We start from the raw sequence: 57671 nt of genomic DNA on the forward strand, positions 1-57671 counted from the left end.
CCGGAGTTTCCCGGACGGGTGATTGTGGCCATGGCCAGCGACCCTGAAGTGATGCGCCACAGTGGCGGCACCTTTATCACTGCAGAAATGGCGGCCGAGTACGGTGTTAAGGATGTGGATGGCAGGGAGATTCCCTCCCTGCGTGAGACCCGTGGCGCACCTATCTGGTCACCCATCGGCTAAGAGCCCCGGAAACGACCATGCAGCGGCAGGCAGAACACAGCTTGCGCGGGCAAGTGGCTATTGTCACCGGTGCCAGCCGGGGGCTGGGGCGTCAGTTTGCGCTCTCCCTGGCCCACGGTGGAGCCAATCTGGTGATCACCGCCCGTGCGCAGAGCGATGGTCAGGTGCCGGGCTTTCTCAGCGATACGGCGCGTGAACTCCGTGAGCTGGGTGTCGATGTTGCGGAAGTACCGGCGGATCTCGCCCGCGAGGAAGATTTGCAGCGAGTGGTCACTGCCGCCGTTGAGCGCTTTGGTGGCGTCGATATACTGGTGAACAACGCGGCTGTGACCCACCTTGGCAGTTGGTCCAATCCCGTGACCGAGATTCCACGGGAGGACTGGCTGTACCAGTTCGCCGTCAATATCCACGCACCGTTTTTTCTGACGCAGCTGGTGCTTCCCCATATGGAGCGTCGCGGCGGCGGTCGCATCATCAATATCACGGCGGGCAGTTCCGACGCCTACCGACTGCCACAGGAAACACCCTTTCGCGAAGCCATCGGTGACTTTCGCATGGCGGCGCCGGCCTATTTCGCCACCAAGCGAGCGCTGGATCGTCTCGGCAATGTCATAGCACCGGAACTGGAGCGGAAGAACATCGCCGTTATTACCCTGATGCCGGGCATGGTGGCATCGGAAATTACGCAGCGCAATGTGGAGAACGCCGGCCTCGACGGCTCGGCGTTGAAGCCCATGACGTTGCCGGCACGGCTGCTGACGTACTTTGCCAGTTGCGAAAACCCACTGGAATATAGTGGACAGATTTTCTGGGCCGAGCGGGATTTGCAGGCCCTGGGCATCGACGTGCCCTGAACACAGCACTTACCAGCGGAGATCACTATGACAATAAACAACGCCTCACCCGCAGACAGCAGCAGTCGCCTGCAGGAGTTACTGGATCGCCAGGATATCTACGACTGCCTGGTGCGTTTCAGTCGCGGCATGGATCGCTTCGATCGGGAGCTGTTCCTGTCTGCGTTTCACGCTGATGCCATTATCTCGGCCGGCGAATATGTAGCCAGTGCCGCCGATATTTACGATTGGGCCAGCGAGCTGCATGACCAGGGGCAGGTAGCTACCCAGCACCTGCTGCTCAATCACAGCTGTGACATAAATGGCGACACCGCCCACAGTGAAATCTACTACCAGTTTGTCGGCCGCAACCGCGACGATACCAACTGGGTTGCGGGGGGCCGCTATATCGATCGCCTGGAGCGCCGTAACGGCGAGTGGAAGATCGCCTATCGCACCAATGCCATCGAGTGGTCGGGCATGTTGCCGACCCTGCCGATTCCCTTTGCCGAGGTAGAGGATTTGCACCTCAATGGACTCGCGTCACGCAGTAAGGAAGATCCTTCCTACTGGCGTCCGCTGGCCAATAAACGTCCACTCAAATCGCCACGCGAGGGATAACGTTTTATCAGCCGTCGCGCCACCGGTGTATAGCGTCGAAGCCGCTATTCTCCGTTAGCTGTGAAGTCAGTTTTATCAGTAGCGTAGCGCTGAACCGTGGCTGGCGCGGTGCAGCGGGGAGCACGTTGCAGTCCCGGTTCGAGATTGCGGGTCCGCACGGTGGCTGCAGGAAGAGGGCCGCAGCGTCACCGTGTTGGTTGAGGCCGGGCGTTCTATACTGTCAGTGGTTATTCGGCTGAAACCTGTAAACTTGCCGCTGACGCATCACTGGTTACCAGTGCCTTACGAGGGGTGATTAAGACTGTATACAGTTGGTCTGGTGGCCCCCGCTGTTGTTCCGCCATATCCGTCTACCGACCGCGACCAGCGGGCAGAACCGCGTCGGATTACGGATCATTTCCCTGCGTTGTTGCCGGGTTTTTATCCTTCGCCATGTTTAATTGCTCAATGAATCTGACAATCTCAACACGGGCGATGCCCGCTTCCGGAAAGTTGCCTTCAAAAATTGGAAAAGCGTGGGGCAATTCAGTCCAGAGCTTGAGCTCTGCCTGCACACCGGACTCGCAGGCCCGTTCGAATGACAGCAAGCTGTCATCTCTCAGGATTTCGTCATTACTGGCAACAAACAGAAGGGGCGGAAAACCTGAGTAATCACCGAACAGTGGTGAGATCTCGGGGTGTGAGGCGTCCTGAGCGTTTACATACCAGAGCAGCATATTGTTAAACGTTGATGAAGGGATCAATACTTCCCGTTTGGTGTTGAGCCAGCGCGATGGTAAGCGATGAGCCCCACCGAAGTCCGTGCATGGAGAGATCGGAACGGCACATTGTGGCATGGGCAGATTATGTCGCTTCAGTCGGTGCAACAGGCTCAATACCAGTGTGCCACCAGCAGACTCGCCCATACAGATAATGTTTTCTGACCGGTAACCCGCGTTGAGCAGTCCCTGGTAAGCACTCTCACAGTCATCCAGGGCGGCAGGAAACGGGTGGTTGGGGAGTAGTCGGTAATCAGGCATAAAGCCGCTGGCACCGAGATCCATACAAAGGCGGGCGAGCAACGGGAGCTGGAGTCTTGCTGACGCCGGAAAAAGAAAAGCTCCACCGTGGAGGTAGAGAATGACACGCTGGTTTTCGCTGTTGTTGCCGATCCACGACCCGGGGACGTTTCCTATTACCTGGCAGCGTTGAGGCAAGCCGCAGTATTCACTTTGCACTCCGGAGGCCCCCTTCAGTTGCAGGTCGGCAAAGCGATGGGGCGACATTTTTCCAATCAGCGATTGCAAACGTTTGAAAAACGTTCGCAGCAGAATAATTCTTAGTTTACTGCGGAAACTGAGTGTGGTGGTGACAGTGGTGTAGCTCATCTGAGCAGCAACTCCTGCAATTTGCTACTTGGCGGATTGCCAGACCGATGCCACAAAATTCCTGCACTCGGCCATGAGCGCGAGATCTTCGGGCGCTCCTGATCCCACAAAGCCGCCATGAGGGGCAGCCTCAACAACGTGCAGCTCTGCCGGAATGCCGGCGCTCCGGAGTTTTCGGTGCATCCGGACGGTGTCGGACAGGAGCAGATCCCGGGTGCCGCTGGCCAGCAGCGTGCGCGGCCACTGTGTTCCCGGAGCGCCAAACAGAGGGGAAGCATAGGGGGCGGTCAGTTGCTCTTGCTGAGCGTAGGATTTCAGGATCTCGCTCACGCCGACCAGATTGACATCCAGATAGTGGTTGGTCTGATAACTGTCACCAGCCAAGGTGAGATCGAGGCAGGGTGTAAGAAGGAGCAGACCGGCCGGCATATGCAGCTTGTGGTCCTGTGCGTACAGCAACAGGGCGGCGGCCAGGTTGCCGCCGGCAGAAGAGCCGCCAATGATTAATCTGGCGGCTTCAGTGCGCGCCAGCACGATGCGGTAGGCATCAACACAGTCGTTAAACCCGGCCGGGAAAGGGTTGTCAGGGAGTAAACGGTAGTCGACCGCAAACACGGTGGCGCCGTATTCCATGGCTCTGAGCTTGGCTATCAGTAAACACATCTCACCCCCGCCGGTGATAAAGCCGCCACCATGGATATCAAAATAGGCATTGCCGTGGGTGGCTGTGTCCGGGGTTACCTGGTACAGCATGGCCCCACTGGGCAATGCGATCTCCTCCACTTGCCCGCTAAAGCCGCTGGCAGCCGCCCGCAGCATGACCAACGCGTCTGCACAATGTTGCTGAATGCGATGGGTGGCGCTGATCAGGTCTTCTGTCCCGCCTCCCAGCTTATTGATGCGCTCTGCCGCGCTGCCGAGAAACGCCTGTGCCTGGGGGCTGATAGAGGTGGGTGCTTCAATTGAGTGGGGGGGGACGTTGAGTGCCGTAAGGCGTGTTGCTGTGGTCATTATTGTTCTTCTCACTGGCTGGTGGCATCAGTGTGGCTTGAGGTATGTCCCGCCAGGGAGCCGGGCGGAGATGTCTCTCAGCGGATGCGCTTCGGTTAAATGCTCTCATGGTGATAGCCAACTATCACCATGAGAGCATTTAACCCCGGGCAGAGTCAATAGCAGGTCTGGAGAGCTCATAGCCGGCCAGTGTGGAGGCAGAAACGGTGGGGGCAGAAACGGGGAGGCAAGCGGTGCTCGCGGAGGCGTCAGGCCGGGCGGGTGCTATCGCTGTCAATAACCGGGGACAGGCCTTTCGTGGCAAACATCTCCAGCCAGCTGTCGATGTAGCTGCGAATCTGATCGTGCCCGCAGGTGACACCAATAGCGGCTTCCGCGGAGATGGTTTGGGAAAGGATTTGCAAAATAGAGGCGGTAACCATGGGAGCAACGCTGGGCTGAATGCCCCTGGCGTCCAGGTGGCGGGTAAGGATCTCTGTCTGCAGCGTACGGAACTCTTCGATAGCTTGCGTGAGCTCCGAGCGAACCGCGTCGTAGCGGAAGGCCAGGGCAATCAGATCGAAGTTTTTGGCGGAGATGTCGATGCCCCGCTGCGTGATGATCCGTAAGGGGTCGTCGCTTTCAAGAGCGGCCCTGTACAGCTCCCGGAAGTTGCTGCGGTCCCTTTGCAGAATGGCAACAATCAGCTCTTCCATCGAGCCGAAATAGTAGTTGACGATGTGTCGGCTCAAGCCAATCTTGTCAGCGACCTTGCGGGCTGTCAGAGCCGCACTGCCTTCCTGCTTTAAAATCTGGTCGGCGGCATCAATGAGTTGTGAACGGGTTTCGGAGCTTTTCGCTCCAAGGCGTCGGGAAGACAAGTTAGTTCCTCAGGGGTCTTGAATAAGATGCCGGGCTGACCCTGCGGGTTGCTGCCCGAATGGATGATAACCACTTCCGGTGGGTTTGACTCGTTCTAACATCCCGGATGTCAATGCACAATGGTGCCGCGTTACGGCGTACTCTCCGCCATTAGGGGCGCGCCGGGCGTGCTGCAGGCGCTCAGTGCAATCGTCGAGGGTGGGCGCGACGGCGATGAGGCTGTGCAGGTGAGTGATGCCAGGCCGGGTTACGCCCGTCACGCCGGTGCGGGACCAGCGTGGCAACTTGCCTGGCGTGATTCGTAAGTGCTAATTACTGTATTAGCATTTCGCGGTTGTTGTGTTGTGGCGATGCAATGTTCCGTGGCAGCCAGGGTGGTTACTGCGGCGGCAGGCCGGCAAGGGCGGCCTCGACCATCTGCAGGGCCTCCGGATAGCCTTCATCGACGCCCAGTGCTTCGTCCTGAGCCTTGGCCCGGGTGAGGGCGGTGATGATGGTCACTATGCCGGCAGCGGGGTAGATGTTGGTGTCGACGCCCCGGTTTTTCAGATGCTGTTCCACGGCTTCAATTTGCAGGGTGCGGAAGTGTCGTGCAGCGGCTACTGCCTCGCTGCGAATCGCTTCTCTGTGGTTTGCCAGAGCCAGCAGCTCGGTGGTTGAGATACCTCCGGTATGGTCCCGGTGCATCTCCCACAGGGCTTTTAAAGGGTCTTTCGCATTCAGGGCCTGGATAAACAGCTTCAGTCGTTTGGCGGAGCTCTTGCGCACCACCTCCAGAATCAGCTCATCCATGGTCTCAAAGTAGTAGTACACCAAGGGCATTTTGAGACCAGCCTCCTTGGCGACATTGCGCGCCGTTACCGCGGAGTACCCCTCCTTCTGCAGCAGGCGTTCGGTGGCGTCAATCAGGGCGAGCCGGTTTTCGGCGCTTTCCTTACCCAGTCGTCGTTGAGGTTTGGCTTTGGTCATGAGGCTGGCTTGCAGTAACAGGTGGCCCGGCATCATAGCCCGAATGTCACCGGGCCGGCAAAAGTGACAGGAGGTGGATTGTCCGGGGTGCAGCAAAATGCTAACATGGTGTTCAGCATTTTTGGGCAGGCTCTGGTGTCGATGGGCAGCAGGCCGCCAGCCACCATGATGAGATCAGAGAGGTCGGGGTATGAGTGCGGCGCAAGAGTTGCGAGTGAAGTACAGAGACATCAAGCCTGAAATCGGGGCGGAAATTCTTGAAGACAAGGCGACGTTGCTGAGCGGGGTGTATGCCAGCGAGTTGCGGGATTTGCTGGAGCAGAAGGGCGTGCTGGTATTGCCGCAGATCCACTTTACCGATGAGGAGCAGGTGGCGTTCACCAAAACCCTGGGCCAGCTGGCCCAGGAAAACCGTGGCGCCGATGTCTACAAGGTGACACTGGATAAAAGCCAGACCTCCACGGCGGACTACCTGAAAGGCTCGTTTTACTGGCATTTTGATGGTGCCATGAACCCGACCCCCATTCGCGCTTCCATACTCAGCAGCAAGGTGATTTCCCTGGAAGGGGGCAATACCGAGTTTGCCAATACCTACGCCGCCTACGAAGGCTTGCCGGTAGAGCGCAAGCAACAAATCGCCGACTTGCGTGCGGTGTATGCGGCCACCGCCACGCAGATGTGCCACACCCCGGAACCCAGCTATGAAGAGTTTATGCGCTGGCGAGCCCTGGGGCGTGTCGAACTGCCGCTGGTCTGGAAGCACGAATCCGGTCGCAAGTCCCTCGTTATTGGCAACTACGCGGTCAATGTTCTCGGGATGGACCCTCTGGATGGTATCGAGCTGCTGGTGTACCTGCGCGACTGGGCTACCCAGGAGCGTTATCACTACAGCCACAAGTGGAGCGTGGGTGACACCGTGATCTGGGATAACACCGGCACCTTGCACCGTGCCATGCCCTATCCCCTGGACTGCGGCCGCATGCTCCACCGCACCAAGTTGCAGGGCGAAGAGCCGCTGCGCTGAAGGCGCGGCCCGGACGAGGGCCAGCCGGATGACACCGTCAACCGATAACATCAGACGAGGGCTTATGTCGCAGCCAGCGGGCCGTTCCCACTCACTCTCCACCGTTACCCTGGCCGAGGGCCTGGAGCTGCAGCGGGTGACACCTGCCAGCCGCCTTTACGGCGCCAACGGACTGCGCACAGGGCCCGATGGTCGGTTGTATGTGGCACAGGTATCCGGCAGCCAGATCAGTGCCATCGATGTGACCAGTGGCGCCGTGACCACGGTCAGTCCCATGGGGGGCGCTATTGTTGCGCCGGATGACCTGGCGTTCGATGAGCAGGGCAACCTGTTTGCCACGGAAATCAGCGAAGGGCGGGTCAGCATGCGCAGCCCCCGTGGGGATACCCGTGTCGTTTACGGGGATCTGCCTTGTGCCAACCCGATTACCATCCATCAGGGGCGACTGTTTGCTGGGGAGTGCCGCCATGAAGGGCGGATCATGGAACTCAGCCTGGGGGGCGGTGCGCCGCGCACGCTGGTAGAGAATGTACCCATGCCCAACGCCATGGAGGTGGGCCCGGACGGCAAGCTCTACTTCCCGGTGATGGAAGCCAATGAAATATGGCGCATCGGTCTCGATGGCGGGGCGCCGGAGGTGGTGGCCCGCAACCTGGGGGTTCCGGATTCGGTAAAATTCGACGCCGGCGGCTTTATCGTGTCGACCCAGGCGGCTACCGGACAGGTGCTGCGGATCAATCCCGCGACTGGCGAGCAGCAGGTGCTGGCGCAGTTGGCACCGGGGCTCGACAACCTCTCGTTTGTGGATGGACGCCTCTTTGTCTCCAGCTTCTCAGGTGAAATCACCGAGGTTTTGGCGGGCGGGCAAACCCGTTCACTGCTGCCCGCCGGCATGAACGGACCAATGGGGCTGACCTGCGATGAGCTGGGTCGGCTGGTGATTGCCGACGGCCCCTATTGTTACTCCCTGCAACCGGGCGGCGAGCCACAGGTGCTGGGGATGCTGTTTACGCCCGGTAGCCCGGGCTACAGCCGCGGTGTGGCGGCGGCCGGTGCCGGTGAGTTCATCGTCACCACCGGACTTGGTCAGGTGGCCCGCTGGAATCCCGTTGACCAGACCAGTGAATTTCTGGCCCAGGGCCTGGACCGCCTGTATGGCGTGGCCGTTGATGGCCGCGACGCGGTGGTGGTGGCAGAAGCCGGCCGCGGCCGGTTGCTGGGTATTGCTGGCGGCAGCGTCACTGAACTGGCGACCGGGCTCAATCAACCCAAAGGCGTGGCGATCACCGTTGAGGGTGATTACCTGGTGGCCGAGGAGGGCGCCGGTCGCGTGGTAAAAGCGGTGCGCGGCGGTGTCGATATCGTTTTGGACGGGCTGCAGAGGCCACAGGGGATAGCGGTGGCCGGTGATCTGCTCTACGTGGTGGATGCCGGCAGTCGCTCCCTGATTGAGTTTAACCGGGTCAGCGGTGCTTGCCGGACACTGGCGGCCGGTCTCCCTGTCGGCGCGCCGGAGGGCATTACACCGAAGCCCATTAATCCATTTCCGCCCTTGTCGGGGGCCATGGGGCCCTTTGCTGACCTGGCCGTCGCTTCGGACGGCACCCTCTTTATCGGTGCCGATGCGGAAGGCAGTGTGCTGTGCCTTGGTTCTGTGTCTTAGTTCAGTGTCTTAGCCCAGTGCATTAGCTCCGTCCCGCAGGCGCCAGCTGATGGCAGGTTCTGCTGCCACGCACGCGGCGGCGCAGTGCTCACACAGGCGATTTCTATTCTCCAGTTGTTACGGAAACCTTTATTTATGTCAGAGCTCAGATTCGATAATCGTGTCGCGGTCATCACCGGTGCCGGCCGTGGTCTTGGGCGCACCTACGCGCTGTTGCTGGCGTCGAAGGGCGCACGGGTGGTGGTCAATGATCCGGGCGGCAGCCTTGATGGCGACGGTGTGGATGCCAGTCCGGCGCAAGCGGTGGTGGAGGAGATCCGGGCCGCCGGCGGCGAGGCCATTGCGAGCCTGGAGTCGGTGGCAACGCCGGCAGGAGGGCGGGCGATTATTGACGCAGCCCTGCAGCATTATGGGGGTATTGATATCCTGATCCACAACGCCGGCAACGTGCGTCCCGGGCCCTTGAAAAGCATGTCTTGTGACGATTTTGAAACGGTGCTGGATGTTCACCTGCGCGGCGCTTTTCATGTAGTGCGCCCGGCGTTTCCCCTCATGTGTGAGGCCGGTTACGGGCGCATTGTGCTGACGTCTTCCATCGGTGGTCTGTATGGCAATCACGATGTCCTCAATTACGCGGTAGCCAAATCCGGGATGATTGGTCTTAACAATGTGGCCGCCATCGAGGGTGAGCCCGAGGGAGTTAAGTGCAACATCATCGTCCCCGGCGCCGTCACACGCATGGCGGAAGGGATCGATATTTCGGCCTATCCGCCCATGGGCCCGGAACTGGTGGCGCCGGTGGTGGGGTGGCTGGCCCACGAGCGTTGCTCCATCAACGGTGAGATGCTGGTCTCTATTGCCGGCCGCGTTGCCAAAGCCTATGTGGCCGAAAGTGAAGGCGTGTATCGCGGTGACTGGGATATCAATCAGGTGGATGAGCAGATGGCCTCCATCAGGAACAGTGAAAAGCCGGTTGTCTTCCCGGTGGTGCCCGACGGGCACAAGGAGCATATTCTTTACAGTTTTGAAATGGCCAACCGCGCGCGCAATGCGTAGTCTCTGTCCATTACCCCTGGATGGTACCGCAGTCGCGCGTGTCTAAACGCGGCCTGCATTGATCTTAAATTGGAGTGCAAAACAATAATTGCTACGGAGTGAAGCCGATGTACAGCCCGAAAGACCTTGATCCCCTGTTTCAGCCGTTACAGCTGAACGGGTTAACCCTGCCCAACCGTTTGGCCATGGCTCCCATGACCCGCGGTTTTTGCCCCGGCAATGTGCCGACCGATCAGGTGGCGGCCTACTACCGGCGTCGCGCCGAAGGGGGCACCGCGCTGCTGATCAGTGAAGGGGTGGGTATCGACCATCCTGCAGCCGTCGGCATCGGTGCCGGGTCGGCGGAACACGTCCCCGTCATGTACGGTGATGAGGCCATCGCGGGCTGGAAAAAAGTGGTCGATGAGGTGCATCAGGGGGGCGGATTTATTTTTCCCCAGCTCTGGCATCAGGGCGGTTTTCGTTTGCCGGGCACCGGCCCTGTGCCCTCGGCCGAAACCATCAGCCCGTCCGGCAGCTGGGGCCCCACCGACCGGCGTACCAATGCCCATGCCGAGTACATGGAAGCCTATGCCAAGCCCCACAAGGCCATGACGGAGGAGGACGTCAGTGATGTGGTGTCCGCATTCGCGCGCAGCGCCGTTATCGCCCAGGAGATTGGTTTTGACGGCATCGCCATTCACGGTGCCAGTGGTTACCTGATTGACAGCTTCCTGTGGCCGGAGACCAACAGGCGCACGGATCGCTACGGCGGCGATATGACAGGCCGCAGCCGCTTTGCCGCTGAAATTGTGCAGGCGATTCGCAACGCGGTGGGGCCTGACATGCCTATCCTGTTCCGCTTTGGTCAGTGGAAACAGCAGGACTTCGATGCCCGGATCGCGGAAACCCCGGATGAGTTGGGAGTCATGCTGACCGCCCTGGCCGATGCGGGTGTTGATATGTTTGATGCCAGCACGCTCTATTTCAATAAGCCCGCGTTTGAAGGTTCGCCCTTGCCTCTGGCGGCCTGGACCAAACAGCTGAGCGGCAAGCCGTCCATGGCGGTGGGCGGCATAGGCCTGTCTGAAAGCCTGTTTAATTCACTGAGTATCGGCGGCGCTACGGTAGAAAAGAACTACTTTGAAGCGGCCGAGCGGATGGCCCGGGGGGAGTTTGACTCTCTGGCACTGGGGCGGGCATTGATTTCCGATCCTGACTGGGCCAACAAGGTGAGGGCGGGTGAGGAGCCCGCTGTTTTTCGCCGCGAAGACCTCGCTCAACTGATTTAACCGTCAATAACTCTGCAGGCTGCGTTAGCTGCAACCGGCCGCCCGAGGCCTGGGGTGACTCCGGGCGGTGGGGTGCACGTCCCTTTACCATTGGATTCGCGAATTGACACACCTTTTTCGTAAAATGATTACCTCTGCGGTTTGGCCCTTGCTGACAATTATTCTTTTGATTGTGATCGAAAGGCTGCAGCTGCGTCAGTACTAACATTCCATGACCGACCTCGCCGGCCGCCTGTTGCGGCCGGTGCGAGAAGACGCAACACACGACAATAAAAATAACAGGAGAACCCATGACGAAATCCATCCCTTTTATCGCCCGCAAGCCTCTGACCTGGCGTCCGCTGACCAGGCTGCCGGCGGCATTGCCGCTCAGTCTGTTAATAACTGGTATTTGCGGCATCCCCCAGGCTTCTGCTCAGCAGAGCGGTTTCCTGGAAGAGGTCACCGTGACCGCCCAGCGCCGCGCCGAGCGTTCAGCCGATGTGCCAATCAGCATCACCACCCTGGGGGCGGACCTGCTGGGCAAGGGGGATGTGCAGCAGCTCAGTGACATCATGAAGCTGACACCCGGGCTGCGCTTTGACAATCAGGGGTCCCTGGCGCAACCAACGATACGTGGCGTGGGTACCGCGGTGGCGGTCTCCGGTGGCGGCTCCAACGTGGGCATCTACACCGACGGCTTCCTGTCGCCCAATCCGTTTTTTGTCGATTCCGAACTGCTTAATGTGGAGAGCGTGCAGGTGCTGAAAGGGCCCCAGGGCACACTGTTCGGGCGCAACTCTACCGGCGGTGCCATTCTGGTGACCACCAGCGAGCCCAGCAGTGAGGTTCGGGCAGAGACCGAATTCTCCTATGGCAGCTACGACACAAAAAGTGCCAAAGCTTACGCCACTGGCGGACCCAGTGAGTCGCTGGCTTTCGACGTGGCCGCGCAGATTCGCCAAAGCGACAACTTTGTTGACAACATTACTACCGGTCGTGATGACGCGGCCGCCTACGATAACTGGATGTTGCGACTGGGCATGCGCTGGGATATTACGGACCGCACCTCCGCAATCCTGCGCTACACCCACACCGATAACGATGACCGCACGGCGGTGACGCCAAATGGTTTCGAAGAGGGGGGACGGGTATACAGCTCTTCCCTGTTGTGGGGCGCGTCGGTCGCCACTGAACCGGATGAAGTGTCGGTTGATTTCCAGCCGGAGTTTTTCGCTGAAAGCGATGTGTATCAGTTGACACTCAAACATCAACTGGACGGCGCGACCCTGACCTCCTACACCCAATACCGGCGCGAACGTACCAAGAATGAGATGGACTTCGATTTCTCCTCGGCCACGTTTTTCCATTACAAGTACGATGTAAACAGCGATATTTTCACCCAGGAGTTTCTGCTGGCGTCTGATTCTGACAGCGCCCTGCAATGGACGACGGGTCTGTTCCTGTTTATGGACGACAACGAGTTCGTCAACAATCAGGGTGATCAGGGGACCGGCTTTATTATCAATGGCGGCTCCGGTACTGACTCGCGGTCCATTGCCGCCTTCGGGGACGCCACCTATGAGCTGACAGACAATCTGTTCCTGACCGGTGGCCTGCGGGTCAGCTACGATACAACCCAGGATGCCTATTTGACCGTAGCGGCGGACGGCATGGGTGGGATCACGCAGCAGGACGTGGACGATATCAGTGATACCAACGTCTCCCCGCGTGTCGTGTTGCGCTATACCCCCACGGATAGCTCCAGCGTCTATGCTTCCTATACCAAGGGCTTTAAGTCCGGGCTTCTCAATGTCGGTGGTACCAGTACCCAGGGTATCGAAGTTGATCCTGAAGAAATTAATGCCTACGAGTTGGGATACAAGTACGCGTCTGCTGACCTGACCTTTGATATTGCCGCGTTTTATTATGACTACCAGGACCTGCAGGTGGCCACCTACGATGGCCCCCGCAGCCTGATCGAGAATGCTGCGGATTCCAGCGTGTACGGCCTGGATGCCCAGCTGCGGGTGGCGTTGACGGATGCCCTGAGCATCAATGTTGGCGGCGCTTACGTGAAAGCGGAATACGATAAATTTGACCGCTCCCAGGCCTGGGAGCAATGCCTCTCGTTTACCGGCTGCAACGGTGCGCCCTATGGCATATTCGTGCCGGGATACATTGAGGCCGACGGTTATCAGATGCAGCGCTCTCCGGAGTTCACCGCTAATCTGGGAGTACTCTATTCCACCATGCTGGGTGGTGGCGCGTTGGATCTGTCCACCACGCTCTACTACACCTCCGACTTTTATTTTGACTCGTCGGAGCAGTTTGGGCAGGACGCCTATGAGCTGCTGAGTGCCCGGGTGCAGTGGACGGCACCTTCAGAACGTTATTCCGTCGCGCTGTTTGGTGACAACCTGACGGACAGTGAGTACCGCTCGCAGGTATTGCCGCAGCAGTTGGGCGCCATGTCCATGTGGGGAGCCCCACTGACCGTAGGTGTCTCGCTGAATGTAAAATTTGAGTAACGCGTATCGGTGGTCTTGCCAGGCTTGTTATGACGGGCCAGGCAGGGCACCTGGACGCCCGAATGTTTAAACCAGTTTTAAGGATGTAGAAAGCCTATGTCAGCACTATCAGAATGTATCGGTATTGCGTTGGAAGATGAGCCCGGCCTTGGCGCCCTGACTCTGTCGGGTTTTATCACTGAAGTCTGTCAGAAGTACCCGGACAGAGAGGCTCTCTACTGGCGCAATCTGGAAGGTGAAGACCAGCGCTGGAGCTACGCGGAGCTCTATGCCGAATGCGAGAAGGTGGCAAGGTCACTGCTCTCCATGGGTATTGGCAAGGGCAGCCGTGTGGGCGTGCTGATTACCAACCGTCCGGAATGGATTTTTGCCACCTTCGGCGCGGCACTGGCGGGTGCCGTCACCGTGGCGCTGAACACCTTTTCCACCCGCAGCGAGCTGCAGCATCAGCTGATGTTGGCGGACGTCGAGGTTCTGGTTCTGGAGCAGAGCGTGGCCTCTCACAGTTTTGTCGAGGATATGCTGGAGTTGTGTCCCGGTTTGGCCGCTGCGCCCATGGGGCTCTATCGCCACCCGCAGCTGCCCTTTTTACGCCGCGTGGTGTGTGTGGACGAGGCCGGGGTGCAGCCGGGTATCCAGAGCTGGGGTGATTTCCTGGCGGAGGGCGCTGACATCCCTGCCGAGCTGGTTACGGCCACCGCCGCCAGCTGCAGCGCGACCGACGACGGGCTGATCTTTTTCTCTTCCGGCTCCACCGCCCAGCCGAAGGCCATCCAGCAAAGTCATCGCGCGGCTACCTTGCAGTGCTGGCGCGCCGGTCGCTGGTATTTGCTTGAGGAAAATGTACGCACCTGGAGTGCGAACGGTTTCTTCTGGTCTGGCAATTTCGCCATGGCGCTGGGCAGTACCCTGTCCGTGGGTGGCTGTCTGGTGCTGCAGCGTTTTTTCCAGCCGGATGAAAGCCTCGACCTGATACAGCGGGAAAAAGTGTCCATGGCGTTTGCCTGGCCACATCAGTATGCGCGCCTGAAGGAGTGCCCGGGCTGGGCCAATGCCGATCTGTCGGCGCTGATTTACGTCGACAAAAACGGGATTCTGGGCAGTCACCCGAGCGTTAATACGGAGTGGCTGGAACCTAATGGTTACGGCATGACCGAGACCTTTACCTTTATTGCCGGTGGCAATAGTTCGGAAATCACCGATGGCAGTCACGGCCCGGTGTTGGCGGGTAACACGGTGAGAATTGTGGACCCGGACAGCGGCGAGATTCTGCCCTTGGGGGAGACCGGTGAAATTATTATCAAGGGACCCACACTCACCCGCGGTTACCTGAAAACCCCACCGGAACAAACGTTTGACGGCAACGGCTTTATTCACACCGCGGATGCCGGTTATCTCTCCGCCGAAGGCACCCTGTTCTGGAAAGGCCGGCTGGGGGACATTATCAAAACCGGTGGCGCCAACGTGTCGCCCACTGAAATCGATGCGGTGCTGATGCAGCACCCGGATTTGCAAAGCTCGTTTACCGTTGGTATTCCCGATGAGTTGCTGGGTGAGATCGTTGTTTCCTGCGTCATCCTGAGACAGGGGCGCAGTGCGGACGAGGAGAGTGTCCGCCGTTTCGGCCGTGAAACGCTGGCGGCGTATAAGGTGCCCAGAAGAGTCCTTTTCTTCACCGAGGAAGAGTTGCCGATGACCGGTTCGAACAAGATCCGGCGATCGGAGTTGAAAGCGCTGGTGATCGGCCGATTGTCCGACGCTTGACGGGTGGCCAATGCCATTCATGGTGAACGGAGGCAATACCAATAATAAGTACAGGAGGATGCCACATGACAGATGCTGACCTTCAGTTGGCCGCTGAGTCTTTGAAACTGCAGCAACTGATCCACGACTACTGTTTTGAGCTGGATCTCACCGGAGGGCTGGATGCCCACCGGTTTTTTACCGAAGACGGCCGGCTGGAAGTGGGAAAAATGTCGATCGACGGCCATGAACAAATGAAAACGTTCTACAAAAATTTTGTGGATCAGGTGAAGGAGACAGAACCCAGTGGGCAGCGCACCACCCGCCACGTGGTGGCCAACCTGCGCATCAGTTTTCAGGGGGCTGACGCTGCCCAGCTCGATTTCATCGCCATGAACTACTCCTCCGGTGGTAGTGCTCCGATATTCGGAACCATTGCCCCGACCATCATCTCCGACGCCTGCTGCAAATGTCGCCGGGGCGCTGATGGCCAATGGCTGATCCACGAGTTCACCGGGGCGCCCATCTTTATGGGTGATGATCCTCTGCAGCAAAAGACCTTAACCGAATAATTTGACGAAGCTTGCGGGTGCCGTTGCTGCGGCACCTGCTGTCCACGTGAGAGAGGAATCCCGAATGAGTGCAACAAATCTTAAGGGTAAGGTGGCTGTGGTCACTGGTGCCACCCGCGGTATTGGCAAAGGTATTGCGCAGGTGCTGGCCGAGCAGGGCGCCACAGTCTATGTCACCGGGCGCACAGTCACCAGTGATCCTGCGGCGTCCTTGCCGGGCACCGTGGCTGATACCGTAGCGCTGTGCAATGAGCGCGGAGCGGGCAGCGGCGGCAGCGCGGTGGGAGTGGCACTCGACTTAATGGATCAGAGCTCCATCGCCGCCTTGTTTGCGCGCGTTGCTGAAGAGCAGGGCCGGTTGGATCTGCTGGTCAACAATGCCATGGCAATCCCGGATTCCATGACCTGGAAGACCGGCTTTTGGGAAAAACCCCTGGATGATGAGTTGGGTATTCTCGATACGGGCCTTCGGGCTGCCTATATTGCTGCCTGGCATGCTGCCCGCATCATGGTGCCACAGGGCTCCGGCCTGATCGTCAACCTCTCTGGCTATGTGGGTGTGACCTACACCTACGATGTTCTGTTCGGTACGACCAAGAGCGGTGTCGATCGCATGGCCCGCGATATGGCGATTGAGCTGAAACCGCACAATGTGGCTTCGCTCTCTTTGTGGCAGGGTTTTACCTTTACCGAGCGTGCCATCAACAACCTGAGAGATGTGCCTGGTATGGCCGAGCAGTTAAAGAGTGCGGCGGGCAGTAGCCCGGAATTCCCGGGGCGGGTGATTGCAGCCCTGGCGGCAGAGGAGGGCATTATGGCCCGCAGCGGAGGCACCTTTATCAATGCCGAGCTGGCTGCAGAGTTTGGTGTTACCGATATCGATGGCCATGAAGTGCCTTCCCTGCGACAGGAGCGCGGCTCGCCGATCTGGGAGCCGGTTTGATCAGCCAGCTGACGGGCTGCCTTCAGCGGGCCGTCAGTTGTTTCATCAGTGGAGTCAGTTTTTCCATCACGATCAGGGCGTTGAAGTGCTCTGCCACATGGGCAATGCGACCGTCACGCATGTGAAACACAAACACGTAGGTGTTGCTGTAGGGCTCGCCGGTGAGCAAGGTCGCGTTTGATACCACTTCCGCGACTACCCGGTCCTCTTCTTCCGTCAACGCGCGGATATCAAACTCCAGATGCTCGGGACACATGCGCCGCAACATGGCGGCCATGGCCTGGTAGCGTTTGCCGTCCGTATCGCCACCGAGGGTGGTCCACGCAGTCATGTCTTCCGTCAAAAGTTCATCGGGCAGGCCGCCGGCAATGACGGCATCGAAATAGGCTCGTGCCAATTCTTTATTGGTTTTATGGGTTGCCATGGTGGTTCCTTGTTTTCGGGTTCAGATGTCGATCACGATCTTGCCGACGTGACCACCCGCCTGCAACGCGGCGAATGCTTCGCCCAGGCGTGAGAGGGGATAGTGGCTGTCGATGACCGGCACAATGTTGTTGGTCTCGATTGCCCGCACCATGGCCGATTGGTCGGCGCGGCTGCCTACGGTAACGCCCTGCAGTCGCAGGCGTTTGGCTTGCACGATGGCGAAGGGGATGGTGTCGATTTCAAAACCACCCACGGCGCCAATAATGGCAATGTGGGCGCCTGTGCGAGCCGCCTGCAGTGATTGCGCCATGGTGTTGGGGCCGCCTACTTCAACCACCAGGTCTGCGCCTCTGCCGCCACTCAGTCCAACCACAGCTTCAGCCCAGTTTTCCTGCTCTTTATAATTGATGACGTGATCGGCCCCCAGCTCATGCAGGCGCTGCAGTTTGTCGGCACTGGAAGAGGTGGCAATCACAGTTGCCCCGCAGGCTTTGGCAAATTGCAGGGCAAACAGCGACACGCCGCCGGTGCCCTGAATGACCACCACGTCACCGGGTTTGGTACCCGCATCGGTGACCACGGCGCGCCAGGCCGTGACGCCGGCACAGGTGAGGGTGGCGGCCTGTGCATAGTCCAGGTTCGTTGGCGCGGCAGTAAAGTGAGTTGCCGGACGGGTGACGGTTTCGCAGGCAAAACCGTCGGCGGGACCGCCCGGTGATGCAGTCAACTGTGAGCGCTCGATGTGACCGTCCGGCCAGGTGGGGTGGAAAGTGCTGATGACCCGGTCCCCCGTTTTGAATTCAGTCACTGCGTCGCCGACAGCAATTACTTCACCGGCGGCATCCGAAAGGGGAATCAACCCATCCCGCACCGGGAAAAAGCCATTGACCACCAGACTGTCGCGAAAGTTAAGCGATGCCGCACGTACGCGCACGCTGATTTCGCCACGGCCGGGTGCCGGTGCCTGGCTGCTGCACAGTCGCAGGTTATCGACGCTCGCCGGTTGGTGCAGGCGCACAGTATTCATGTAGATCCACTCCATAAAATTCGCGCTTAGGTTAACGGAAAGGTATGGCTGCTGCCACGCTGCCAGCAGCCATTTTCCCGTCAGGCTCATTTGATGTCCGGACAAGGTGATGCTGGCTAAACAGTGATTCGCGATTGGTCACATTTCATTCGTTAAATGATTAACCAATTACAAACTCGCCTGCTTAGCATGCTGCCACCTGAAATTGACCGGATTTTATTTTTGTCCGGACTCATTCAGCAATAACGATAAAAGCTTGAGCATCGATCATCCCCGCTTTGCCGGTGACAATAAATTTATAACTAAGAAAGCCCCCAAACGGCGGTGGGCAGATATTGCCTCGTCACTGCTGCCGGTTTGGAATACTGGAGAATCCGATCATGAAGACCACATCAAAACCCGTGGCCAGCTTGCGCCATTCCTGGCAGCTTGCCCACCTTGCCCTTGCCGTGGCCGCAGCAGGTTCAGCGCCGGCGGCGCTCGCACAGCAACAGGCGATGAATCTCGAAGAAGTAGTTGTGACGGCCCGCCGCCGTGAAGAGAACCTGCAGGATGTCCCGATTGCAGTGACCGCGATGAGCGAGGATTTTCTTCGCACCCAGAACGTCGGTCAGATCGAGGATCTGGGTACCAAGGTTCCCTCCTTGCGTATTTCCGGCGCCGGCGGCTCACTCAATGAGCCGATTATTTCCCTGCGTGGCCAGCGTCCGGCAGAGGCAGCCTTTAACCAGGACCAGGCTGTTCCTATCTACTTCAATGAAATCGTGATGGCGCCTACCCAGGGCAGCAACCTTGGTATGTACGACCTGCAAAGTGTACAGGTTCTGAAAGGGCCACAGGGCACACTCTTCGGTCGTAACAGTACCGGTGGTGCCGTACTGATGTCGCCCAAGCGCCCGGGCAGGGAGTTAGGTGGTTACGCGGAGATCAAGGTCGGTGATTACGACCTGGTGGGCTTTGAAGGGGCTGTTGATGTTCCGGTCAATGACAACCTGCAGATGCGTATTGCGGGGCGCAAGCTGGATCGTGATGGTTACCAGAAAAACGTTGCCAACAATGAACTGAACGGCAAGACCTACGGTGATGAGCATTCCGAAGGTGTACGCCTGAGCGTTAATTTTGAAAACGATGCACTGACCAACCTGACAGTGCTGGCGTTTGATGAAAATGATATTCGCGCTGCGGTTCCTGTACCGGGGCCTTATAACGGCAGTACCGGCCTCGGAGCCTACGCGGCCGCCGGATTCCTGCCTGATTGGGCTGCCGGCGTCGAGCGCCAACTGAAGCGTGATGACCCGTGGAAGATTGAAAGTGATGTGGACGCCAAGGAGTACGTGAAAAACGTATTCGGCTCCAACACTACCGAGTTTGAAATCACTGATGACCTGAGCATCAAGAATGTAATGGGTTACCGCAAGGTTAACTTCGAGACCGCATCTGATGTTGACGGTACTGCCTTCCCGGGTTGGGGAACTTATACGCCGGGTGCGCCAGGCGTGACAACCGTTCCCCGCCCGACTGAATTGCAGTCAGAGTTTTTCAGCGAAGAGCTGCAATTGCTGGGCAGCGCGTTTAATGAGCGCCTGGACTGGATTATCGGTGCCTACTGGTCGAAAACCGATGCCACCCAGGATTACCTGGTGCAACAGGCACCGGGCAGCTATGACACTGGTATCAGTACCTCTGTAAACACCTCTACCGGTGTCTTCGGCGAAGCGACCTATGCGTTTAGTGATGAGTGGTCTGTGACCGCCGGCTTGCGCCAGAGTTGGGATGAGCGGGAGATCACGGTCAGCAAGTGGAATGACCTGGATCGTACCAATTGCCGGGTCACCGGAGAGGGTGGGGTGGCGCTGCCAGACTGTGCCCGTACCGTTGATGAAAAATTTGACGAGCCAACGGGTCGCCTCTCGGTTAACTACACCCCGCTGGATGACATGATGATCTACGCCAGTGTGTCAACGGGCTATCGCGCCGGTGGCTTCAACACTCGCGGAACCAACGATGCGACCCTGCAGCCTTTCGATCAGGAGGTGGTGACCACCTATGAGATCGGTAACAAGGCCGACTGGGACATTGCCGGTGTGCCGGTTCGATCGAATGTGGCTGTTTACTGGCAGGATTACGAAGACATCCATCACACCCGCTCTTTCTATGAAAGCGGTATCCTGGTTACCCGGACTGAAAATGCCGCGGAAGCAGAGATCAAGGGTTTCGAAGCTGATCTGACGGTAATGCCCACCGATGACCTGCGCCTGACATTGTCCTACTCCTACGTGGACGCGCAATACAAGGAGAAAAAGGATCTGATTGGCGGTGTGGAGATCGATACGTCGGATAACGAGTTCCCCTACATTCCGGAGCAGTCCCTGACGGCCTCTGTGGCCTATACCTTGCCAATCGACGCCAGCCTGGGTGAGATGAGCGTTCTGGTCAGTTACTACTGGCAGGATGAAATGGCCACCCATCCCCTTATCGATCAGTTCGATATCATGCCTGGCACCTTTACACCCACCTGGTCTGAGGACGACGTTGCGAGGATGACCGACTACTCCGAGGCGGATGATTACAGTGTCTGGAACCTGCGCTACGACTGGCGCAATGTTATGGGCTCGGACTTCGACCTGGCGGCGTATGTTAATAACGCGACCGATGAAGAGTACATCCTCGGCGGTCTGAACGTGGTCGACAGTGGCGGTTACGCCGGTGCCATGTATGGCGCCCCCCGCACCATTGGTGCGTCACTGCGTTACAGTTTCTGATCCTGGTCATACGGCAGGGCCGGGCCCCGGTGCAATCGCGGGTTCCGGCTGCTGCCAACCTCTCAGTCTACTGAAGAGCGCTCCTTCTCCTCAGTGTATTTGGTCCTTGTGACCAAAGCTGTCTTGGGCCACACATTCTGTGGCCCTTTTTTATTCTCCGCTTCTTTTCCTGATAAAAAGCATCGTTGGCAGCCGATGAGTGGTTCGGCGGCTGGCAGTGCTCCAAAGCGGTATCGGAATCCGGCATAATCGTCCGCTCTGGAATTCGAGTACCAACCATGACCAGCCTGATCTACGACCCCATCTACAGTCAGTTGAACCTGCCGGCCGGGCACCGTTTTCCAATTGAGAAGTATCGAAAACTATACGAGAAGCTGCTCTCGGAGGGGGTGCCAGCGGCGGGCTTTTTGAGGCCAACCGCGTTGCGGCCCGAACAGGTGCAGGGTCCTTTGTCGCCCGCTTATGTTGCAGACTTTGTAGCAGGAGGGTTGGACGACAAAGCCGTGCGCAAGATGGGTTTCCCCTGGTCTCCGATTCTGGTTGCCCGCACTCTGACCGCAGTAGCGGGCACCATACTGGCAGGTATGGAATCGCTGCAGCAGGGCAGCGCCATCAACCTCAGTGGCGGCTATCATCATGCCTTTTACGATCATGGTTCAGGTTTCTGCATTTTTAATGACTTGTGGTTAAGTGCACTCAACCTGATCCAGCAGCCGACGATAAATCGGGTGTTGATATTTGATTGTGATGTACATCAGGGAGATGGTACGGCCAGTCTGGCACAGGGGCATGAGCAGATCTTTACGGTGTCGATTCATGGAGAGAAGAATTTCCCCTTTGTTAAGCAGCGCTCCGATTGGGACGTCTCGCTGGACAAGGGCGTTGGAGATGATGAATACCTGACTTGCGTGGACAGCACCCTGCGAGAAGCCATTGACCGCTTCCGTCCAGATGCGGTGATCTACGATGCCGGTGCCGATATCTTCAGCGGCGACGAACTGGGCCATTTTGAGGTCACACTTGGAGGCGTGCTACGGCGCGACCAGTTGGTGTTTGAGGCCTGCGAACAGGCTGGGTTACCAGTGTCGGCGGTGATTGGCGGTGGTTACCAGCGGGATATTGATGCGCTGGTGGAAGTACACCTGCAGCTGTTTCGTGCTGCAGGCGTCGTCGCCTGATTCAGGCCTGGGCTGATGGGCGGCCCGATACCAGCTGGTGCCACAACTGCAGGTGGGGCCACTCGTCAGAGAGCCGTATTTTGGCCACCTTGGCGAAATCCACCGCGCACAGCAGGCTGATGTCGGCAACACTGAAATAATCCCCCACCAGATAAGAGTTATTGGTGAGGTGCCGGTCCAGCTGGTCGAGATAAGCACGGGCGTTTTTGGCGCTTTCTTCGCCCCACACCGGTATCGGCGTCATACGATCCTTGAAAATGCCTGCACCATGCTGCACGGCAAACATTAACGGCTGGATAAAGAAGAATTCCACCTGCCGGTTCCACATCTCTACCTGGGCCTTCTCCAGTGGTGTGCGCCCGAACAGCGGGGGCTCAGGCTGCAACTCCTCAAAGTAGCGGCAAATGGCAACGCTCTCGCCAATACAGGTACCGTCGTCCAGTTCCAGGAAGGGGACCTTGGTGGAGGGGTTCTTGGCGCGCAGGGCAGGGGAGAGGTTCTCGCCACCCATTACATCCAGCTCGACGTACTGCATGTCGATGCCTTTTTCGGCCAGGAATATACGCACCCGGCGGGGATTGGGAGCGACCCTGGCCTCATAGATCTTCATTGTTATTCTCCTGTTCAGTGGCATAACGGGTGCCAGGTTGACCGCTCCTGCGGGCAATGCGGCAGCGCCGTTGGCATAGCATGGTGCAGGCACTGCACAAATGCCATAAAGCTGGCATAATCGCACCCCCTGAAACCCATGCAACCTTGACAAGAGAACCCCTTATGCAGCCTCAGGTCAAACCCGCTAATCCCAATTTCTCCTCCGGTCCCTGCAGCAAGCGTCCCGGCTACGACGTTTCCAAACTGCAGCTGGATACGCTGGGTCGCTCCCACCGTTCCAGCCTCGGCAAGGCCGCACTGGGTAAAGCCTGCTCGCAGACCGCAGAACTGCTGGGGCTGCCTGAGGGATACCGCGTAGGCGTGGTGCCGGCCTCTGATACCGGCGCGGTAGAGATGGCCCTGTGGTCGCTGCTGGGCTCCCGCCCGGTGGATGTGGTGCATTGGGAGTCCTTCGGCACTGGCTGGCACACCGACATCATCAAGCAGCTGAAGCTGGATAATGTCACTTCCCTGACTGCCGACTATGGCCTGCTGCCAGAGCTGGAGAAGGTGAATTTTGATCACGATGTGGTCTTTACCTGGAACGGTACTACCTCCGGTGTCAAAGTCCCCAACGGCGACTGGATTGCGGATGACCGTGCCGGCCTTACCATCTGTGACGCCACCTCTGCAGTGTTCGCCATGGAGATGCCCTGGGAAAAGCTGGATGTAGTGACCTTCTCCTGGCAGAAGGTGCTGGGCGGTGAAGGTGCCCACGGTATGCTGATCCTGAGCCCACGCGCTGTTGAGCGTCTGGAGAGCTACACCCCGAGCTGGCCTATGCCCAAGATCTTCCGCATGACCAAGGGTGGCAAACTGATTGAAGGTATCTTCAAGGGCGAAACCATCAATACCCCCTCCATGCTGTGTGTGGCGGATTACCTGGACGCTCTCGACTGGGTGGAAGGCATGGGTGGCGTGGCCAGGGCGATTGCCAAATCCGAAGAGAACCTGGCGGTGGTTGAGGCCTTCGTCGACAGCCGCGACTGGATTCACTTCCTGGCCGACGACAAGACCATCCGCTCCAACACCAGTATCTGCCTGACCCTGGACGCTACCGCGGAACAGGTGAAAGCCATGATCAAGCTGCTGGCCGATGAGGGTGTCGCTTACGACATCGGCGCCTATCGCGATGCCCCCGATGGCCTGCGCCTGTGGGGTGGGGCAACCGTGGAGAAGGCCGATCTGGAGGCACTGATGCCCTGGATCGATTGGGCCTACCAGCAAGTGACTGCTGCCTGATAACAGCCGCAAAGCCAGATTCGTTGAGTCTGGCTTTTTGCTATTTGAGCTACTGCTTTTGCTCACCCAATATACCAACAGTCCAGCAGGGACTGAGCCAATAATAAGGAGTACGACATGTACCGTATCAAGACCTACAACGCCATTTCCCCCAAGGGCCTGAACCGTTTCAGCCGTGACACCTACGAAGTTTCCAGCGAGTGCTCCACTCCCGACGCCTACCTGTTGCGCAGCCATAAGCTGCATGGAGAGACAATCCCGGGAGGCCTGAAGGCGGTAGCTCGCGCCGGTGCCGGTGTGAACAATATCCCGGTAGCGGACTACACCAAGGCGGGTATTTGCGTCTTCAATACGCCTGGCGCCAATGCCAATGCGGTTAAGGAGCTGGTATTGGCGGGACTGTTGCTCAGCTCGCGGGACATCGTCGGTGGCATGAACTACTCCCAGAGCCTGACTGACATGACCGATGCCGCGGAAATGGGCGCGCTGCTGGAAAAAGAGAAGAAGCGCTTTGCCGGTAACGAACTCTACGGCCGCACCCTCGGGGTGGTGGGCTTGGGAGCCATTGGGTCCATGGTGGCGGAGATGGCGCTGGCCATGGGCATGAACGTGGTGGGCTTTGACCCGGCGCTGTCGGTGGAAGCGGCCTGGCGCCTGCCCAGTCAGGTGGAGCGGGCGGAAAACCTGCCATCGCTGCTGTCCCGCTCTGACTACATCACCCTGCATGTGCCGGCGCTGGATGTCACCCGTCATATGATTAATGCCGACAGCCTGAAGTCCGTTAAAACCGGGGCTGTGCTGCTCAACTTTGCCCGCGACGCTATTGTGGATGCCCACGCTGTGGTGGCTTCCCTGGATGAGAAGCAGCTGGGCAAATACGTCTGCGACTTCCCTGAGCCCTGCCTGCTGGGCCGTGCCGATGTACTGGCCATGCCGCACATTGGCGCCAGTACCGAAGAGGCGGAAGAGAACTGCGCCATTATGGCGGCGGATCAGGTAAAGGATTATCTGGAGAACGGCAATATCCGCAATTCAGTCAACTTTCCTGCCATCAACCTGCCACGGGCAGAAGGCCATCGCATCACCTTCGTTAACGACAACGTCTCCGGTGTGCTGGGCCATGTGCTGTCGATTTTCACCGACAATCACATCAACGTGCTGGATATGATGAACAAGAGCCGCGGCGATGTGGCCTACAACATCATTGATGTGGAGCAGGCGCCCCATCCGGAGCTGCTGCAGGCCATCCTGCAGGTGGAGCATGTGATCGCCGCGCGTTTCCTGGATTAAGGGCAACGGGGCAGGGGCATGACAGCGAAACTCTACAAGCTCGCCTTCTTTGTGCCGGAGAGCCACCTGGAAGTGGTGAAGGCTGCGGTGTTTGCCTCCGGCGCCGGCCGTATCGGTGACTACGACAGCTGTTGCTGGCAGGTGCTGGGGGAGGGGCAGTTCCGACCTCTGCCCGGCAGCAACCCCTATATCGGGGCTATGGGCAGTGTCGAGAGGGTGGCGGAGTACAAGGTGGAGATGGTGTGTGCAGGGAACCACATTCGCGGCGCGGTGGCGGCCCTTAAACTGGCGCACCCCTATGAAGAGCCAGCCTATGATGTCTGGCTGCTGGAAAGCGGGTTCTGAGTAGCGGGCAGGCGGCGGGTGTTACTGGCCTTGGCCCGCCGGGCGTTTACGGTAGATAGCTTCACTGCGTACAGGAAAGTTGCCGCTTTTACGATCGGCAAAGTAGTACTCCAGGGTTTTGCGCATCACCGGGAAAGCCAGTTCGTCCCAGGGGATCTCGTCCTCGGTAAACAGCGCGACTTCCAGTGATTCCGGGCCCGGGCCAAAGTCCAGGTCCGTCAGCTCACCCTTGAAAATCATATAGACCTGGTTGATCTCCGGCAGGCTGAAGAGTGTGTAGAGCCCATCCAGTTTCATCCGCGCCCGCGCCTCTTCCCAGGATTCACGCAGCGCACCTTCCTCGGTACTTTCACCGTTCTCCATAAAGCCGGCAGGCAGGGTCCAGTAGCCGTAACGGGGCTCAATGGCCCGCTTGCACAGCAGCACCCTGTCTTCATGCAGGGGCAGGCAGCCGGCAATGATGTTGGGGTTCTGGTAGTGGATGGTGTCGCAGGACGGGCACACATGGCGGTGGCGGTCATCACCGGCGGGAATGGCAAGTGCTACGGCGGCTCCACACTGACTGCAAAACTTCATGGATCTTTCCGGTACTGGGGTGAAGGCGTGATTATACGGGAGAATGCGCGACTGAATCTCGTTTGCCTGCCAAAATTTGCCTGTTGGCACTCCTCCCCGGGGTATCCCCAATGGCTATTTCGATGATCTAACTCATTGATCTGCATGGTAATGCAGGGAATCATTGGCTGTGGTTGTGGTCAAACCACCGAACCTGCCCGGCCACAAGGCCAGAAGGTCAACACCCCGGCGGCCGTGTGTTCGGCCGGGGCTTGTTTAAAGTGAGGTAAAGTCGCTGGAATATAGGCCAGTGACTGGTTACTGTTTAAGCATACACAGAGAACAGACAGCAGAATCCCGTGAACATGTTACAGCAGCTGAAACACTATCTTGATGTCACTGGCCACCAGCCTCCGCCGGCCAGCGAACTGGATATGCCTGCGGCTGTGCTGATTCCCATCACCAATAATCCCGCCCAACCTTCCGTGATCCTCACCCGACGTGCCGACCACCTCAGCACTCACAGCGGCGAGGTGTCCCTCCCTGGCGGCAAGTGGGAGCCCCAGGACGATAACCTGTTGCAGACGGCGTTGCGGGAGACCCGCGAGGAGATCGGCCTGTGTCCATCACAGGTGCAGGTATTGGGGGCGCTGCCTATCTACCAGACCTGGCGCGGCGTCAACGTGGTGCCTTTTGTGGGTGTGGTCCCGACCAATGCCGAGCTGACCCCCAACGAGGGGGAACTGGACGCCATTTTCGAGGTGCCGCTGGCGTTTTTCCTGGACGATCCCCGTATTCGCACGGACATTTTTGAGCGTACCATCGGTCACACCTGGTCGCCGGCCTACCAGTTTAACGAGTTTGAAATCTGGGGTTTTACCGCCCGTGTGCTGGTGAGTTTCCTCAACGATGCGCTGGGGCTGGGCATTGAGCGGGACAGCGCGGCGCCGGTGAAGGACTGGGGCACCGTCAGGTCCCTGACCCCGACGGTGTAATCCGCTATAATGCGCGCCCGCAAAACTGACCTCGGTGAACCCATGACTGAACAGGACCTCCCAACCCAGGAAAAACCTGTTAAATCCCCCTGTGTCTCCATCTGCGCCCTCAACGAAGAGGATATCTGTGTGGGCTGTTTCCGCACAGGCATGGAGATTAGCCGCTGGGGTGGTAGCAGCAACGAAGAGCGTCGCCGCGTGCTGGCGCTGGCTGTCGAGCGCTCGAAGAAGTCCAATCCCTTTCTGTGAGCCTGGCGTCGCCTGACGCCCCGGCTATCTTCAAATCTTTGATCACTACTCTGTAAGGACGCCAGTCATGACCCGTATCGGTACCCCTTTTTCCTCCACTGCCACCAAGGTGCTGCTGTGCGGCTCCGGCGAACTGGGCAAGGAAGTCGTTATTGAGTTGCAGCGTCTGGGAGTGGAGGTGATCGCCTGCGACCGCTATGAAAATGCCCCTGCCATGCAAGTGGCCGATCGCAGCTACACCCTCTCCATGCTGGACGGTGATGCGTTGCGGGCGGTGATCGAGAAAGAGCGCCCCGACTATATCGTCCCTGAAATTGAAGCCATCGCCACCGACACCCTGGTGGCGCTGGAGAGCGAAGGTTTCAAGGTGGTGCCCACCGCCCGTGCCGCGCAGCTGACCATGAACCGCGAAGGCATTCGCCGCCTGGCCGCGGAAGAGCTGGGGCTGCCCACATCGCGCTATATCTTTGCCTCCACTTACGAAGAGTTTGCCGCTGCCGTGGCCGTCATCGGCCGCCCCTGTGTGGTGAAGCCGATTATGAGCTCCTCCGGCAAGGGCCAGAGCCTGGTGCGCGACTCGGCCGATATCGAAAAGGCCTGGCAGTACGCCCAGGAAGGTGGCCGTGCCGGCGCCGGCAAGGTGATTGTGGAAGGCTTTGTGGATTTTGATTTTGAAATCACCCTGCTCACCATTCGTCACCGCGATGGCACCAGCTTCTGTGAGCCTATTGGCCACCGTCAGGTGGACGGCGACTACCAACAGTCCTGGCAGCCTCAGGCCATGACCCCGTCGGCGCTGCAGAAGGCGCAGGAAGTTGCCGCAAAGGTGACCGAAGCGCTGGGTGGCTGGGGGCTGTTTGGTGTGGAGCTGTTTGTGAAGGGTGATGAGGTGATCTTCAGCGAAGTCTCTCCCCGTCCCCACGATACCGGTCTGGTAACCCTGATTTCCCAGGACCTCTCCGAGTTCGCCCTGCACGCCCGTGCCATTCTCGGCCTGCCCATTCCCAACATCGCCCTGCACGGTCCCTCGGCATCCTCGGTGATCCTGGTGGAAGGGGAGTCAACGCAGGTGAGTTTTGGCAACCTGCATGAGGCGTTGGCTCAGCCGGATACGGCCCTGCGTCTGTTCGGCAAGCCGGCAGTCAGTGGCAAGCGCCGTATGGGCGTAGCCCTGGCCCGTGGTGCCAGCGTGGAAGAGGCGGAAGCCAAGGCCATGGCGGCTGCTGCAGCGGTAAAGGTTGATATCTAGATGCGAATTTTGAGTAGCCAGTTGCGGTACGCGCAAGTTGCACACGACTCGAGCGTATTTAGCATGTTGCTCGATTAAAGGGATCGCGCAGGGGACTGCGCTCCTACGGTAAGGCTTGCGGGATCGTGCAGGAATTCTTCGTTCCCGCGTTGCTGTTCGTGCCACCGTAGGAACCCACTCTGTGGGCGAGCTTTTGTTCGTGGCAACAAAGTCGTTTCAGCGAAGCACTTTTCGCCAGCCCTCTAGCGGCCTCCAGGGGCAGCACTGGCCTCATAGTCATCACTCAGCTGCAAATAGCGGCGCAGCTTGTAAGTGAAGTAATAGAAGGGCCCGGTATCGGCCAGCGCACAGCACATCTTGAACAGGTAGTTGCTGGCGATGAAGCCGAGAAAGATTTCAAGGCTGATGCCTCCGGCCAGCAGTACTGCTCCAAAGGTCACCGTCACCACCATCACGGAATCCACCCCCTGACTCACCAGCGTGCTGAGGTTGTTACGCAGCCACAGGTGCTTGCCTTTGGTAACGCGGCGCCAGAAGTGGAACAGCTTGACGTCACAGTACTGTGCCGTGACATAGGCCATCATGGAGGCGAAGACGCCGCCGGTAGCCAGCAGATAGAAAAAGTCGAACAGTTCCACGTTGCCTGTCAGCTGCGAACCGTTGGGCAGGCCCACGGGCTCCGCCAGACTTAACACTTGCCATGGCGGCAGGGAGCCTGGGGGCACCGATGGCAATGCCTGCCCCAGCCAGAGAATGCCCAGGATTAACAGGTTGAGGCAGAGCCCAATAGTCACCAGGAAGTTTGCCCGGCGTTTGCCGTAGAGCTCGCAGATCAGGTCGGTGCACAAGAAGGTGAGCGGGTAGGGGAGTACGCCCACTGTCAGCGCCATGGGGCCCAGCTGTACAAAGCGGGTAATGCCGATCACGTTGAGCAGGGTCATGGAGCAGATAAACACTGCCGCCAAAATCAGGAATACCCGCTCGCGGCGCTCGGCGAGTTCAGCGCTGCTCAGTTCCGAGGCGGGGGAAAGACTGGCGGTGGTGTCCATTAATGCAGCTCCGGGTCAGACAAATTTGCAGTATTCGCGGGGTGACAGCCCGGTCCAGCTCTTGAAGGCGCGGGTAAAGGAGCGGGGCTCGGAAAAACCCACTATCTCAGCAACCTCATGCACCGGCAAGCGCTCGCGGGTGAGTTTGTTCAGTGCCAGTTCGCGGCGAATGTCGTCCTTGATGCGCTGGTAGCTGGTGCCTTCCCTGCGCAGGCGGCGGTGAAAGGCCTGACTGGAGAGTCCCAGCTGTTCAGCCAGTTGCGCCTGGGAGGGGAAGCGCAGCGGGATCTGTTCGCTCAGGCGCAGCATGATGGTCTGGCGCAGGCTTTTGTCTCCGCCGGGAATGGTCAGGAGCGGTGCCGGCGCGGTGCGGATAAACTCCTCGATCTCCTGCGCTGTGCGGCGTACCGGCTCATTCAGGGATGCAGACGGGATAATGAGACAGTTGCTGTCGGCGTTGGGGTCAATATCGCTGGGGAACATGATGGCCAGCTCGGCCCGGTGTGCGTGCAACTCATCCCACACCGGGTGCTTGCGGAAGTGCACCTGCAGCAGCGGGATACGCAGGTCGCAGAGCCAGCTGGCCAGACGGTGCCAGCGGATCATCCAGAACTCCAGGTAAAAACCCTGCGGATCCAGCTCGGGGTAAGCGAACTCCACGCGGATGGTGGTCTGCTCAGGACCCTCTTCGAAGCTGGTGTGGACGCCGTCCTGCACGAGATTGTAGAACTCGATACCGGTTTCCAGTGCTTCCCGCAGCGTCTGGCAGCGCCCCATGGCGCGGACGCAAAAACCGAGGGCGCCGGCGGGGCAGGGCTGGTTGGAGAAGCCCATGAATTCATCGTCCAGCGCCTGCCATATCTCCTGTACCAGACGGGTCATCTGGTGATCACTGATACGCCCGAATGCCGCTTGCAGGCTATCGGGGTGGATACCGGCGCGCATCAATACGGCGTCGCAATCCATGCCTTTGCGCTGCAATCCGGCAAGTGCCGCCCGGGCGTGATGACAGGAAATTGTGGCCATAGAACCGGTGATATTTGATGAGTGAATTGACAATATAATACACAATCCCGACAATTTTTGTGACTTTTTAATCCCCCGGCCGTCCTGTATTGTTCTTCCTTTGATCGCTAACATAGCGGCCTGATCATCAGTGGGCCAGGAGCCCGGTGCAACGTCTTACGAGGAAATCGTCGTGGATCTCAAGTTAACCGAAGAACAAAGCCTGATTCAGGAAACCGCCAAGCGTTTCGCTGAAACCGAACTGGCGCCTGTGGCCGCCCAGCATGACCAGGAGAAGAGCGAGGCCAATCGCCAGCTGTTCCTGAGCAACATCAAGCAGCTGGCGGAGCTGGGCTTTATGGGCCTGAACGTCTCGGCTGAGTACGGCGGTACCGAAGCGGGTGTGATCGCCTTCAGCGTGGCCATTACCGAAATCGCCCGTGCCTGTGCCTCCACCGCGGTTACCATGTCGGTTACCAACATGGTGGCGGAAGTGATCCAGGCCATCGCCAGTGAAGAGCAAAAGCAGAAGTACCTGCCCAAGCTCTGTTCCGGTGAGTATCCCGCCGGTGGTTTCTGTCTCTCCGAAGCCAGCGCCGGTTCTGACCCCGCCGGTATGAGAACCCGCGCTGTGCGCGACGGTGACGACTGGATCCTCAACGGCACCAAGATGTGGATCACCAGCGCCGAGTACGCCGGTGTGTTCGTGGTTTGGGCAGTGACCGACGCCGAAGCCAAAAAAGGCAAGGGCATCTCCTGCTTCCTGGTGGAAGCCGGCACCCCGGGTATGACCATCGGCAAAGCCGAGCACAAGATGGGGCAGAATGCGTCTGCCACCAACCTGGTGATCTTCGAAGACTGCCGCATCCCCGGCAATGCACTGATGGGTAAGCTGAACGACGGCTTCCGCATCGCCGTGGGCGAGCTGGCCGGTGGTCGTATCGGTATCGGTTCCCTGGCACTGGGTGTGGGTATGGCAGCAATGGATTACGCCCGTCAGTACACCACCGAGCGTGAGCAGTTTGGTGCGCCGATCTCCAACCTGCAGGGTCTGCAATGGATGATGGCCGAGACCTACACCGAGCTGGAAGCGGCGCGTCTGCTGCTGATGAATGCCGCCTACCTGAAAGAGAATGGCCAGCCCTTCGGCAAGCAGGCCTCCATGGCCAAACTGTACGCCTCCGAAAAAGCGAATGCCGCCTGCTACACCGCGCTGCAGCTCATGGGTGGCGTGGGTTATACCCAGGAGTACCCGCTGGAGCGTTTCGCCCGCGACGTGCGCATTACCTCCATCTATGAAGGTACCAGTGAAATCCAGCGCGTGATCATTGCCCGCGAGTTGCTGAACGAAATTCGTTAAGCGACGCCTTTCGAGCCGGCCCGTCCGGGCCGGCTTCCTCTCGTTCCTGTTATTTCCACCCTCTGGTCCGGATGTCGTTATTCCGGCTAATCACCCTTGTCATTGCGGCACTTGCGGCAGCAGTCCGTCTGATTCAATAAGCTGAATTATGTTGAAACAGATGTCAGCGTTTTATAAGGTACTGCGCAACAGCTTTGCCAGCGTCCGTGGCATTAAGAGGATGGGCCGGCTTGTGCGGCAACAACGCCGGGCCCGCCGCGAGTGTTTGTAAGTCGCAGCTACGTTTGGCACATGCTTGCCAGCCCCGACACATTCCGCCATTGAGGTAATCAGGGGTGGCAGTGATAAGGCCATACTGAACGGCCAGGATAATCTATGAAAAACGCAGTACTTTGGTTTCTTATGTGTGTCGCGCTGCCAGCGGTTGCGCTGGAGTTGCAGGAGGTGACAGTCGGCGGCAATCCACAGCTGCAGCCGCCGCCGGAATCTTTCAGTGATTATCGTGCCTTCGTTGTGGATACCGAGCAGAGCATGTTCGTCTATCTGGCGCCTGCGCTGGCGGACAAAGCCAGTGCTGTGGCAACCGGCTGGTCCGGTCTCTACGCCATCCGCCTGGAAATTGGCGGCAAGGTGTACTTGCTGCATTACGATGAGGGGGCGAGCGATGACCCCACCTTTATCGTGGAATCACCCTCCTGGGGGCAGGAGGTCTATCTCTATGGCGAGAAATTGTTTGTGTCTGCAGGGGGGAACTTTTACCTCACCACGCGCAATGGCAACGCCTATAACGTGCGGCAAAAGTATTCCCTTACCGACTCCGGCCTGAAAGAGGTTCCGCAGAGCTTTTACCTGGTGGACATGACCTGTCCCACCACCGGCTTCACACAGTTGTACCAGTCTCCCTGTGGCGGTGGTAAAAAAGTGGCTGCTGTGCCGGCGGGGAGCGAGGTGCGGGTGTTACTGCAGGATCCCAACAGCGCCTGCGACCAGCCCCAGTATCTGGTGAAGACCTCCTTTGGCTTGCTGGGCTGGGTGGGCTCCAGCGCGGGTCATCTCAACTATAGTGAGGGACAACCACTGGGTTGCCTGCGTACATTCGGCGACTGAATCCCGGCCACGGCAGAAAACTGCGTATTGCCGGCGAAAATAGCCGCAGCATTGTCACGCGTCTCATGGGCCTGATCCTGACAGTAATCGGGGTGCAGTTGTTTATTGTCGGGGCGCAGGAGGCGTTTGATATTGCTGTGACTTCCTGATGTCTGCGACATCATCGACCATGGTGGAGTGGTACTGGTGAAGACCAGTGGCTACAATTTCCCCGGTCAGGTGCAATACCAAGAGCAGGTGCCATACTCCGGAGTTATAGCTCTGTATAGTGACGGCCATGATCCATGACGCGCCATGCGTCGTAAGGGTACTGATATTGTCACAAAACTCATGTATGTACCGGCTATGAGTACCTGCATTTAAAGCGTCAATAAAAATGCGCTGTCCCCGAGCGGCAACACAAGGAGTTCCTATGCTGCGTTACCTCTTAACCCTGTCCCTGTTCGTGTTCGCGACATCCGTCGCCCAGGCTCAGGATCAAGCTCAGACCGAGACAAAACCCAATATCCTGATTATCTGGGGTGATGACGTGGGCATGTGGAACATCAGTGCCTACCACCGTGGCATGATGGGTGGTTCAACCCCGAACATCGACCGCATTGCCAATGAGGGCATGATCTTTATGGATCATTACGCCCAGGCCTCCTGCACCGCAGGCCGTGCGGCGTTTATAACCGGCCAGTACCCCTTGCGTACCGGTCTGGCTACCGTGGGGCTGCCAGGGGCCAAGCAGGGGCTGCAGGAGAAGGATCCGACCCTGGCGACCATGCTCAAAGCCAAGGGGTATGCCACCGGCCAGTTCGGGAAAAACCACTTGGGCGATCGTGATGAGCATCTGCCTACCAATCACGGCTTCGATGAGTTCTATGGCATTCTTTATCACCTCAATGCCGGTGAGTACCCGGAGCAGTACGACTATCCAAAAGATCCCGCTGTACAGGAAAAGTATAAGCTGACCATGCGTGGCATCATTCACTCCAAAGCCATGGCCGATGGCTCTCAGCAGATTGAGGATCTGGGGCCCTTTGGCAAGGAGCGCCAGCGCACCCTGGACCAGGATGTACTGGAGCAATCCAAGCGGTTCATTCGTGACACCGTCAGAGCTGGCAAGCCATTTTTTGTCTGGCACAACACCACTCGCATGCACTACCGCACCAATCTCAACGATCAGTATGAGGGCAAGAGCGGTTACGGCATTTATGCCGATGGCATGATGGAGATGGACGACGATGTGGGCGAGCTGCTCGGTCTGCTGGACGAGTTGGGCGTGGCTGATAACACCATCGTCATGTTCTCCACCGATAACGGTGCGGCGTCCAACTCCTGGCCGGATGGCGGCAACCAGCCTTTCCATGGCGAGAAAGGGGTAGGTGGCTGGGAAGGCGGCTTCCGTGTGCCAATGCTGGTGAAGTGGAAGGGGCATATCCCGGCGGGCGTCAGCACCGGCGAGTTCATGACCATGGAAGACTGGATGCCAACCATCATGTCCTGGGTGGGTGAACCCAACCTCAAGGAGGAACTGCTGAAGAAAAAGAAAATTGGCAAGCGCAGTTACAAGGTGCACCTCGATGGCTATGACCAGTCCGATCTTTTGCTCAGCCAGGGTAAGTCAAAGCGTAAGGAGTTCTACTACTTTACCGAGACCACCTTCCACGGCATGCGCTACGGCGATTGGAAACTGCTGTTCAAGCGCCAGGACCACTGGTTCCGTTCCCCGCAGCTGTCTCTCTCTTCGCCAATCATTATCAACCTGAAGCTGGACCCGTTTGAGCGCTTCATTGAGGCCCGGGGTTACGATGAGTGGGCCGAAAACCACAGCTGGATTCTCGGTGCTGCCGGCGGCAAAATCGCCGAGTTCGTGGCCTCCTTCAAGAAGTTCCCGCCCAGTCAGGAGAGTATGTCTGTGCAGGTGGATGACGTTGCAGGCATGATCAACTCGCAGTCACAAAGTCGCTAAGTGGCGCGGGCTCTGATTTAAAGAGCAAATGCGACCAAAGGCCGTGTCGATAGCACCGACACGGCCTTTTTTATTTGTGGGCTGACAGCGACAAGCCCTTGTCTTCTCGTGTGCCAGCAAACATCCGCCGGTATTGCCCCGGGGTCAGGCCGGTGAGACGTTTGAACAGCCGCCGGAAAAACGACCCGTCCTCATAACTGATTCTGGCTCCAATCTCTTCTGCCGCCAGGGTGGTGGTTTCCAGCAGGCGTTTGGCCTCCTCGATACGGGAGTGCTGAATGTACTCCAACAGCGACATACCGGTGGCCGCCTTGAAGCGACGTTTCAGGGTGCGCTCGGGAACATCCTGTTGCGTCACTAATTTGCCAAGGGCGTCGCTGTCGGTGTGGTGTTCCGCCAGCCACTGCTGGCAGCGTCGCACCAGAGCATCGTTGTGCGGTATATGACGTATCAGCGGGGTGTAGGGGAGCTGCCCCTCTTCGTGGGTTTTTAGCAGGTAGACCTTGGCCACTTCCAATGCAACGCCGGGGCCGGCATAGCGGGAAATAATATGCAGCGCCAGGTCATGCCATGAGGTGGTGCCACCGGCGGTTACCAGCCGGCCTTCACCATCGGCAAAAACCAGCGTGGCCTCAGGGCGGAAGCGAACTTGCGGATAGCGGTGACGAAACAGATCGCTGTAGCCCCAGTGTGAGGTGGCTTCACAGTGATTGAGCAGTCCACTCTCAGCCAGCAGTACGGACCCGGAGCAGGCGGAGAAGATCGCGGTGCCACGCCGGTAAAGCTGCTGCAGCCATCGCATCAGCTCCGGGTAGCGGCCGCTGATACTCTCTTCCGGCCCCAGCCAGATCTCCGGAACTATCACCACGTCGGCGGGGGGAGCACTGTCAATATCGAAGGCGGGCGTTACCGGAATGCCATAACCGCATTGAAATGGTTGTGTTGAGGGGCTGATGACCTGTACCTGAAAGTGGGCATGGGGTGGCTCGCCGGTGACCAGTGTCTGCCAGATGGCTCCGGCGGCGGAGAGTACATCCACCATACCGTACAGCGCTGAACCCGCAGTTTCGGGTATGGCGACTATCTGTACCGTGACGGGAGCCACCGACTTGACGGATGGTCTGCTCATGGCGTGCTCCTGCAAGGTAATGCCTGGGGGGATTGGTTTGTGGCATAAATAGCACGTTTCTGGCAAAAGTCCATCTGCCGGGTTGGTGGGCCGGGGCGTATCGTGAGCTCATGCTTTCGCAAAGAAGGCGTTTCAGAAAAGCAACGATTGGCCTGGAGGTCACTATGAACACTCAACAACAGACACATCTTAATGGCCTGGACCTGGTCCGGATGACACAGACAGTGGCGGCCCTGCAGCAGGATCCGAGCCTGGCGCAGTTTGAATTCCGCGCCCGTAACCAATGGGTCAATGGTGGTGAAAACCGCTCGATGATCCGGGATTTTTATGGTGCAGGTGCGGAGGATCAATCCCGTACGGAGGACTTCGTCTATACCAATGGCGAGCCACCGGTGCTGCTGGGCAATAACGAAGGCGCCAATCCGGTGGAGTATTTGCTGCACGCGCTGGCAGGCTGTGTCACCACTACCACCGTATTGCACGCGGCGGCGCGTGGCATTCAGATCCGCGCTATAAGCACGGAGCTGTGCGGTACCATCAATGTGGAGGGACTGTTGGACCTGAACCCGGATGCGATCATCGGTTACGAGCAGATCCGCATGCGTATGCACATTGAAGCGGACTGCAGTGATGAGGAGCTGGATGCTCTGCTGGCGTTTACCAAAGATCACTCTCCGGTATGCAATACCGTCTGTCGGCCGGTACCGGTGGTGTTGGAGCGCGTGTGACGTCGCCGGACAGTGAGGACGGAAGACCATGGACTGCTGCTGCGGCAGCCCATGGTTTTCAATGACCGGCTGAATTGTTTAGCGGTGGCTGCGCGCGCGCTCAACCAGTCGCTCACTTTCTTGCCACAGTTGTGCGGCAGCGTCGTCATCCTGCGCCAGGGCGCTGCAGGGAATGGCCTGGCGTTGGTGGAAATACTCACCGGTGGTTAAGCCGGCTTCTTCCGCACTGGCCAGCCAGATCAGGGTGTCTGCCGCAGCCGCCGGGGTAATGCCGCGTGCCGCGTTAGCCTCAAAGTAGGACTGCATGGCGCTGTCGGCGTGGCTGGCGAAATTACTGTTCACCAAGCCCGGGTGCATGGCGTGCACTCGTATGCCATCGGCCTGCAGGCGTCTGGCCAGCTCCCGCATGTGCAGCAGGTTGGCCAGCTTTACCCGGCAGTAGGCGCGGTTGGAATCGAAGTCCTGCTGTGATTGCAGGTCATCCCAATCCAGTCCGTCACAGTGTTCGTGGGCGGAGGAGGAGACCAGGACGATACGGGTATGGCCGGCGGGTGCGTTCGAGGCGGCCTTTTGCAGCAGCGGCAGGAGCTCGTTGGTCAACAGGAAATGGCCGAGGTGATTGCTGGCAAAGGTGTTTTCATTGCCCTCGTCGGTCAGTGTCAGTTCCCGGGTAAGTCCACCGGCGTTGTTCAGCAGTACATCCACTCGATCGGTGAGAGAACGAATGGTGTTGGCGGCTTGCACAACCGATGACATCTGCGCCAGGTCGGCGCCAATAAAGTGCAGTTGCTGTGGTCGGTCACAGGCGGACTGCAGTTCCATGGCTGCCTGCTCACAGCGGGCCGGGTCGCGGCCCAGGGCGATAACCTGCCAGCCCTGCAACAGCAGTTCGCGAGCGGCTTCTTTGCCAATGCCGGAGCTGGCGCCGGTAATAACAGCAATGGGTTTGCTCATCGCGCTCTCCTCATTAAGGTATTTATTGTTGGGTAGAAAGAGAAAAAGCGCCCGCTACCCGGCTTTGCGGATAATCTCCTGCAGGAGTACAGGAGACCAGCCGGGTGGCAGGGGTAGCGGGCGGGCACTGGCAAAGCTCAACGCGGTGCGACACCATCCTCGTGAGCCATCCAGTGCACAAAGCGATGCAAGGGATACATGGCATCGTGAGGGTTACCAATGGTCGCCGGACCGGCTTCACCCAGATGCACAATGCGCTGGGCGCCACCACTGGCTAGCCGGTCGCGGTAGTCGGGCATACGGCTGAAGGGATAGAAGCCAACGGTTTGGGTGGCGACATTAATGTGTTTGACGGCGTCATCCAGAGAGTCAACCCGAACCACATTGGCGGTTTTGTTGATGGGGTGGAAGTCCACGGGCTCTTCGGAGCGGATCACCACACCTCTGCCGTCGGTTTCACCGAATACGCGGTAGTCGTCATCCATCAACTGCATCATCTGGATCTGCTCCGAGAGCTCCATATCCAGCGGCCGGATATCGCCGGACTCGGCGGCACGCCGGGCGATGTTGCGGTGCAGCTTTTCGCAGAAGCGATCCACCTGTTCCTGTGAACCTTCCACATACTGAAAGCGGCTGGCTACGCAGGCTTCCTGGTTAAGGGTCATTACATCCACCGACGCCAGCTCGGCAGCCTCTTCGAGCGCTTCTTCGGACTCAAAAGCTTCTTTACCCACCATGGAGATGGAAGTTTTCGGGTCGAAAGAGACCAGCTGAAAGCCGGGACCGAGATACTTGATAACGTTGTTGATGGCATCACCGCCGCCCCAGGCGACAATCTTGTCGAAATATTGCGGCCGGTAGAGCACGCTCTCGACGCTGTCATCACCGCCGCGCCAGTAGACCGCAGACATGGAGCGCACAATGGCATGATTGGGATCGATGTCGGCCATGGTACGGAGGATAGCCACCATGGTGAAGGGGTCGGCAGAAGACATCTTGAACAGGTTAATGCCCTTGACCATGGCACCCTGGGCCACAGACTTCACTGCCACCCCGGGGGAGTTGCCTGGCAGGACATGGATCAGTCGCGGTGCAAAGGCGCGTACAAAACTTTTGCGACCGGTGAAGTCCTGCTTCGGTACCCAGCCGTCCAGTGCCTTGGGATCGGGGAAGTTCTGCTCCACCTCAGCCATCAGGATGCGTTTATCCAGATAGGCCGTCGCATGGCGGGAGACGGTTTCCACCACGCCGCGGGGCAGGATATGGGTGGCCGCCATGCGGTCGAAACACTCCTGCATGTAAGGGTTGTTGGGATCGCGCATGCGCTGCCCCGTCTCCACCAGGAAATCGATGATTTCTGACAGAGGCACATTCAACAGCGGCGGTACTTCGGTACGTGGATGTACCACTTTATTCAAGTCGATTTTGGGCGTGGCAAAGCTCACGCCCAGGTCGCGGGAGTGCTGGATAATGTCGCTGCCTTCGATCAGTTCGCCGCGGATAAAATTGGGCGCAGAGACGGTGGCTTCGTCATGGCTTTGTGTTGGTTGAGTGTTCATGCTTCACCTCGAACGTAGGCGTCTACGGTGCCGGCGCAACCGATCTTGTCGTCACCCTTGATGTCCGCGTAGCGCACGATGTTGTCGCGGATGGAGGGGCTGCGGGCGCCGCAGGCACAGGGTCGGAAATCAATGGAGACCTTGTCGCCGGAGATGACTCCACCCCAGCGGCCATCCAGGGAGAGGTCAAAAAAGGCGGCGCGACCTTCGTACTCTTCATCGGCAATGGGCAGCAGTTTGTCACCACTCTCATCAAGGATCAGTGGCACGACCCAGGGTGGCAGGTGATAGCGACCGCCGACCTGACAGCGGGGCATGCCGGACTGAATCTCCTGCATGCTGTAGTTCTGGTAGCTGCGCTCGGGTTTGATGTTGAAGGTCTCGTAGACAAACTCGCGATAGTCGTCGGGCAGTTGGGCCCGCTTGAGACCGCCGCCGACGTAGAAAGAGTTTTCCGGATTGAAATCTTTGGCGCTGTAACCCATATCTCGCACCGCCTTGGCCACGTTATAAAGGCCGGACCAGAGACCACTGATATGCAGTTTTTCCGCGCGGTGTTCCACCATGGCCTTCGCCGCAATACCGATGGCATCATCCATGGCTTTTTGACGAAACGCCGAGATCTCTTCGTACTGAGCCAGGTCGCCGGGCTTGGCGGTGCCGTCGGCAATGGATTTTCGCAGCACCACCATCTGCGTCAGGCTGCCTACTGTCAGCGGCGGCACCGGATAGGCGAATGGCTCTTTTTCCGGATCCTGCAGGGCATTCAGGTAGGACTCGCCGGTAGCGGTATTGCGGGGAACGTGGGCGACCGGTGCCAGGCCCATAATGCGGCGATCCTGTGCCGGTACTACACCGGAGCCCCAGCTGTAGGCGGTGATCGCCTCAGTGCGACACCAGTCCATATCTTTCTCCGAGGCTACCAGCATGGCACTTTTCCCGGTGGTACCGCTGGAGCACGACACGTAATGACCACTCTCTTTCAGCTTCTCCACCCAGCCATCAATGTCGGCAATGGCATCGTTATCCATCGGTGGCACACGGTAGGTGGAGACAGTATCCAGCCAGCGTGCGAGGCGATCCCACTTTTCATTCGCAAGCAGAGATTCCGGATAGCTTTTGTAGGCGGTGTGGGGGAAGAGCAGGGGAACAATATCGTCGAGGCTTTTGATTTCGTCGATGCCCGCCTGGTTGGCGCGGTGGGCAAGTAATTTGATCAGATCCTTGCGCTCCTGGAAGCGTTCATTTACGGCGGCAATCTGGTCTTGGACGATCTCCCCATGAGGGATGTCGTAGCGGTAGTCCTCGTGAACGAGGCTGGTGAGCTTGTCAGCGATGCTGCCCATGGACTCTCTCCTTTGTGATAATCTGGGACACGTTATTGTATTAATGGTACCTATGGGTTTCATTATAGATCTGTCATTCTGGGGAGTGCAAGGCCTTACCGTGAAAAAAGAAGCAGCGAAAAAAGAAGCCGTGAAAAAAGTGGTAGTCAAAAAAGAGACTGCAAAAAAGAGAGCAGCTCCCGCCCGCCCGCGTGCCGGGCGCCCCACCCGGGAGGAGGCCGCCAGGCGTCACGAGGAGTTGCTGGACAGCGCCATTGACTGGTTTCTGGAGTCCGGTTACGACAACACCCGCGTTATCGACATTGCAGATTCCCTCGGTATGTCGAAACGTACGGTTTACGCTTACTACAAAGATAAGGAAGCGTTGTTTATCGCCGCAGTGGATCGTTTGGTGGAGCGCTACATCGTGCCGATCGAAACATTGCAGGCAGCGGAGACTGACGATCTGGAGGAGACCTTGCGTGCAGTTGCCCGCATTCGTATTGCCAATGTGGCGACTCCAGCCGGTATCAAGTTGCAGCGAATCCTGAACGCCCAGTCCCACCGTTTTCCCGATTTGATCAATCGTTCCCTGTCCACCATCGAACCGACTCTGGCCTTTCTTTCAGGCCTGTTCAGGCGTCTGGAAGCGCAGGGCAAGGTACGGGTGACGGATGCCGAGGCCATGGCCACGGCGTTCCTGAGCCTGGTGGTCAGTGGCCCCTCGCGGATGATCATCATGGGTGGACGCATGGAGCAGGCAGACATCGAGGCGCGTATCAATTTCTCCGTGGATCTGTTTCTGAACGGCATTCGCCCGCGCTAGGGGGGAGCGGCTTAATGAGCCGATAAACGGACGGCAGCGCTCACCGGGCTATGGCGGGGGGCACGCCGTCCGTAAAGCGTCACGCTTGTTGTGGTGCGGTAGCAGCGGTCGATGGTGCCTGGGAGAAATCGGGATAACGCCCCAGCGAGATAAGAATGGCGGCACCGATCAGCAGTGGAACCAGGGTTCCCCAAAGTACGGCGTCGTAGGATTGGGTCTGGTCAAACACCAGATTGGCGAGCATGGGGCCGAGCCCGGCTCCCAGACCGATCATCGCAGACATGCTGCCGTAGAGTACGCCAAAACTGCGGGTGCCAAAGTGACGGCTGGCAAGATAGGCCATGGCGCCCAGCTTGCCTCCGACTGCCAGCCCCATGATCACCACCGCGACAGCGGTGAGCGACGTAATGCCGGGAAACAGGAGCAGGGCAGCCGGTAGCAGGCAGGTGGCCAGCGTCGTACCCACAGCGATCAGCTTTGCGCTCATCTTGTCCAGCAGTAAGCCACCCGCAACCCGGCCGGTGATGGTGGCCAGCCCCAGGCTGCCTGCAATGGCGGCGGCGGTGCCCTGACTGATATTGGTGGACATCATGATTGGTACCAGGTTGACGATCAGGGCCACGCCGGGCACGGAAATAGCCAGTGATGCACAGGCCAGTTTGATGAAGGCGATGGAGCACAGACCTTCGCGGGTGCTCGGACCATAAAGCGGTTTGTCGTCTCGTGCTGTCTGTGTTTTACCGCCACCTTGTCCGGCACTGCGGAAAAACAACAGGATCAGGGGGATTGCCGCCAGCCCCCAAAACGCGGCCAGGCCGAGATAGGCCCCGCGCCAGCCATAGCGTTCCAGAAGTGCGTTGCCCAGCAGAGGTACCAGTGCCGAGCCAATGCCGGAGCCGCTCAGGGTAATACCCAGGGCCATGCCCCGATGCTTCTGGAACAGGCTGGATACGGCACCGGGCCATATCGAGGGTGTCATGGAGCAAGCCACACCGATCAGCGCCCAGACTCCCCACCAGTGCCACAGGTTACCTCCCGTCAGGGACAGCAGGCCGATAGCCGAGGTGAGCAGGCAGGCCGCGAGAATGCCCACAGGGCGGAAGCCCAGTCGGTCCACCACCATTCCCATCAGGGTACTGAGGGTGATGGAGAGCACGGCGACAATGGTCAGGCCGGACGAGATCTGCGCCCGGCTCCAGCCGGTAGCCTGTTCTATGGGCAGCAGCATTATGCCAATGGAGTAGGTGGGCACCGCAAACAGCGCTGAACCCAGTGTTGCGGCCAGAACAACTGTCCAGGCGCTGCGCCATTCGGAGTCAGGAGTGTGATGAGCTTGCATAGGAGTTCCCGTCAGGTGGCGTCGTGGGTAGACTTTCGGCGCCTGTTATTTTAATGGTACCTGTGAGTTTCAATATAACGGTAGCGCACTACGGAAACCGGGGTCAAGTGCCATGGTGGACGAAAGAGGAACGGGGTGACATGGCGCTATGGTGCAGGCGGTGTTCGGCAGGTATCGGGGTGGCGAAGAAGTGGGGCGAATAAAAAAGGGCGCCGCTGCAGACGCCCTTCAGAAGGGTTGGGTTAGTGGACTTTAGAGCGTGGGGAGATCCACCGCGATAGGTGGATAATGCCCTTTACTCCGCCAGGCTGGTGCGGGTATTGGTGGTTTTGGCCGGACGCTGGGGATCTCGCATAATCTCGTCCCAGTATTCAGTCGCATCCTGCAGCGTGGTGTAGTACCAGCTGTCGCTTTCCACCATCAGCCGGCGCAGTAGCTGGTTGTTGAGGCGGTGACCGCTGCGGCGACCGACAAAACAGCCGACAATGTGTACGCCGAGCAGTGCCAGGTCGCCGATGGCGTCCACCGCCTTATGGCGCACAAATTCATCTTCGTAACGCAATCCTTCACGGTTCAGGACTCGGTTGTCTTCTACCACTACCGTATTCTGCAGGGAGCCGCCCTGGGCGAGGCCCAGCGAGCGCAAGGCAGTGGCCTGCTCCATAAAGCCGAAGGTACGTGCCCCGCAGACAGACTCGTGGAAATGCTCGGCGGTGACCGGCATACACACGGACTGCTCACCAATGGCCTCGGATTCGAAGTCGATGGACATGTCCACCCAGGGCGCAGGGAAGGGCAGCAAGCCGACTTTGGCCTGGTCTTCCTCTACCCAGATCGACTCCGTCACTACGATGGCCATACGCTCGGCCTTAAGGGGCTGCAGGCCCACGGAGTTGATCTGATCAACAAATACCTTGGCGCTTCCGTCCATGACCGGAACTTCCGGTCCGTCCAGCAGGATGCGGCAGTTGTCTACGCCGCTGGCGTGCAGGGCCGCTATCAGGTGCTCGATGGTAGAGACACTGGTGCCGACACGGTTGCTGACAGTGGTCGAGAGGCGGGTGTCGCTTACGGTCGACCAGCGCGCCAATACGGTATTGTGTGGTGGTGCCAAATCTGCCCGTTCAAATACATAGCCGGTAAAGGCCTCTGCGGGCGCCAGAGTCATTCGTACTGCTTTGCCACTGTGCAGTCCGCGACCCACAAAGTGGAGCTGACTCTTCAGTGTGTGCTGCATGTAGTCGTGGTTCATAGTAGCGTCCTCTTTCAGTTTCTGAGGACAAGATTACGGAATCACCCCCCCTGGCGCTGATCAGTCAATACCAATCGTTAATCAGCTATTTGTCTTTCTGCGCCAAGGATTTATCCTATGGGGGAGATAGGGAGATCTGTATATGGCCGCATCCACATTAACCTCCTGGGCCCTGCTGGTCTGGGAGGAGCTGAAAGCCCGGGATCGGGACGCCGCGCAGGTGTTTTCCGACACGGGTCTTGACCCCTCCAAACTGGGGTCGTCCGTGGCGCGCTACCCCATAGAGAAAATGCAGCAGTTGTGGTGGCACGTGCGCGAGCTGGAGGGCGATGGTTTTGGTGTTGATGCCGGCTCCCGCTGGAGTCCCACCACCTTTCACGCCCTCGGTTTTGCCTGGCTGGCCAGCGCCACCCTCGGCGAGGCATTCTACCGTTTTTCCCGTTACGGGCAGTTTGTCAGTGACGGTCTCAGTTACGATCTCTCCGCCGATGGGCTCTACTACCGTTTCTCCGTGGCGCACGAATGGAAGGTGCAGCCGCAACTCTGCCCGCTCTCTACGGACGCCAGCATTATTGCCATGTTGAAAATGCTGCGCATGTTGCTGGGCGAAAGCTTTGCCCCGGTAGAGCTGCATTGTCCCCATGCCCCCAACTCGGCCGCCTGGTTGCTGGAGCAAAAAGCCGGTTGCCCGGTCTACTACGGTGGTGAAGGCATCTCCCTGTTGCTGGAGCGTTACGATGTGGAGAAGAAGCTCAACACCGGCAACGCGGAGTTGAGCCTGGTCAACGAGCAGATCATCACCCGCCATCTGGCGGAGCTGCAAAAGGAGCGGCTCACTACCCAGGTGGAGGTCACCATTGTCAATCAATTGCCTTCAGGCAATATCAAGGAAGAGAATGTTGCCGACGCTCTGCATCTGAGTCGCCGCACCATGCAGCGACGGCTGGCGGAAGAGGGCACCTCTTTCAGCAAGATCCTGGAAGAGAAGCGCATGCAGCTGGCAAAGAGTTACATCGCCGATGACACCCTTGCCATCAGCGAAGTGGCTTACCTGCTTGGCTTTTCCGAACAGGCCAACTTTGCCCGCGCTTTCAAGCGCTGGTACGGCTCCTCCCCCAGCGAGTACCGGCGCGATTCGGTGGCCTGATCACCGGGGCATTGCTCACCAGCGCCGCCTTTCTGGCTGTCCGGATTTTTTACACTCCCATTGTCATCAAACTGTCGTGATGTTGCTGTCCCTGTAATGGGTGACAAAAAATGACATTAAAACAGCGGGTTGCATTTTCAGGTGCAATTCTTGCTCGATTGGCGTTTGGTTTCTCCTGTAATCGCTCTGCGTGACCTTGGGGTGTCCTGTCGGGGCGATTGAGTTCGTCCCGGTAAGATCCGTAATCCAATCGACTTTTCTGGTTCTCCCCTCGATTTATTCAACCGGGGGGTGCTTCGTGTTTGGTCCGCGTCCGGTTGTTGTAACGCTGTGTTGTGTCTTGCATTTTTCCGATCCGCACCGTCCGGGTGATGGGGCCGGACTAATAAAAATTGGCCGACGTGTGCTGATTAGGTCTGTTTGGATGTTCTGGTGAGCCTGTGCCTGATCGTCGAAACTACATGGATGAGAGCGCTATGGGATCCTCACTCGGGAAACAGCTGCAACACTTTTTGAAGAAGAAGTTGCCCCAATCCATTGCCGCCGCCAATCGTTCGGCCCCGGCCAAAGCGTTGTACTTTGAAGCGCTGGAACCGCGCCTGCTGTTGAATGCGGATCTGCCGGGTGTCGACCTGGTGGTAAGCCTCGGCAGTGACCGTGACCACGACGTGGTAATGCGTCTGGTGGAGGAGCAGCAGCTATCGGGCGATGCAACGGCAGCGTTGACCAAACTCCAGATCATCGACCTCTCCAACAACAATGAAATCCTGGCCAGCGCCGATATCAATACCCTGAGCTCGGTTGTCATCGATCTTGGCAGTGCTGACGATCGCATCACCGTGGATACCACTTCTTTTGGCGACCAGACTATGCCAGCCATCACCCTGCAAGGGGGCGATGGCCTGGACGAACTGGTGGTTGAAAGCCAGTCAGACACCGTCTGGGACATCGCCGGCACGGGTGCAGGTAGTGTCTCTGGTGGCGTGAATCTCGCCTTTTATGGGATGGAGAAACTGACCGGCAGCGCCGGCAATGAAGATACCTTTGTGTTGCAGGAGGCGGGCAGTCTCTCGGGAGGCGTTGACGGCGGGGCGGCCGGTTTCGATATTCTGGAGATCAAAGGCAGTTTCTCCCAGCTGACATCCACAGTATTTGACGCGTCGTCGGGTGTGATTGAACTGGATGGCAAGCTGTTAAGTTACACCGGTCTGGAGCCCATTAATGTGGACGGATCGGTTTCAGCCCTGGTGCTGAACACCGGAGACGGCGACGACGAGATCGTGCTGGAGGCGGGCACCGGTGCCGGTACCTTTGCCCTTCGCAGTGCCAATGGCGCGTTTGAAACCCACGTGTTTGGTAACAACGTGGCTTCCATTACCCTGGGACTGGGCAGCGGGGCCGACAGTTTCACCTCGACGCTTACCGATGCCACGGTTTACCTGGGTAATATCACCATTGCCGAAACCGTCGACCTGACGTTGGGTGACATCACCGGTCTCGGTGGCAACCTGACGGTATCCACCATCTCCGGCCTTCACGAAGCAGACGGTACCTATCTGGGCTGGGAGGGATCACAGGATCTGGATTACGACGGCTCCTCTGTGACCATTCTGGACGGCGCCAACATTGATATCGCCGGAGACCTGTCGGTAACCGTCAACGCCAACACCGTCATGAACGCCTCCAACATTCAGGAATTCATCAGCGCTCCCATTGTGCGTGGTGTGCTGAATGTGGGTGACAGCGCCACTATCAGTGCCAATAACGTCACTCTGGCGGTTATTACCAACGGCGAGCGGGAGATGTTCCTGGGTATCGATACCGCAGCCCTGATTGACCTCGCCATTGAGGACGCCAAAGCGGCAGTTGCCACGGACTGGACCGCCATGACGTTTGCTGATCAGGGTGATGGCACCGGCACCATCACCCGCACCGGTGGCAGTTGGCTGACCGACCAGTTCGCGGTGGGCCAGGACCTGCAGGTCAGTGGAGCAAACTCCGCCAGCAACCAGACCTATCGCTTGCTGGCGGTAACCGATGATGTGGTTACGGTAGACCTCAGCGATGGCGCCACCATGCCCGCAGCCACCGAAACCGATGCCGGTGACATGGTGATAGAGGGTTATCAGTTTGTGCGTTTTAATGGCGACGACGAAGTTGTCTTCGGCGTGGCCGAGGACGGCACCTCGCTGATTGCCCGCACCGTCCCCACGGAAAACCCCGATGCGCGCATGAACGGCGCACCCGCGCTGACCTTTACCCATTTTGATGGCGCCGGCGACACCATCTCCCGCGCTGAAGGCAGCTGGGTTGCAGACGGCTTTGTGGCAGGACAGACCATCGCCGTCCGCGATGCCGGCGGTTTTAACGGCAACTACACGGTTGCCGGTGTCACTGCCTCTACCCTGACGTTAAGCGCGGCGGACAGCGTGGCGGGCGGGATCGCCGCCGGCGGTGTCACTGTGCGGGGCCATACGCTGGGCAGCTTTATCTACGAAGGCTTTGCCGCCGGCGACGAGATAGTGGTGCAGGGATCGGAGCGCAATAACAAAACCTACACCGTTGCCGAAGTTTATGACCACAGCCTGGTGCTGATCGCCTCCGACGATATCGTCGGCGAGGTGGTTGATCTCAGCAGTGCTGCGGCACCGGAGCTGGTGATCCAGAAGGTGAAAACCGATCTGGCCCTGGAAGATACACCACTGGTTTTGATGGATCGCAACGGCGAGATCATCCAAACCGACCAGGGCGAGCTGACCATGACCCAGGCGGAACTGGACGAGGCTTACAACCAGAACAGCAACCTGTGGGAAAGTATTCTCGGTAAACTCACCGACAATGGGGTGCTGGATGCGCTGACCAACTTCGGTCTGAAAGTGTGGGTCAGCGATCTCCACGGCAGTGTGAACCTGGGTAGCAACAGCACCATAACCGCCGGTGGTGATGTGGCGGTCACTTCTGACGTGACCGGCACTGTTGAAGCTTCAACCCCCAGTGTGGTGTTGGGCGTGAGCGTGGTGCGTTCGACCGTCTCCTCGTCGGTGACCATGGCTGAGGGTGCCCGCATTACCGCGGGCGGCGCGGCTGAGGTGGCCGCCAGCGCCGATAACACCATGCAGGCGTCCATGAGTGTCACCTCCGGCAGTATCCAGAACCCGGCACAGCCGGTGGCCAGCGGCTTGCTGGGCGAGGGTACGGCGCTGGATCCCTCCGGCTTCTCCAAGTTTGCGGTGCCACAAGTCGCGGGATCGTTTCTTGGGCCGATAGGCTTTGTGCGCGTGCCCGGTCCGGCGGTGGCTATTGCGCTGGGAATGGCAGATACCGATTCGGCAGTGACCATAGCCAGTGGCGCGGGTATTGTTGCTGGCAGTATTGATGTGGCCGCTACCAATGTGTACGACTACGGCGTCAGCGCCTCCTCCACTATCTTTGAGCCGGGCGCCAATATGGGCATCGGTGCCGCGGTAGCGGTCAGCGTCACTGACAGTCACAGCATCACCACGGTCAATGGTGATCTGTCGACCTATTCCGGATCGGCTGGCGATATCAACATCAGTGCGGAATCCACGGTTGTCTATGATGAGGTTGAGCAACCGGATGGCTCAATTGTGCGCGATTACACCGGTGGTAATGCCGTCTCTTCCGCCGCCTGGATTCGCAATACCACCCAGGGTTCCGGCGGCCTGGCAGGTGCCCTCGGTGGCTTCGTGGACTCCATCAAGGCCCGGCAGACCGCCTTGCGGGATGCCACCGCTCTGTCAGATCTCGCCAACGAAAACCCTGGCAAGTTTGAAATGGCGGCGGGGATTTCGGTGCTGGTCAGCAACAACACCGCCGATGTTATTGTCGCCAGCACCCGGGATCAGGCCGGCAGCGGCGGCATCAGCGCCGATGGTGACCTGAACGTATTTGCCACTGCGGTTGATAAACCGTTTGTGGGTGCTGCGGCCTGTGCGGAGTCCGGCGCGGAGATCGCGGCGGCGGCGGGCATTGCCTTTGCCCGTTACGACAATACCGCCAATACCCGAATCCTGGCGGATGCAGATCTGGAGGCGGGTGGAAGTATTTATCTGGGTGCCAATGCACTTATTCCCAACAATATCACCCTCGACGAAACCTTCTACACCAATTACAACAACGCCGTCGCCCAGTTTGAAGCGGATAAAGCGGCGGCCGATGGCGATGCGGAGAAACTGGCCGAGGCGCAGACCACCTTCGCGGGCAATCTTGCGGAAGCCTCCAAGGATACTTTGCTGTTTTTCCTCGATGCGGCCAAGAATCGCAAATGGGGACTGGCCGGCGCGGAAGCGGGCCTGCTCACCACTTACGTAAACTCCGGCGCTGGAGGACAGTACAACTCCACCGCCAAACACGACGAAGTGGTGTTTGAGAAGGATGGCACCACGCCAAAGTTCAATGCCGACGGTACCGATAAAACCAAACAGGTCTCCAACGAAACCCAGTCGGCGAAATACGGCATTGCCGGCAATATCAGTATTTTTGAAATCCACAATACCGGCACCGTCAGCATCGGTGAGGATGCTTCCATTACGGCCGTAAATACGCTGGACGTGGAAAGCCGTGCCGAGATGGACACCATCAACATGACCGGCCTCACCAGCCTGTGGGATATTTTCTGGTCGGCGGCTTCCCACATCAGCGGTGCAGACGACGGTGCCAGCACCAGCGGCAGTGACGGCGGTGTCGGTGCCAGTGTAGGTATCCGGGTGTTCGACAGCGTGGCCCGCAACCGGGTGGCAGAAGGTGCCACGTTGATCACCTCTGAAGACAGCGTCAACCTCAATGCCGACACCCGCCAGTTACACATCAATATCACAGAGATGGGCGCTGACGGCGGCTCCACCGGCATCGCCGGCAGTGTGGCCGTCGATGTGATCAACACCACTACCGAAACCCTGGTGGATGAGTCCGCCCGTATTCTCGCCGCCACTGATATCGGCTTGCACGCCCACAGTGATTTCCTGCAGGTCAACGCCGGCCTTGCCGGTACCGAAGTGGAAGGCGGTATCGCCGTCGGCGCCGCGGTGGGTGTCAATGTTCTGAACACCACAACCCGTGCGCTGGTCACCAACCTGGAAGGCAGCAGTGTCGGTGATAATTCAGCGGCAATAACAGATGCCGCCCAGGCCAATATTCAGGCCGGCAACGATGTGTCGGTGACGGCCCGTGGCGAAGAGGTGGTGGTGGCAGTCAACCTTGCCGGCAGCCACCAGACTGAAAAGCCTGCACCCACCCAGGACAGCGGTGAGCACGATCTGGTGTGGCTGACCCGGGTGGCCAAGGATCAGCAGGACCGCCTGGACGCCACTCGTGTTGGTATTGCGGGTGCCGCCAATGTGGATGTTTCCAGCGTTACAGTGACTGCGGCTATCGGTGCCGGAGCCTCGGTGTCGGCAGGCGGCGAAGTGGAAGTGCAGGCAGAGCAGGACAGGGTCTCCATACTGGTGGCCGGCGGCGGCATGCTGGAGCAGTCCACCGATGGCAGCAAGGCGGCGCTGGCCGGTGCCTTTGATGTCACGGTGTTCAGTCGCGAGGTGGAGGCGCTGGTAAACGGCGCTGTGATTCACGGGGCGGGGCTGGATATGGATGCCGACCGCAACGACCTGATGGTGGTAGTGAGCGCCGGTGGTTCCGGTTCCACCAATTCCGATGCGGCGGTGGCAGGCTCCTTTAACGTCAATATTTTCGACAACAAGGTCGGGGCCAGGCTGACCAACAGTGTGGTGGATGTCAGTGGTGACGCTTCCCTCAAGGCGCGCTCCGATACCCTGCTGGTCTCCGTAGCCGGTGCGGTGGGCGTCAACCTGGGCGGCAAGGCGGGCGTCGGTGCGGCGGTGGGTGTCTCCCACAGTGACGATGAGGTGCACGCCTACATCGATAATTCCAGCGTGATGGCCGGTGGTGATGTACTGGTATTGGCGCACAATGAGTTGGATGTAATCTCCGTGGTGGCCAGCGCCGGCATCAGCCTGAAAGAGCTGGGTATTGCCGGCCAGCTGGCGCTGCACATGACCACCTCCGATGTGGATGCCCGCATTGGCAATGATTCGGTGGTAAGCGCAGATAACAACGTCGCCATTATTGCTGACGATCGCGTCGGCATGGTGATGGTAACTGGTGGTATTGCATTGGGTGGTAAAACCGCCGTGGGTATTGCCGCCGCCAGCAGCGATATCTACGACCGCAAGGTGCAGGCTCATATCGACGACGGTGTGGCGGTGACCGCCAACGCCCAGGGCGATGCCACTCATATCGGTGACCTGGCGCTGGGCGCGGTTACGGTGGATGGCCTGCTGGTCAAAGCGGTTGGCGATGACGAAATTATCAATATTGCGGTGGGTGTGTCTGCGTCCAGGGGCACTGCCCTGCAGGGCTCCCTGATTATCGACACCAACTCCAGCGAAATCCTGGCTTACATCGGTACCGATGCCGCTACCGATTCCCATTTTGCCAGTGCCAGTGCCGGCGGCGCCGGCAGCATCGTGGTGGCAGCGGATTACCGGGTGCTGGGTGTCAATGTGGTGGGTGGTGTCAGCGCCAGTATGGGCAAGCTGGCTATCGGTGCATCCCTCAATGTCTCCACCCACGAGCGCACGGTCAAGGCCGGGATTGGCAGTTATGCGCAGCTGTCCACCGGTGGTTCGGTGCTGGTGGATGCCAGCCTGGATGCCGAGCTGATCGAAATTATTTTCAATGGCGGGCTCTCCAAGGGTGTGGGTGCTGCCGGAGCCGTCTCGGTGCCGGTGTTCAATGACTACGTCTATGCCCAGGCGATGTCACATTCCCGTATCACCGCCGGCGATGACATTGCCATTACGGCGGGGCACGATTTTGATCTGATTATGGTGGATGCCGCTGTCGGCGCCGGCGGTGATGTGGGGGCAGGAATCTCTCTTGGAGTGGCGGTACAGAGCGCCACAGTTCGTGCGCTGGTGGGTAATGACGCGCTTCTGACTGCGGATGACACTCTGGTAGTCAGTGCGGTAAGTGATGCCCTGATTGCCAGTGCCGCGGGCGGTATTGCCGCCGGCGGCAAGGTGGGCGCCGGTGCCAGTGCCTTCCTGCTGGTGCGGGATGACGATGTGCGCGCCGAGGTGGCCACCGGCGCGGCGCTGACCGGACTGGCGCTGGGCAGTGGTTTCAGTCGCAGCGGACCCAACGGCACTACCGTGCATCGCGGTGTCAGCGTCACCGCGGAATCAAAGGAGAAAATCGTCGGCGTGGCAGTGCAGGGCAGCGGCGGTGGCACCGCCGGTGTGGCCGGCACGGTGGCGGTGTCGGTGATTAACGAAACCACCATTGCCCATGTACACGATGGTGTGACCATCGACTCCGGTGCCGATATCCGGGTCAAGGCCGAAGACCACACCGAACTCTATAACATCGCCGGCAATGTGGCCGGTGGTGGTACTGCGGCGGTGGGCGCCAGTTTTGATGTGGCCAGTGTCATCAAGTCGACCCACGCCAATCTTGGCGACCCGGACGATGGCAGCGCCTATGTGGCAAGCGATCCCGGTGTCACCGCTACGGCGGGTGGTAACGTCTTGGTGGAGGCCCTGGCCAGCGAACAGATTGTATCGGTGGCGATTGGTATTGCCGGCGCCGGGACTGCGGCGGTGGGGGTTAACGGTGCGGTCTATGTGCTGGGTCTCGATACCCACGCCACCATCGGTGAGAACGCCAGGGTGGCTGCCGAAGGTTCGGTGGTGCTGGATGCGTTGCAGGATACCGAGATCGATATGATCGGCGCCTCCCTGGCCGGTGCCGGCACGGCGGCCATCGTCGGCACCTTTGATATTCCCATTGTCACCAAGGCGGTGACCGCTACGGTGCTGGAGGGTGCCTCGGTGGTCGCGCACGCGAACCTGCCGGGCATTACGGTTCACACCGGCAGCGTCAGTTCCAGTAAAAGTGGTGCCGGCTCCAGCTTTATCAACACCGACAGTGGCTCGGTAAGTACCCCCACCGATGTTATTGATGGCAGCCTCAATCTGGCTATGCCGCAGGTGGACCAGTCGGAAGCCGGGATGTATGTGGCCCGGGATTACTCCGCTGATACGGCGAGCGGCTTTACCGGTGTGTCGATAACCGCGGTCAGCCTTGACGACCTGCAATCCATTACCGGTGGTATTGCCATTGCCGGTAGCGCCGGCGTAGCCGCCGTGGTCGGGGTGGATGTGGCCAATATCACCACCCATGCCACTGTTGCTGATGGTGTCACCATTAACCTCGACAGTGCCGGCTCCGCCAGTGACTCGCAAGCAGTGAATATTGCTGCCGGCAATGCGCTGGACCACATGGGCGTATTGGCGGCAGTTGCCCTTTCCGGTGGTGGCAGTGTCGGCCTGGTGGGTGATGTAAAAGCCCTGACCACCGACACACGGGCCAGTGTTGGCGATGCCGATATTGTGGCCAGCGGTGATATTACCATTGCTGCCGATACAGAAGAGGATGTGCAGTCCCTGGTGCTGTCGATCGCCGGTGGCTACATCGCCGTCGCACCGGCGGTGACAGTGATCTCACTGGAGGCCACCACCAGCGCCACAGTGGCGGGCGGCGCCATGCTGGACGCCGGCGGTAATGTGCAGATACTGGCCGGCCATGACACCAATATTGACACCCTCGATGGCGGTGTGGCCGGTGGCGTGGGCGCGGTCAGTCCCGGTATCAGTGTCATCGTGCTGGAGAAAACCACCACGGCCACCGTGGGCGACAATGTTTCCATTGATGCCCGGGCGCTGCACGGCAGCACCGATGGGGTAGAGGGGCTGCTGGTACAGGCTACTTCCAGCGAAAACCTGGATCAGGTGGCCTTTGGTGCCGCGGCCGGTGTTGTGGCGGTGGGCGGCTCGGCGTCGGTGATGGAGGTGGACTCCGACACCATCGCCGGTATCAACGCCGGTGCCCGCATCAACCAGAAAGGCTATGCCGCCGGTGAAGAACCGGCCGGACAGCAGAATGTACAGGTAGCCGCCCATAACGTGCTTGAAGTGGATGTGGTCTCCGGTGGTATGGGCATAGGGCTGGTGGGCGCCGGCGTGGGTGTGGGTGTACTGACGGTGAACAACGACACCGCCGCCTACCTCAATGGCAGCGTCAGTGCCGCCGGTGATGTCTCGGTAGAAGCCCTTTCCGATCAGGATGTTCACGGCGTGATTTTTGGCGGCGCCGGTGGCGGTGGTGCGCTGGCGGTCGCGGTGGGCATTTTTGATATTGGTGGCGACAAGAGCGGCAGTGGCTACAGCTACACCGATGGTGAAGGGGAGGAGGTTAACAGCAACGCCACCACCGTGCCTTCGGGACAGGACGAGAACGATGCGTCCACCTCCAATCTGGACGCCAAGCAGGAATCCAGCGATGCCATCAACAGCGGTGTGGGTGAGTTGCTGGCGGGTCTCAAGACCGGTGGTGACAGCGGCGGTGACGAGAACCTGGCCCAGCTCAACAACAACACCTCCAGCATTACTGCAACGGCGCAAACCCCGACTGCGGGCAGCATCAGTACCAGCAACACCATCCCCACCGGTACCAGCGCCCTGGTAGGCGCCAACGCCAGCATCACCGCCAGCGGTAACGTGGGCGTGATGGCCTACCAGAATGCCAACTTTGAAGCGGTGGTGGGCGGCGCCGCCATCGGCGGTGTGGCCGCGTCCGGTGGTGTCGGTGTGGCTACCCTCGACAACGATGTGCTGGCCAGCGTCGGCAGCGGTGGCCGTATCTACAGCGCCGGTGATGTCACCGTCAGCGCGTTGCTGATAGAGCGAGCCGAGTTTACCGGTTTTGCCGGCGCCGGCGCCATTGGCGTAGCACTGTCGGCTACCGTGGTGGTGCTGTCGGATTACAGCTCGGTAACGGCAGAGCTTGGAGGCAGTATTGTCGAGGCCGGAGACGTAACCGTTCTGGCCAGTTCCGATATTGGTCTCTTCGCTGAGACTATCCAGATTTCAGCAGCCGCCTTTGGCGCCGGCGGTGGTGCCGCCACTATTGTCTCCAGCGACGGCCATACCACGGCCGGCCTGCTGAGCGGCACGGTGATCAGCAGTGCCGCCACCCCGGGCGCGGTGGAGAATGTCACCGTGCAGGCCATTGGCCTGCTGGAAATCGGTGATATTGATCGCGGCAGCGGCGATAACAATGCAATGGCCACCGGCGGTAGCGCCGGTGGCATCGCGGTGTCTGTGGGTTACTCCGGCGGCACCGACAAGCGCGATACTGTTGCCTACGTTGGAGAGGGTTCCGATATAACCGCCAACAGCAAGGTCGATATACAGGCTGACAGCTCCAGTAACCTGGATATCGTTACCAAGGGCGGCGCCGGTGGTGCGGTAGCCGCGGGCCTGATGTTTGCCAACGCGGCCATTACCGACTCTTACACATCTGCGACCGTGAAAAGTAACAGCCGCATTCGCGCTACCGATATCACCGTGGCTGCCAAGGGCGACAAGCTGGCCAATGCCCAGACCCTGGCGGTTGCGGTGGGTGGTGTGGCGGTCGGGGGCACCAACGCCACTACCACCGTGACCGCCAATGTGGATGCGGCCGTGGATACCGGTGTGGAGATGATTGCCGGCTTGAGCATCACGGTTAAGGCTGAAAGTGATATTGAGGGTGACGCTTTCGTCGAGTCCGTCAGTGTGGGTATTGTCTCCGCCGGTGGATCCACAGGCTTTGTCACAGTCACGCCCACCACAACATCCTCGGTCAGTGACAACGCCCGCCTGTCGTCCGGCGGTGATATTGCGGTCTACACCAAGTCCGGGCAGGCGGAAGTGGTTGTGTCCACAGTAGTCAATAACGATTACCTGACCGATGACAACCTGATCAAGGTCTATCGGCGTGATGTTATTTCCAATAAGTTAATGGGATACCAGGTTGATCCCGTGACCGGTGCGCCGGTATATGAACTGGATGACAATGGCGAGCCTACCAGTAACAGGGTACTGGTCTACGGTGATGCTGAGGGCAACTGGGTAACGGCAGCCGGCGAAAGTGTGGCCGCTGACTCGGTGCAACTCCTGTATCAAATCCTCAATCTCAAAACCGGGGATGTGATTCAGTTGCACGAAGTGGGCACCGTCGTCGCGGACCCGACCGCGGAGCCGGTGGGTGGTGAATATCTGGATCGTAACCTGTCGGTGATTCGCGTTGATCGGGAAACGGTTTCCATCGGTACCGTTATTCTCGGGCAGGAGATCGATACCGATCGCGACACCATTACGGTGCAGCAGCCACACAACTTTGTCACCGGTGATGTGGCTACCATTACCGATCCGGAGTCACTGGTATTTGGCGGTGGCAGTATCAACTACAACGATCAGGGCACCATCTGGACCCCGGCCAATTCGATATACATTCCCAACCATGGTTTGCAGAACGGCGACGCCTTTGTCTATTCCGCCGGTGACGTACCGATCAAAGGGCTGGTGGATGGCCAGGTTTATTACGCTATTACCCGGGGCAGTGACTACCTTGGCTTTGCCGCAACCCTGGCCGATACCTACCCGGGTGTCCAGCGCTTGATTGACCTGAGTCGTTGGGGCGACGAGGACGGCACCATTACAGTTGCGGGCAGCCTATCCTATGAGCCCGGCGATGTCCGCTACGCCGACTGGGTGTCGGAGGAGAGCGGACAACCGGCTAACAGTTTTTACATCCCCGGACACAACCTGGTTACCGGTGACATGATCACTTTTGCCGGCTCGGTAGGGGTGGGCAGTAACTGGACCGGAAAAACCTTTGCCGTCATTGCCCAGGGCGATGACTTTATCCAGCTGGCACAAAGCAAGGCCGATGCCTTTTCCGGCAAGGCGTTTGACCTGCAGGTGACCTTTGAGCCGGCGTTGTACTACTACACCCAGTCCCGCTTCGACACAGGTCAGGTAGATGTAGCCGCCAATGCGCTGTTGCTGGAGGGTTACGATTTTCAGGTGGGGGATGAGGTCCGCTATCTGGCCGGTGATCAGCAAGTCGGTGGTTTGTCGGCTGCTGAAACCTATCGTGTCGCATCGGTGATCAACCAATGGGTAACGCTGGAGACGCTGGACAGCAGCCCTGTGGATATTGCAACGCCGGGTAACGGCAGCATTGCCCTTGCCGGCGTGGTGGATTTTCACCCGCAGTGGATCAGCGGTGATGATTTCAATCTGCAGGATGACGGACTGGAAGTGCCCCCGGACAGCCTGTTTGACCCACGACACAATTTAAAAACCGGTGATCAGGTGCGGGTAAGTGTGCCAGTACAGTCCGGTATCAGTGGGCTACTGGATAACCAGTTCTACTTTGTCATTGTGACCGGCGACTATCTGCAGTTTGCCACC

General features: G+C 58.9%; 43 protein-coding genes (2 of these 43 running past the window's edge). 27 read left to right on the forward strand and 16 right to left on the reverse strand.

The window, feature by feature from the left end; all coding sequences use genetic code 11:
• The 3 genes in view from GSF27_RS00940 to GSF27_RS00950 are tightly spaced (at most 27 nt apart) and all read left to right on the forward strand, a layout consistent with a single transcriptional unit that may run on beyond the window.
• Positions 1-183, forward strand: the 3' portion of a protein-coding gene (locus GSF27_RS00940) for an SDR family NAD(P)-dependent oxidoreductase (protein ID WP_160964800.1). 681 nt of this gene lie to the left of the window's left edge; the window shows 183 of its 864 coding nt (coding positions 682-864); the start codon falls outside the window, past its left edge; the stop codon is at positions 181-183.
• A 17-nt stretch (positions 184-200) separates the two neighbouring features.
• Complete coding sequence (locus GSF27_RS00945) at positions 201-1037, forward strand: SDR family NAD(P)-dependent oxidoreductase (protein WP_160964802.1); 837 nt, start codon at positions 201-203, stop codon at positions 1035-1037.
• 27 nt (positions 1038-1064) lie between these two features.
• Entirely contained in the window at positions 1065-1637 is a 573-nt protein-coding gene (locus tag GSF27_RS00950) for a nuclear transport factor 2 family protein (protein ID WP_160964804.1), read from the forward strand.
• A 386-nt stretch (positions 1638-2023) separates the two neighbouring features.
• Here GSF27_RS00950 and GSF27_RS00955 read toward each other — a convergent pair whose 3' ends face one another.
• From GSF27_RS00955 to GSF27_RS00965, 3 genes are all read right to left on the reverse strand, one after another.
• The gene (locus GSF27_RS00955) at positions 2024-3004 is read right to left on the reverse strand and encodes an alpha/beta hydrolase (protein WP_160964806.1); all 981 of its coding nucleotides are present in this window, start codon (positions 3002-3004) and stop codon (positions 2024-2026) included.
• A 24-nt stretch (positions 3005-3028) separates the two neighbouring features.
• Positions 3029-4015: an alpha/beta hydrolase fold domain-containing protein gene (locus GSF27_RS00960; protein ID WP_160964808.1), complete on the reverse strand. Its 987-nt coding sequence runs from the start codon at positions 4013-4015 to the stop codon at positions 3029-3031.
• 248 nt (positions 4016-4263) lie between these two features.
• Positions 4264-4875, reverse strand: coding sequence for a TetR/AcrR family transcriptional regulator (locus GSF27_RS00965; protein ID WP_160964810.1), 612 nt, complete (start codon positions 4873-4875; stop codon positions 4264-4266).
• A gap of 120 nt (positions 4876-4995) precedes the next feature.
• Here GSF27_RS00965 and GSF27_RS00970 point away from each other — a divergent pair, with 120 nt between their 5' ends.
• Positions 4996-5181, forward strand: a complete 186-nt coding sequence (locus tag GSF27_RS00970; RefSeq protein ID WP_160964812.1) for a hypothetical protein — start codon at positions 4996-4998, stop codon at positions 5179-5181.
• Between the two features lie 73 nt (positions 5182-5254).
• Here GSF27_RS00970 and GSF27_RS00975 read toward each other — a convergent pair whose 3' ends face one another.
• Positions 5255-5881, reverse strand: a complete 627-nt coding sequence (locus tag GSF27_RS00975) for a TetR/AcrR family transcriptional regulator (protein ID WP_160964814.1) — start codon at positions 5879-5881, stop codon at positions 5255-5257.
• Between the two features lie 154 nt (positions 5882-6035).
• On the opposite strand from GSF27_RS00975, the gene GSF27_RS00980 reads away from it, so the two are divergent.
• From GSF27_RS00980 to GSF27_RS01015, 8 genes are all read left to right on the forward strand, one after another.
• The gene (locus GSF27_RS00980; RefSeq protein WP_160964816.1) at positions 6036-6869 is read left to right on the forward strand and encodes a TauD/TfdA family dioxygenase; all 834 of its coding nucleotides are present in this window, start codon (positions 6036-6038) and stop codon (positions 6867-6869) included.
• 64 nt (positions 6870-6933) lie between these two features.
• Positions 6934-8532: an SMP-30/gluconolactonase/LRE family protein gene (locus tag GSF27_RS00985; RefSeq protein WP_160964818.1), complete on the forward strand. Its 1599-nt coding sequence runs from the start codon at positions 6934-6936 to the stop codon at positions 8530-8532.
• A 135-nt stretch (positions 8533-8667) separates the two neighbouring features.
• Positions 8668-9588 carry an SDR family NAD(P)-dependent oxidoreductase gene (locus GSF27_RS00990; RefSeq protein ID WP_160964820.1) on the forward strand — a complete coding sequence of 307 codons (921 nt, stop codon included), beginning with the start codon at positions 8668-8670 and terminating at the stop codon, positions 9586-9588.
• A 107-nt stretch (positions 9589-9695) separates the two neighbouring features.
• Positions 9696-10859, forward strand: a complete 1164-nt coding sequence (locus tag GSF27_RS00995; protein WP_160964822.1) for an NADH:flavin oxidoreductase — start codon at positions 9696-9698, stop codon at positions 10857-10859.
• Positions 10860-11149: 290 nt separating this feature from the next.
• Complete coding sequence (locus tag GSF27_RS01000; RefSeq protein ID WP_160964824.1) at positions 11150-13369, forward strand: TonB-dependent receptor; 2220 nt, start codon at positions 11150-11152, stop codon at positions 13367-13369.
• 96 nt (positions 13370-13465) lie between these two features.
• Complete coding sequence (locus tag GSF27_RS01005; protein WP_160964826.1) at positions 13466-15133, forward strand: class I adenylate-forming enzyme family protein; 1668 nt, start codon at positions 13466-13468, stop codon at positions 15131-15133.
• A gap of 65 nt (positions 15134-15198) precedes the next feature.
• Positions 15199-15684 carry a nuclear transport factor 2 family protein gene (locus tag GSF27_RS01010; protein WP_160964828.1) on the forward strand — a complete coding sequence of 162 codons (486 nt, stop codon included), beginning with the start codon at positions 15199-15201 and terminating at the stop codon, positions 15682-15684.
• Between the two features lie 64 nt (positions 15685-15748).
• Positions 15749-16627, forward strand: a complete 879-nt coding sequence (locus GSF27_RS01015; RefSeq protein ID WP_160964830.1) for an SDR family NAD(P)-dependent oxidoreductase — start codon at positions 15749-15751, stop codon at positions 16625-16627.
• 22 nt (positions 16628-16649) lie between these two features.
• Here GSF27_RS01015 and GSF27_RS01020 read toward each other — a convergent pair whose 3' ends face one another.
• Both GSF27_RS01020 and GSF27_RS01025 read right to left on the reverse strand, forming a co-directional pair.
• On the reverse strand, positions 16650-17051 hold the full coding sequence (locus GSF27_RS01020; RefSeq protein ID WP_160964832.1) for a nuclear transport factor 2 family protein: 402 nt from the start codon (positions 17049-17051) through the stop codon (positions 16650-16652).
• A gap of 21 nt (positions 17052-17072) precedes the next feature.
• Positions 17073-18080, reverse strand: coding sequence for an NAD(P)-dependent alcohol dehydrogenase (locus GSF27_RS01025; protein WP_160964834.1), 1008 nt, complete (start codon positions 18078-18080; stop codon positions 17073-17075).
• A gap of 380 nt (positions 18081-18460) precedes the next feature.
• Between GSF27_RS01025 and GSF27_RS01030 the strand changes: the two genes are divergently transcribed.
• Positions 18461-20842: a TonB-dependent receptor gene (locus tag GSF27_RS01030; RefSeq protein ID WP_160964836.1), complete on the forward strand. Its 2382-nt coding sequence runs from the start codon at positions 18461-18463 to the stop codon at positions 20840-20842.
• 278 nt (positions 20843-21120) lie between these two features.
• Complete coding sequence (locus GSF27_RS01035) at positions 21121-22020, forward strand: histone deacetylase (protein ID WP_160964838.1); 900 nt, start codon at positions 21121-21123, stop codon at positions 22018-22020.
• A gap of 1 nt (position 22021) precedes the next feature.
• Here GSF27_RS01035 and GSF27_RS01040 read toward each other — a convergent pair whose 3' ends face one another.
• On the reverse strand, positions 22022-22630 hold the full coding sequence (locus GSF27_RS01040) for a glutathione S-transferase family protein (protein WP_160964840.1): 609 nt from the start codon (positions 22628-22630) through the stop codon (positions 22022-22024).
• Positions 22631-22794: 164 nt separating this feature from the next.
• On the opposite strand from GSF27_RS01040, the gene GSF27_RS01045 reads away from it, so the two are divergent.
• From GSF27_RS01045 to GSF27_RS01055, 3 genes are all read left to right on the forward strand, one after another.
• Positions 22795-23913 carry a phosphoserine transaminase gene (locus tag GSF27_RS01045; RefSeq protein WP_160964842.1) on the forward strand — a complete coding sequence of 373 codons (1119 nt, stop codon included), beginning with the start codon at positions 22795-22797 and terminating at the stop codon, positions 23911-23913.
• Between the two features lie 117 nt (positions 23914-24030).
• Positions 24031-25203 carry a phosphoglycerate dehydrogenase gene (locus GSF27_RS01050; RefSeq protein ID WP_160964844.1) on the forward strand — a complete coding sequence of 391 codons (1173 nt, stop codon included), beginning with the start codon at positions 24031-24033 and terminating at the stop codon, positions 25201-25203.
• Positions 25204-25221: 18 nt separating this feature from the next.
• Positions 25222-25548, forward strand: a complete 327-nt coding sequence (locus GSF27_RS01055) for a YqfO family protein (RefSeq protein ID WP_160964846.1) — start codon at positions 25222-25224, stop codon at positions 25546-25548.
• Positions 25549-25569: 21 nt separating this feature from the next.
• Here the strand turns inward: GSF27_RS01055 and GSF27_RS01060 are convergent, their stop codons facing one another.
• Entirely contained in the window at positions 25570-26124 is a 555-nt protein-coding gene (locus GSF27_RS01060) for an NUDIX hydrolase (RefSeq protein WP_160964848.1), read from the reverse strand.
• A gap of 344 nt (positions 26125-26468) precedes the next feature.
• Between GSF27_RS01060 and GSF27_RS01065 the strand changes: the two genes are divergently transcribed.
• The 3 genes from GSF27_RS01065 (at position 26469) to purT (ending at position 28596) form a co-directional block, all read left to right on the forward strand.
• Entirely contained in the window at positions 26469-27098 is a 630-nt protein-coding gene (locus GSF27_RS01065; protein ID WP_237457380.1) for a CoA pyrophosphatase, read from the forward strand.
• Between the two features lie 42 nt (positions 27099-27140).
• Positions 27141-27347 (forward strand): DUF1289 domain-containing protein, encoded by a 207-nt coding sequence (locus GSF27_RS01070; protein WP_160964850.1) that lies wholly within the window; start codon positions 27141-27143, stop codon positions 27345-27347.
• Between the two features lie 67 nt (positions 27348-27414).
• Complete coding sequence (gene purT, locus GSF27_RS01075; protein ID WP_160964852.1) at positions 27415-28596, forward strand: formate-dependent phosphoribosylglycinamide formyltransferase; 1182 nt, start codon at positions 27415-27417, stop codon at positions 28594-28596.
• Between the two features lie 242 nt (positions 28597-28838).
• On the opposite strand, the gene GSF27_RS01080 is transcribed toward purT, so the two are convergent.
• A complete protein-coding gene (locus GSF27_RS01080) occupies positions 28839-29645 on the reverse strand; it encodes a queuosine precursor transporter (RefSeq protein ID WP_160964854.1) in 807 nt (268 codons plus the stop codon).
• A gap of 15 nt (positions 29646-29660) precedes the next feature.
• A complete protein-coding gene (locus GSF27_RS01085) occupies positions 29661-30671 on the reverse strand; it encodes an AraC family transcriptional regulator (RefSeq protein ID WP_160964856.1) in 1011 nt (336 codons plus the stop codon).
• Positions 30672-30843: 172 nt separating this feature from the next.
• Here GSF27_RS01085 and GSF27_RS18045 point away from each other — a divergent pair, with 172 nt between their 5' ends.
• From GSF27_RS18045 to GSF27_RS01100, 3 genes are all read left to right on the forward strand, one after another.
• Positions 30844-32010, forward strand: coding sequence for an acyl-CoA dehydrogenase family protein (locus GSF27_RS18045; RefSeq protein WP_160964858.1), 1167 nt, complete (start codon positions 30844-30846; stop codon positions 32008-32010).
• 375 nt (positions 32011-32385) lie between these two features.
• Positions 32386-33117, forward strand: coding sequence for a hypothetical protein (locus GSF27_RS01095; RefSeq protein WP_160964860.1), 732 nt, complete (start codon positions 32386-32388; stop codon positions 33115-33117).
• A 412-nt stretch (positions 33118-33529) separates the two neighbouring features.
• Positions 33530-35074: an arylsulfatase gene (locus tag GSF27_RS01100; protein WP_160964862.1), complete on the forward strand. Its 1545-nt coding sequence runs from the start codon at positions 33530-33532 to the stop codon at positions 35072-35074.
• A gap of 70 nt (positions 35075-35144) precedes the next feature.
• Here GSF27_RS01100 and GSF27_RS01105 read toward each other — a convergent pair whose 3' ends face one another.
• Entirely contained in the window at positions 35145-36203 is a 1059-nt protein-coding gene (locus GSF27_RS01105; protein WP_160964864.1) for a GlxA family transcriptional regulator, read from the reverse strand.
• 164 nt (positions 36204-36367) lie between these two features.
• On the opposite strand from GSF27_RS01105, the gene GSF27_RS01110 reads away from it, so the two are divergent.
• Positions 36368-36931, forward strand: a complete 564-nt coding sequence (locus tag GSF27_RS01110) for an OsmC family protein (RefSeq protein WP_160964866.1) — start codon at positions 36368-36370, stop codon at positions 36929-36931.
• Between the two features lie 78 nt (positions 36932-37009).
• Here the strand turns inward: GSF27_RS01110 and GSF27_RS01115 are convergent, their stop codons facing one another.
• The 3 genes from GSF27_RS01115 to GSF27_RS01125 all read right to left on the reverse strand — a co-directional run bounded on the left by GSF27_RS01115 (position 37010) and on the right by GSF27_RS01125 (position 40790).
• On the reverse strand, positions 37010-37885 hold the full coding sequence (locus tag GSF27_RS01115) for an SDR family NAD(P)-dependent oxidoreductase (protein WP_160964868.1): 876 nt from the start codon (positions 37883-37885) through the stop codon (positions 37010-37012).
• A gap of 137 nt (positions 37886-38022) precedes the next feature.
• On the reverse strand, positions 38023-39444 hold the full coding sequence (locus tag GSF27_RS01120) for an acyl-CoA reductase (RefSeq protein WP_160964870.1): 1422 nt from the start codon (positions 39442-39444) through the stop codon (positions 38023-38025).
• Positions 39441-40790, reverse strand: coding sequence for a hypothetical protein (locus tag GSF27_RS01125; RefSeq protein ID WP_160964872.1), 1350 nt, complete (start codon positions 40788-40790; stop codon positions 39441-39443). The genes GSF27_RS01120 and GSF27_RS01125 overlap by 4 nt, the downstream gene beginning before the upstream one ends.
• A gap of 100 nt (positions 40791-40890) precedes the next feature.
• On the opposite strand from GSF27_RS01125, the gene GSF27_RS01130 reads away from it, so the two are divergent.
• Positions 40891-41595: a TetR/AcrR family transcriptional regulator gene (locus GSF27_RS01130; RefSeq protein WP_160964874.1), complete on the forward strand. Its 705-nt coding sequence runs from the start codon at positions 40891-40893 to the stop codon at positions 41593-41595.
• Between the two features lie 79 nt (positions 41596-41674).
• Here GSF27_RS01130 and GSF27_RS01135 read toward each other — a convergent pair whose 3' ends face one another.
• Together GSF27_RS01135 and lpxC are read right to left on the reverse strand one after the other, a co-directional pair.
• Positions 41675-42934: an MFS transporter gene (locus GSF27_RS01135; RefSeq protein WP_160964876.1), complete on the reverse strand. Its 1260-nt coding sequence runs from the start codon at positions 42932-42934 to the stop codon at positions 41675-41677.
• Positions 42935-43229: 295 nt separating this feature from the next.
• On the reverse strand, positions 43230-44186 hold the full coding sequence (gene lpxC / locus GSF27_RS01140) for a UDP-3-O-acyl-N-acetylglucosamine deacetylase (protein ID WP_160964878.1): 957 nt from the start codon (positions 44184-44186) through the stop codon (positions 43230-43232).
• A 142-nt stretch (positions 44187-44328) separates the two neighbouring features.
• On the opposite strand from lpxC, the gene GSF27_RS01145 reads away from it, so the two are divergent.
• Both GSF27_RS01145 and GSF27_RS01150 read left to right on the forward strand, forming a co-directional pair.
• The gene (locus GSF27_RS01145) at positions 44329-45333 is read left to right on the forward strand and encodes an AraC family transcriptional regulator (protein WP_160964880.1); all 1005 of its coding nucleotides are present in this window, start codon (positions 44329-44331) and stop codon (positions 45331-45333) included.
• A gap of 476 nt (positions 45334-45809) precedes the next feature.
• Positions 45810-57671 carry the 5' portion of an LEPR-XLL domain-containing protein gene (locus GSF27_RS01150; RefSeq protein WP_160964882.1) on the forward strand. Its footprint extends 8043 nt past the window's final position, so the window shows 11862 of its 19905 coding nt (coding positions 1-11862); the start codon lies at positions 45810-45812; its stop codon lies off the right edge, out of view.

It is taken from the genome of Pseudomaricurvus sp. HS19 (assembly GCF_009857815.1).
Lineage (GTDB): Bacteria > Pseudomonadota > Gammaproteobacteria > Pseudomonadales > Cellvibrionaceae > Pseudomaricurvus.

Coding starts and splice junctions, on each gene's coding strand:
- GSF27_RS00970 (WP_160964812.1), top strand. CDS start 4,996: ATGGTGCCGCGTTACGGCGTACTCTCCGCCATTAGGGGCGCGCCGGGC.
- GSF27_RS01040 (WP_160964840.1), bottom strand. CDS start 22,630: ATGAAGATCTATGAGGCCAGGGTCGCTCCCAATCCCCGCCGGGTGCGT.
- GSF27_RS01145 (WP_160964880.1), top strand. CDS start 44,329: ATGGCCGCATCCACATTAACCTCCTGGGCCCTGCTGGTCTGGGAGGAG.
- GSF27_RS00950 (WP_160964804.1), top strand. CDS start 1,065: ATGACAATAAACAACGCCTCACCCGCAGACAGCAGCAGTCGCCTGCAG.
- GSF27_RS01110 (WP_160964866.1), top strand. CDS start 36,368: ATGAACACTCAACAACAGACACATCTTAATGGCCTGGACCTGGTCCGG.
- GSF27_RS01000 (WP_160964824.1), top strand. CDS start 11,150: ATGACGAAATCCATCCCTTTTATCGCCCGCAAGCCTCTGACCTGGCGT.
- GSF27_RS00945 (WP_160964802.1), top strand. CDS start 201: ATGCAGCGGCAGGCAGAACACAGCTTGCGCGGGCAAGTGGCTATTGTC.
- GSF27_RS01080 (WP_160964854.1), bottom strand. CDS start 29,645: ATGGACACCACCGCCAGTCTTTCCCCCGCCTCGGAACTGAGCAGCGCT.
- GSF27_RS01065 (WP_237457380.1), top strand. CDS start 26,469: ATGTTACAGCAGCTGAAACACTATCTTGATGTCACTGGCCACCAGCCT.
- GSF27_RS01050 (WP_160964844.1), top strand. CDS start 24,031: ATGTACCGTATCAAGACCTACAACGCCATTTCCCCCAAGGGCCTGAAC.
- GSF27_RS00955 (WP_160964806.1), bottom strand. CDS start 3,004: ATGAGCTACACCACTGTCACCACCACACTCAGTTTCCGCAGTAAACTA.
- GSF27_RS01115 (WP_160964868.1), bottom strand. CDS start 37,885: ATGAGCAAACCCATTGCTGTTATTACCGGCGCCAGCTCCGGCATTGGC.
- GSF27_RS01070 (WP_160964850.1), top strand. CDS start 27,141: ATGACTGAACAGGACCTCCCAACCCAGGAAAAACCTGTTAAATCCCCC.
- GSF27_RS00985 (WP_160964818.1), top strand. CDS start 6,934: ATGTCGCAGCCAGCGGGCCGTTCCCACTCACTCTCCACCGTTACCCTG.
- purT (WP_160964852.1), top strand. CDS start 27,415: ATGACCCGTATCGGTACCCCTTTTTCCTCCACTGCCACCAAGGTGCTG.
- GSF27_RS01030 (WP_160964836.1), top strand. CDS start 18,461: ATGAAGACCACATCAAAACCCGTGGCCAGCTTGCGCCATTCCTGGCAG.
- GSF27_RS01125 (WP_160964872.1), bottom strand. CDS start 40,790: ATGGGCAGCATCGCTGACAAGCTCACCAGCCTCGTTCACGAGGACTAC.
- lpxC (WP_160964878.1), bottom strand. CDS start 44,186: ATGAACCACGACTACATGCAGCACACACTGAAGAGTCAGCTCCACTTT.
- GSF27_RS01095 (WP_160964860.1), top strand. CDS start 32,386: ATGAAAAACGCAGTACTTTGGTTTCTTATGTGTGTCGCGCTGCCAGCG.
- GSF27_RS01100 (WP_160964862.1), top strand. CDS start 33,530: ATGCTGCGTTACCTCTTAACCCTGTCCCTGTTCGTGTTCGCGACATCC.
- GSF27_RS01020 (WP_160964832.1), bottom strand. CDS start 17,051: ATGGCAACCCATAAAACCAATAAAGAATTGGCACGAGCCTATTTCGAT.
- GSF27_RS00980 (WP_160964816.1), top strand. CDS start 6,036: ATGAGTGCGGCGCAAGAGTTGCGAGTGAAGTACAGAGACATCAAGCCT.
- GSF27_RS01135 (WP_160964876.1), bottom strand. CDS start 42,934: ATGCAAGCTCATCACACTCCTGACTCCGAATGGCGCAGCGCCTGGACA.
- GSF27_RS00995 (WP_160964822.1), top strand. CDS start 9,696: ATGTACAGCCCGAAAGACCTTGATCCCCTGTTTCAGCCGTTACAGCTG.
- GSF27_RS01005 (WP_160964826.1), top strand. CDS start 13,466: ATGTCAGCACTATCAGAATGTATCGGTATTGCGTTGGAAGATGAGCCC.
- GSF27_RS01085 (WP_160964856.1), bottom strand. CDS start 30,671: ATGGCCACAATTTCCTGTCATCACGCCCGGGCGGCACTTGCCGGATTG.
- GSF27_RS01010 (WP_160964828.1), top strand. CDS start 15,199: ATGACAGATGCTGACCTTCAGTTGGCCGCTGAGTCTTTGAAACTGCAG.
- GSF27_RS01055 (WP_160964846.1), top strand. CDS start 25,222: ATGACAGCGAAACTCTACAAGCTCGCCTTCTTTGTGCCGGAGAGCCAC.
- GSF27_RS00975 (WP_160964814.1), bottom strand. CDS start 5,881: ATGATGCCGGGCCACCTGTTACTGCAAGCCAGCCTCATGACCAAAGCC.
- GSF27_RS01015 (WP_160964830.1), top strand. CDS start 15,749: ATGAGTGCAACAAATCTTAAGGGTAAGGTGGCTGTGGTCACTGGTGCC.
- GSF27_RS01060 (WP_160964848.1), bottom strand. CDS start 26,124: ATGAAGTTTTGCAGTCAGTGTGGAGCCGCCGTAGCACTTGCCATTCCC.
- GSF27_RS00960 (WP_160964808.1), bottom strand. CDS start 4,015: ATGACCACAGCAACACGCCTTACGGCACTCAACGTCCCCCCCCACTCA.
- GSF27_RS01035 (WP_160964838.1), top strand. CDS start 21,121: ATGACCAGCCTGATCTACGACCCCATCTACAGTCAGTTGAACCTGCCG.
- GSF27_RS01120 (WP_160964870.1), bottom strand. CDS start 39,444: ATGAACACTCAACCAACACAAAGCCATGACGAAGCCACCGTCTCTGCG.
- GSF27_RS01045 (WP_160964842.1), top strand. CDS start 22,795: ATGCAGCCTCAGGTCAAACCCGCTAATCCCAATTTCTCCTCCGGTCCC.
- GSF27_RS01105 (WP_160964864.1), bottom strand. CDS start 36,203: ATGAGCAGACCATCCGTCAAGTCGGTGGCTCCCGTCACGGTACAGATA.
- GSF27_RS01025 (WP_160964834.1), bottom strand. CDS start 18,080: ATGAATACTGTGCGCCTGCACCAACCGGCGAGCGTCGATAACCTGCGA.
- GSF27_RS00990 (WP_160964820.1), top strand. CDS start 8,668: ATGTCAGAGCTCAGATTCGATAATCGTGTCGCGGTCATCACCGGTGCC.